At 66.6% G+C, this 56,885-nt stretch carries 52 protein-coding genes (1 of these 52 running past the window's edge); 34 read left to right on the top strand and 18 right to left on the bottom strand.

Translation table 11 applies throughout. From position 1 onward, the window contains the following. Positions 1-235, top strand: partial view of a hypothetical protein gene (locus NX784_RS19785; protein ID WP_258818412.1) — the final stretch only. The gene continues 302 nt to the left of window position 1, outside the view; only the last 235 of its 537 coding nucleotides appear in the window; the start codon falls outside the window, past its left edge; it ends in the stop codon at positions 233-235. A 32-nt stretch (positions 236-267) separates the two neighbouring features. Continuing rightward, complete coding sequence (locus NX784_RS19780; RefSeq protein ID WP_258818411.1) at positions 268-699, top strand: DUF3597 domain-containing protein; 432 nt, start codon at positions 268-270, stop codon at positions 697-699. Here NX784_RS19780 and NX784_RS19775 read toward each other — a convergent pair. Further along, entirely contained in the window at positions 696-1,745 is a 1,050-nt protein-coding gene (locus NX784_RS19775; RefSeq protein WP_258818410.1) for a serine endopeptidase, read from the bottom strand. The genes NX784_RS19780 and NX784_RS19775 overlap by 4 nt on opposite strands. Before the next feature lie 124 nt (positions 1,746-1,869). After that, positions 1,870-2,892: a tryptophan--tRNA ligase gene (gene trpS, locus NX784_RS19770; protein WP_258818409.1), complete on the bottom strand. Its 1,023-nt coding sequence runs from the start codon at positions 2,890-2,892 to the stop codon at positions 1,870-1,872. A gap of 297 nt (positions 2,893-3,189) precedes the next feature. On the opposite strand from trpS, the gene NX784_RS19765 reads away from it, so the two are divergent. The 6 genes from NX784_RS19765 to NX784_RS19740 all read left to right on the top strand — a co-directional run bounded on the left by NX784_RS19765 (position 3,190) and on the right by NX784_RS19740 (position 10,830). Then, the gene (locus NX784_RS19765; protein ID WP_258818408.1) at positions 3,190-5,451 is read left to right on the top strand and encodes a family 1 glycosylhydrolase; all 2,262 of its coding nucleotides are present in this window, start codon (positions 3,190-3,192) and stop codon (positions 5,449-5,451) included. A gap of 135 nt (positions 5,452-5,586) precedes the next feature. Beyond that, on the top strand, positions 5,587-7,353 hold the full coding sequence (locus NX784_RS19760; protein WP_258818407.1) for a cation:proton antiporter domain-containing protein: 1,767 nt from the start codon (positions 5,587-5,589) through the stop codon (positions 7,351-7,353). A 34-nt stretch (positions 7,354-7,387) separates the two neighbouring features. Continuing rightward, positions 7,388-8,656, top strand: a complete 1,269-nt coding sequence (locus tag NX784_RS19755) for a CaiB/BaiF CoA transferase family protein (protein ID WP_258818406.1) — start codon at positions 7,388-7,390, stop codon at positions 8,654-8,656. A gap of 482 nt (positions 8,657-9,138) precedes the next feature. Next, positions 9,139-9,465 carry a hypothetical protein gene (locus NX784_RS19750; protein WP_258818405.1) on the top strand — a complete coding sequence of 109 codons (327 nt, stop codon included), beginning with the start codon at positions 9,139-9,141 and terminating at the stop codon, positions 9,463-9,465. Then, on the top strand, positions 9,422-9,652 hold the full coding sequence (locus NX784_RS19745; protein WP_258818404.1) for a hypothetical protein: 231 nt from the start codon (positions 9,422-9,424) through the stop codon (positions 9,650-9,652). The genes NX784_RS19750 and NX784_RS19745 overlap by 44 nt, the downstream gene beginning before the upstream one ends. 116 nt (positions 9,653-9,768) lie before the next feature. Continuing rightward, positions 9,769-10,830: an MORN repeat-containing protein gene (locus NX784_RS19740; RefSeq protein ID WP_258818403.1), complete on the top strand. Its 1,062-nt coding sequence runs from the start codon at positions 9,769-9,771 to the stop codon at positions 10,828-10,830. 33 nt (positions 10,831-10,863) lie between these two features. Here the strand turns inward: NX784_RS19740 and NX784_RS19735 are convergent, their stop codons facing one another. The 5 genes from NX784_RS19735 to NX784_RS19715 form a co-directional block, all read right to left on the bottom strand. Then, a complete protein-coding gene (locus NX784_RS19735; protein ID WP_258818402.1) occupies positions 10,864-11,190 on the bottom strand; it encodes a hypothetical protein in 327 nt (108 codons plus the stop codon). A 156-nt stretch (positions 11,191-11,346) separates the two neighbouring features. After that, on the bottom strand, positions 11,347-12,225 hold the full coding sequence (locus NX784_RS19730; protein ID WP_258818498.1) for a hypothetical protein: 879 nt from the start codon (positions 12,223-12,225) through the stop codon (positions 11,347-11,349). Positions 12,226-12,242: 17 nt separating this feature from the next. Next, positions 12,243-13,025, bottom strand: coding sequence for an aldehyde dehydrogenase family protein (locus tag NX784_RS19725; protein ID WP_258818401.1), 783 nt, complete (start codon positions 13,023-13,025; stop codon positions 12,243-12,245). Next, positions 13,022-13,537 carry a hypothetical protein gene (locus tag NX784_RS19720; protein WP_258818400.1) on the bottom strand — a complete coding sequence of 172 codons (516 nt, stop codon included), beginning with the start codon at positions 13,535-13,537 and terminating at the stop codon, positions 13,022-13,024. Before NX784_RS19720 ends, NX784_RS19725 begins: the two co-directional genes overlap by 4 nt. 25 nt (positions 13,538-13,562) lie before the next feature. After that, complete coding sequence (locus NX784_RS19715; RefSeq protein WP_166859727.1) at positions 13,563-13,853, bottom strand: DnaJ domain-containing protein; 291 nt, start codon at positions 13,851-13,853, stop codon at positions 13,563-13,565. Between the two features lie 200 nt (positions 13,854-14,053). Between NX784_RS19715 and NX784_RS19710 the strand changes: the two genes are divergently transcribed. The 5 genes from NX784_RS19710 (at position 14,054) to NX784_RS19690 (ending at position 22,873) form a co-directional block, all read left to right on the top strand. Next, positions 14,054-15,802, top strand: a complete 1,749-nt coding sequence (locus NX784_RS19710; protein ID WP_258818399.1) for a glutamine--tRNA ligase/YqeY domain fusion protein — start codon at positions 14,054-14,056, stop codon at positions 15,800-15,802. A gap of 180 nt (positions 15,803-15,982) precedes the next feature. Beyond that, positions 15,983-17,836, top strand: a complete 1,854-nt coding sequence (locus NX784_RS19705; RefSeq protein WP_258818398.1) for a sensor histidine kinase — start codon at positions 15,983-15,985, stop codon at positions 17,834-17,836. Between the two features lie 291 nt (positions 17,837-18,127). Continuing rightward, entirely contained in the window at positions 18,128-19,384 is a 1,257-nt protein-coding gene (locus NX784_RS19700; RefSeq protein ID WP_258818397.1) for a UCP032817 domain-containing protein, read from the top strand. 249 nt (positions 19,385-19,633) lie between these two features. Continuing rightward, on the top strand, positions 19,634-21,487 hold the full coding sequence (locus NX784_RS19695) for a sensor histidine kinase (protein WP_258818396.1): 1,854 nt from the start codon (positions 19,634-19,636) through the stop codon (positions 21,485-21,487). Positions 21,488-21,679: 192 nt separating this feature from the next. After that, the gene (locus NX784_RS19690) at positions 21,680-22,873 is read left to right on the top strand and encodes a UCP032817 domain-containing protein (protein ID WP_258818395.1); all 1,194 of its coding nucleotides are present in this window, start codon (positions 21,680-21,682) and stop codon (positions 22,871-22,873) included. Positions 22,874-22,977: 104 nt separating this feature from the next. On the opposite strand, the gene NX784_RS19685 is transcribed toward NX784_RS19690, so the two are convergent. Together NX784_RS19685 and NX784_RS19680 are read right to left on the bottom strand one after the other, a co-directional pair. Then, complete coding sequence (locus NX784_RS19685) at positions 22,978-23,244, bottom strand: hypothetical protein (protein ID WP_258818394.1); 267 nt, start codon at positions 23,242-23,244, stop codon at positions 22,978-22,980. 111 nt (positions 23,245-23,355) lie between these two features. Further along, complete coding sequence (locus tag NX784_RS19680) at positions 23,356-24,264, bottom strand: NAD-dependent epimerase/dehydratase family protein (RefSeq protein ID WP_258818393.1); 909 nt, start codon at positions 24,262-24,264, stop codon at positions 23,356-23,358. Between the two features lie 12 nt (positions 24,265-24,276). On the opposite strand from NX784_RS19680, the gene NX784_RS19675 reads away from it, so the two are divergent. From NX784_RS19675 to NX784_RS19655, 5 genes are all read left to right on the top strand, one after another. Further along, the gene (locus tag NX784_RS19675; protein ID WP_258818392.1) at positions 24,277-25,305 is read left to right on the top strand and encodes a CDP-6-deoxy-delta-3,4-glucoseen reductase; all 1,029 of its coding nucleotides are present in this window, start codon (positions 24,277-24,279) and stop codon (positions 25,303-25,305) included. Between the two features lie 122 nt (positions 25,306-25,427). Beyond that, positions 25,428-26,171 (top strand): methyltransferase domain-containing protein, encoded by a 744-nt coding sequence (locus NX784_RS19670; protein ID WP_258818391.1) that lies wholly within the window; start codon positions 25,428-25,430, stop codon positions 26,169-26,171. A gap of 189 nt (positions 26,172-26,360) precedes the next feature. After that, positions 26,361-27,626: an MFS transporter gene (locus NX784_RS19665; protein ID WP_258818390.1), complete on the top strand. Its 1,266-nt coding sequence runs from the start codon at positions 26,361-26,363 to the stop codon at positions 27,624-27,626. Next, positions 27,626-28,324, top strand: a complete 699-nt coding sequence (locus tag NX784_RS19660; protein ID WP_258818389.1) for a DUF1345 domain-containing protein — start codon at positions 27,626-27,628, stop codon at positions 28,322-28,324. Before NX784_RS19665 ends, NX784_RS19660 begins: the two co-directional genes overlap by 1 nt. A 73-nt stretch (positions 28,325-28,397) precedes the next feature. Next, positions 28,398-28,772: an HPF/RaiA family ribosome-associated protein gene (locus NX784_RS19655; RefSeq protein WP_258818388.1), complete on the top strand. Its 375-nt coding sequence runs from the start codon at positions 28,398-28,400 to the stop codon at positions 28,770-28,772. A 37-nt stretch (positions 28,773-28,809) separates the two neighbouring features. Here NX784_RS19655 and NX784_RS19650 read toward each other — a convergent pair whose 3' ends face one another. Beyond that, positions 28,810-29,622, bottom strand: a complete 813-nt coding sequence (locus NX784_RS19650) for a helical backbone metal receptor (protein WP_258818387.1) — start codon at positions 29,620-29,622, stop codon at positions 28,810-28,812. A 110-nt stretch (positions 29,623-29,732) separates the two neighbouring features. Here NX784_RS19650 and NX784_RS19645 point away from each other — a divergent pair, with 110 nt between their 5' ends. The 3 genes from NX784_RS19645 (at position 29,733) to NX784_RS19635 (ending at position 33,614) form a co-directional block, all read left to right on the top strand. Then, positions 29,733-30,686 carry a GGDEF domain-containing protein gene (locus NX784_RS19645; protein WP_258818386.1) on the top strand — a complete coding sequence of 318 codons (954 nt, stop codon included), beginning with the start codon at positions 29,733-29,735 and terminating at the stop codon, positions 30,684-30,686. Between the two features lie 105 nt (positions 30,687-30,791). Continuing rightward, positions 30,792-32,240 (top strand): exodeoxyribonuclease I, encoded by a 1,449-nt coding sequence (sbcB, locus tag NX784_RS19640; RefSeq protein WP_258818385.1) that lies wholly within the window; start codon positions 30,792-30,794, stop codon positions 32,238-32,240. Positions 32,241-32,384: 144 nt separating this feature from the next. After that, a complete protein-coding gene (locus tag NX784_RS19635) occupies positions 32,385-33,614 on the top strand; it encodes an MFS transporter (RefSeq protein ID WP_258818384.1) in 1,230 nt (409 codons plus the stop codon). On the opposite strand, the gene pyrF is transcribed toward NX784_RS19635, so the two are convergent. Then, positions 33,602-34,423, bottom strand: coding sequence for an orotidine-5'-phosphate decarboxylase (gene pyrF / locus NX784_RS19630; protein WP_258818383.1), 822 nt, complete (start codon positions 34,421-34,423; stop codon positions 33,602-33,604). The genes NX784_RS19635 and pyrF overlap by 13 nt on opposite strands. Positions 34,424-34,543: 120 nt before the next feature. Here pyrF and NX784_RS19625 point away from each other — a divergent pair, with 120 nt between their 5' ends. The 7 genes from NX784_RS19625 (at position 34,544) to NX784_RS19595 (ending at position 39,476) form a co-directional block, all read left to right on the top strand. Then, entirely contained in the window at positions 34,544-35,155 is a 612-nt protein-coding gene (locus NX784_RS19625) for a LemA family protein (protein ID WP_258818382.1), read from the top strand. A 9-nt stretch (positions 35,156-35,164) separates the two neighbouring features. Beyond that, the gene (locus tag NX784_RS19620; RefSeq protein ID WP_258818381.1) at positions 35,165-36,028 is read left to right on the top strand and encodes a TPM domain-containing protein; all 864 of its coding nucleotides are present in this window, start codon (positions 35,165-35,167) and stop codon (positions 36,026-36,028) included. Beyond that, on the top strand, positions 36,028-36,537 hold the full coding sequence (locus tag NX784_RS19615; RefSeq protein WP_258818380.1) for a TPM domain-containing protein: 510 nt from the start codon (positions 36,028-36,030) through the stop codon (positions 36,535-36,537). The genes NX784_RS19620 and NX784_RS19615 overlap by 1 nt, the downstream gene beginning before the upstream one ends. A gap of 55 nt (positions 36,538-36,592) precedes the next feature. After that, positions 36,593-37,369, top strand: coding sequence for an SDR family NAD(P)-dependent oxidoreductase (locus NX784_RS19610; RefSeq protein ID WP_258818379.1), 777 nt, complete (start codon positions 36,593-36,595; stop codon positions 37,367-37,369). A gap of 648 nt (positions 37,370-38,017) precedes the next feature. Next, on the top strand, positions 38,018-38,227 hold the full coding sequence (locus NX784_RS19605; protein WP_258818378.1) for a hypothetical protein: 210 nt from the start codon (positions 38,018-38,020) through the stop codon (positions 38,225-38,227). Positions 38,228-38,323: 96 nt separating this feature from the next. Then, entirely contained in the window at positions 38,324-38,725 is a 402-nt protein-coding gene (locus NX784_RS19600; protein WP_258818377.1) for a VanZ family protein, read from the top strand. 151 nt (positions 38,726-38,876) lie between these two features. Next, entirely contained in the window at positions 38,877-39,476 is a 600-nt protein-coding gene (locus tag NX784_RS19595; protein WP_258818376.1) for a hypothetical protein, read from the top strand. A 7-nt stretch (positions 39,477-39,483) separates the two neighbouring features. Here NX784_RS19595 and NX784_RS19590 read toward each other — a convergent pair whose 3' ends face one another. From NX784_RS19590 to NX784_RS19565, 6 genes are all read right to left on the bottom strand, one after another. After that, on the bottom strand, positions 39,484-42,102 hold the full coding sequence (locus NX784_RS19590; protein ID WP_258818375.1) for an NAD(P)-binding protein: 2,619 nt from the start codon (positions 42,100-42,102) through the stop codon (positions 39,484-39,486). Between the two features lie 177 nt (positions 42,103-42,279). Next, positions 42,280-44,088 (bottom strand): glycoside hydrolase family 2 protein, encoded by a 1,809-nt coding sequence (locus NX784_RS19585; RefSeq protein ID WP_258818374.1) that lies wholly within the window; start codon positions 44,086-44,088, stop codon positions 42,280-42,282. Next, the gene (gene galK / locus NX784_RS19580) at positions 44,075-45,175 is read right to left on the bottom strand and encodes a galactokinase (protein ID WP_258818373.1); all 1,101 of its coding nucleotides are present in this window, start codon (positions 45,173-45,175) and stop codon (positions 44,075-44,077) included. Before galK ends, NX784_RS19585 begins: the two co-directional genes overlap by 14 nt. Beyond that, complete coding sequence (locus NX784_RS19575; RefSeq protein WP_258818372.1) at positions 45,172-46,290, bottom strand: M24 family metallopeptidase; 1,119 nt, start codon at positions 46,288-46,290, stop codon at positions 45,172-45,174. The genes galK and NX784_RS19575 overlap by 4 nt, the downstream gene beginning before the upstream one ends. Next, positions 46,287-47,342 (bottom strand): galactose-1-phosphate uridylyltransferase, encoded by a 1,056-nt coding sequence (galT, locus tag NX784_RS19570; RefSeq protein WP_258818371.1) that lies wholly within the window; start codon positions 47,340-47,342, stop codon positions 46,287-46,289. Before galT ends, NX784_RS19575 begins: the two co-directional genes overlap by 4 nt. Positions 47,343-47,761: 419 nt before the next feature. Continuing rightward, complete coding sequence (locus NX784_RS19565) at positions 47,762-49,297, bottom strand: dipeptidase (RefSeq protein ID WP_258818370.1); 1,536 nt, start codon at positions 49,295-49,297, stop codon at positions 47,762-47,764. A 119-nt stretch (positions 49,298-49,416) separates the two neighbouring features. On the opposite strand from NX784_RS19565, the gene NX784_RS19560 reads away from it, so the two are divergent. Next, positions 49,417-50,271 carry a pirin family protein gene (locus tag NX784_RS19560; protein ID WP_258818369.1) on the top strand — a complete coding sequence of 285 codons (855 nt, stop codon included), beginning with the start codon at positions 49,417-49,419 and terminating at the stop codon, positions 50,269-50,271. Between the two features lie 79 nt (positions 50,272-50,350). On the opposite strand, the gene NX784_RS19555 is transcribed toward NX784_RS19560, so the two are convergent. Next, positions 50,351-50,716, bottom strand: coding sequence for a hypothetical protein (locus NX784_RS19555; RefSeq protein WP_258818368.1), 366 nt, complete (start codon positions 50,714-50,716; stop codon positions 50,351-50,353). Between the two features lie 332 nt (positions 50,717-51,048). Here NX784_RS19555 and NX784_RS19550 point away from each other — a divergent pair, with 332 nt between their 5' ends. The 5 genes from NX784_RS19550 (at position 51,049) to NX784_RS19530 (ending at position 56,842) form a co-directional block, all read left to right on the top strand. Further along, a complete protein-coding gene (locus tag NX784_RS19550; protein WP_258818367.1) occupies positions 51,049-52,098 on the top strand; it encodes an asparaginase in 1,050 nt (349 codons plus the stop codon). Positions 52,099-52,234: 136 nt separating this feature from the next. Continuing rightward, entirely contained in the window at positions 52,235-52,681 is a 447-nt protein-coding gene (locus tag NX784_RS19545) for a MarR family winged helix-turn-helix transcriptional regulator (protein WP_258818366.1), read from the top strand. A 44-nt stretch (positions 52,682-52,725) separates the two neighbouring features. Further along, complete coding sequence (locus NX784_RS19540) at positions 52,726-54,228, top strand: MDR family MFS transporter (RefSeq protein WP_258818497.1); 1,503 nt, start codon at positions 52,726-52,728, stop codon at positions 54,226-54,228. A gap of 15 nt (positions 54,229-54,243) precedes the next feature. Further along, positions 54,244-55,686 carry an efflux transporter outer membrane subunit gene (locus NX784_RS19535; RefSeq protein WP_258818365.1) on the top strand — a complete coding sequence of 481 codons (1,443 nt, stop codon included), beginning with the start codon at positions 54,244-54,246 and terminating at the stop codon, positions 55,684-55,686. A gap of 4 nt (positions 55,687-55,690) precedes the next feature. Further along, positions 55,691-56,842, top strand: a complete 1,152-nt coding sequence (locus NX784_RS19530; protein ID WP_258818364.1) for an HlyD family secretion protein — start codon at positions 55,691-55,693, stop codon at positions 56,840-56,842. Positions 56,843-56,885 lie beyond the last annotated feature (43 nt).

Here is a 56,885-nt window from a genome sequence, read left to right as displayed (position 1 = left end):
CGCGCTCGGCAACCTGATGGGCGCCGACCAGGCCCGCGTGACGCCGGAACAGGCGAACCAGGTGTCGTCGGACCAGGTGCAGGAACTGGCCGCCAAGGCCGAGCAGCAGAACCCGGGCGTCGTCGAACGCATGGGCGACTTCTATGCCGAACACCCGACCCTCGTCAAGGCCATCGGCGGCGCCGCGCTGGCGATCGCGCTCGGCCACATGGCGCAGGGCATGCAGCGCCATTGAGCGCTTCCGTCAATCATCGAGAAGGAATCGACATGGGTATCCTGAGCAATATCTTCCACAAGATCTTCCCGTCCTCGCAAGGGGCCGCGCAAAACAGCAGCCAGGCGGCGCCGGGCGCCCAGCAACGGGCGCCGCAACCGACGCCGGCGCCCGCCTCGCAGCCCGCGCAGCAGCCGCAAGCCGCGCCTGCGGCCGCGCCGATGCAGCGGGTCGACGTGGAAGCCGTGCTGAACGGCATGCAGCAGCAATCCGGCCAACAACTGAACTGGCGCACGTCGATCGTCGACCTGCTGAAGCTGCTCGGCCTCGATTCCAGCCTGCAGGCGCGCAAGGAACTGGCGGCCGAACTGCATTACACGGGCGATACCAATGACTCGGCCAGCATGAACATCTGGCTGCACCGCCAGGTCATGAACAAGCTCGCTGAAAACGGCGGCAAGGTGCCGGCCGACCTGAAGGACTAGTCCGCCAGGCTGACGTTGGCCCGCGTCCCGCACGAGAAGCAATAGCGCGTGAACGCGTTCTTGCGCGTGTTGCACGCGGGGCAGCGGTCGAACAGGCCGATGCCGCAGTGCGGGCAATGGGCCAGCTGCTCGTCCTTGTAGTTCGTGGCGCGCTCGCACGACGGGCACACGCCCTTCCCGATACGCTCCATCACGACGTCGTAGCGCATCGTCGTGCGGCGTTGCGCGTCGGGCAGCGCTTCCGCCTCCTTCTGGCGCGCCAGCCACGCGTGCAGCCAGCGGATCGCGTAGCGGCCCACGACCACTGTCACGGCGATGCCCACGCCGTAGCGCACATAGCCGCCGTAGCTGGGGAGGTACGGCACCAGCTCGACGAAGAACGCGAACAGCGCGAAGAAGATGAAACCCCACGTGAACGGCCAGTACGTGCCACTGCGCTTGTACTTGAACAGCGCGCCCGCCACGAGCAACAGCGGCAACGTGACGGCCAAGCGGATCAGGAATACCTTGCGCGCGGCCCGCCGTTCGGCCTCGAATTCGGCCTGGCGCGCCGGCTGCAGCAGCGCCTCGTACGCGGCGTCGGCCTTTTCCTGCGCCTGCTTCGCATCGAGCGCGACCTGTTCCTGTACTTCGACCGCCGCGAGCGCCGTGCGTTCCGCCGCGACGAGCTTGTCGAGCTCGCGGTTGCGCGCGATCAGCTCTTCGTCCTGGTCCGGCCGCGCCGTCGCGTGCCGCGTCGCGATCCAGTTGTCGAATGCATCGCGTGCACTCTTCGTGTTGGCCTGCGCCACGCGGTGCTTCTGCTGCGCCTGTTCGAGGGCGGTCTCGGCCTCCGCGCTGGCCTTCTGCGCCTCGCGCGATGCGGCCTGCAGAGGCCCCGCCTTGGCCGGATCGAGGAAGTGCTCCGCAGCCGGCACCGGCGCGAGATAGATGATGTTGTCGACGACCTGGTTGCCCAGGCCGATCAGGAATCCGGCAAACACGAACGCGACGAGCCACAACGCCCGGCGCATCCATTGTTCGGTCCAACGCAAGCCCTTGCCCATGAACGGCTCCTCCATCGATGGCGAAAGCGGCAGCTTGCCATCAATACACGAGCCGGGCCAGAAGAAATCGCAAGGCGGGTGCCTTGCGCTACCTCACGTCGCGTAGCTTGCTACCCGATGCGGATCAGAAGTACGACAGACCGAGTGCCTTGCGCACTTCGTCCGTCGTGCGCGCCGCCACGTCGCGTGCCTTCATCGTGCCGTCCTTGAGAATCTGCATGACTTGTCCCTTGTCCTTGGCCAATTCCTCGCGGCGGGCGCGGATCGGGGCGAGCATGTCCTGCAGGATGCCTTCCAGGCGCTTCTTGACGACGGAGTCGCCCAGGCCGCCGCGCACGTAATGCGCCTTCATCTCGGCCAGGCCCGCCTTGTCGGTGTCGAACGCGTCCAGGTACAGGAACGCGACGTTGCCTTCCAGGTGGCCGGGGTCCGACACCTTCAGGTGCAGCGGGTCCGTGTAGACCATCTTGACCGCGGCGCGGATCTCGTCTGCGGACGCGCCGAGGTTGATCGTGTTGCCCAGCGACTTGCTCATCTTGGCCTTGCCGTCGATGCCCGGCAGGCGCCCCACTTCCGGCACGATGGCCTTGCACTCGACGAGGATGTCGCGGCCAGCGTTGCGGTTGAACTTGCGCACGATTTCGTTGCACTGCTCGATCATCGGGATCTGGTCTTCGCCGACCGGGACGATGGTCGCCTTGAACGCGCTGATGTCGGCGGCCTGACTCGCGGGGTACGTGAGGAAGCCGGCGGGGATGTCGCGCTCGAAGCCGCGCATGATGATTTCCTGCTTGACGGTCGGGTTGCGCTCGAGGCGGGCGACGGTCACGAGGTTCAGGTAGTAGAACGTCAGCTCGGCCAGTTCCGGAATCTGCGACTGGATCAGGATCGTCGACTTGGCCGGGTCGATCCCTACGGCAAGGTAATCGAGCGCCACCTCGATCACGTTCCGGTGTACCTTACCAATATCATCCATATTGTCCGTGAGCGCCTGGGCGTCCGCGAGCATGATGAACTGGCGATATTCGTCCTGGTAAGTGACGCGATTGCGCAGGCTGCCGACGAAATGGCCGAGGTGGAGCGGCCCGGTGGGGCGGTCGCCGGTCAGGATGATGGGCGTGGTAGCGGTAGGGGTTTGCAGACTCATCGAGTTTTCCTTGGGTGTTTAACCGCCCTTGCCTCGATCCTGCCGCGCCAACAAAAACGCCACCTTGGAATCGAGGCGGCGTTCGGAGTACCAATCCAGTCACTGGCCGCGCGCAATCAGCGGCGCCACCAGGTGAGAACAGGATGTGGATACGAAAAATTCATGGATGGCATGGTTGCAGGTTGACGCGCCGCTGTCAACCGCCACCGCTCGAAAGCCAAACGCTTCCCCGACTTTTTTGCCAGTTCGGAGCCATGCTGGATTTTTTGTTGTCATAAAACTAACTTGTGGTGATTTATGAATTCTACGAAGAGCACGAACAGCCACGCCCGCCCCCTGGAGTTATGGGGCGGCCTCGAATGCACCGTCAACCGCGTCCGCGACGACTATTACCACCAGCTCGACCGTAACGGCCACGCCAACAGGCTGGACGACATCGACCGCTTCGCCTCCCTTGGCATCCGCGCCATCCGCTACCCCGTGCTGTGGGAACGCACGGCACCGGACGGCATCGCCTCCGCCGACTGGACCTGGGCCGACGCCCGTCTGAACGCGTTGCGCGCGCACGGCATCACGCCGATCGCCGGGCTGATCCACCACGGCAGCGGCCCGCGCCACACGAGCCTCGTCGACCCCGCATTCGCCGGCCAGCTGGCCGAATACGCCGGCGCCGTCGCCGCGCGCTATCCGTGGATCGAGTACTACACCCCTGTCAACGAACCCTGCACGACGGCACGTTTCGCCGGCCTGTACGGCGTGTGGTACCCGCACGGCCGCGACGACCGCACGTTCGTGCAAGCCCTGCTGAATCAGTGCCGCGCCGTCGTGCTCGCGATGCGCGCGATCCGCGCCGTCAATCCGAATGCGAAACTCGTGCAAACGGACGACCTCGGCAAGACGTACAGCACGCCGGAGATGGCCACGGTGGCCGAGTTCTACAACGAGCGTCGCTGGCTCGCGTGGGACCTGTTGTGCGGCATGGTCGGCCCGGACCACCCGCTGTGGACATACCTGACGAAGACCGGCATCGCGGCGGAAGAATTCCTGTGGTTCCGCGACAATCCGTGCCCGCCGGACGTCATCGGCGTCAATTACTACGTCACGAGCGAGCGCTGGCTCGATCACCGCCCCGACCGCTATCCGCCGCACCACCGCGGCATGGCCGACGGCATCCCGTGCGCCGACATCGAGGCGTCGCGCGCGCTCGCGACGCCGACGGCCGGCATCGCCCCGCTGCTGCACGAAATCTGGGACCGGTACCACATCCCGCTCGCCGTCACGGAAGCCCACATCGACGCGAACCGCGAAGACCAGCTGCGCTGGCTGCTGGAAATCTGGGAGGCGGCGAAGGAAGTGCGCAAGGCCGGTGTCGACCTGCGCGCCGTCACCGTGTGGTCGCTGCTCGGCTCGTTCGACTGGAACAGCCTCGTCACGCAGAACCGCGGCTATTACGAGCCGGGCCCGTTCGACGTGCGCGCGCCCGAACCGCGCGCGACCGCGGTCGCGCGCATGATGCGCGAGCTGTCGGCCGGCACGCCGCTGTCGCACCCCGTGCTGCGCGGCCAGGGCTGGTGGCGCCGGCCGGGCCGCTGGCTGTGCCAGCCGGTCGCCACGCCGGATGCGCTGACGTCCATCACCGCGGACGGCCACACGCTCGTCGGCAAGGACCCTGCACCCATCCTCATCACCGGTGCGACCGGTACCTTGGGCCGCGCGTTCGCCCGCATCTGCCGCAAGCGCAACCTCGCCTTCCGCCTGCTGTCGCGCCAGGACATGGACATCACGGACCCGGCGTCCGTCGACCGCGCGCTGGACAAATATCGACCGTGGGCCGTCGTCAACACGGCCGGCTACGTGCGCGTCGACGATGCCGAGCGCGATGCCGAGCGTTGCTTCCGCGAGAACGCGATCGGCCCCGCCATCCTCGCGGCCGCGTGCGCGCGCCACGGCGTGCACCTGACGACGTTTTCCAGCGACCTCGTGTTCGACGGCGCCCTCGACCGGCCTTACGTCGAGAGCGACACGGTCGCCCCGCTCAACGTCTATGGCCGCAGCAAGGCGGAGGCCGAGCTGCGCGTGCAGGATAAACATCCGGGCGCCCTCGTCGTGCGCACGAGCGCGTTCTTCGGTCCGTGGGACAAGTACAACTTCGTCACCCTCGCGCTGCAGGCGCTCGAACGGGGCGAGCCGTTCCGCGCCGCGCGCGACATGGCCGTGTCGCCGACGTACGTGCCCGACCTCGTGCACGCCTGCCTCGACCTCGCGATCGACGGCGAGTGCGGCGTCCGGCACCTCGCAAACGTCGGCACCTTGACGTGGGCGGAACTGGCGGAGCGCGCGGCCGCGCAGGCGGGCGTGGACGCGAGCCGGCTCGAAGCGATTCCCGGGGACGCCTGCGGCTTCACGGCGGCCCGGCCCCGCTGCACGGGGCTGCACAGCGAACGGGGCATCCTGCTGCCGGGGCTGGATCATGCGCTCGCCCGCTACCTGGAGCTGCGCAACGAGGTCGACCAGGAGATGGAGGAGTTGATTCTCATGGCGGAGAGCCGGCAGGCGTAATGTCGGCACATGGTGGGCACGGGTGCCCACCCTACGACCATATTGATGCCGTAGGGTGGGCTCCCCGAGCCCACCAAACGCATGCGAGCCGCGAACGTCTACAATTGGCCGGTCGTCATCCACCGAGGCCATCCCGTGCAAGAGCAACACGCCTTCCCCTTCCTGCGCGAAATCCTGCTGTTCCTCGCCCTTGCCGGCATCCTGATCCCCCTGCTGCAGCGCCTGCGCATCAACCAGGTGCTGGGCTTCCTCGCCGTCGGCGCCCTGCTCGGCCCGTTCGGTCTCGGGCGCATGGCACAGGACGTGCCGCCGCTGGGCCTGTTCACGTTCCCGAACAACGACAACGTCGCGATGCTCGCGGAGCTGGGCGTGCTGTTCCTGATGTTCATGATCGGCCTGGAGCTCTCCGCCGCCCGCCTGTGGGCCATGCGGCGCTGGGTGTTTGGGACCGGGAGCGCGCAAGTGCTGCTGTGCGCCGCGCTGATCGGCGGCGCAGCGTATGTCCTCGTCGACGGGCGCATCGACGCGGCGCTCGTGCTGGGCCTCGTGCTGTCGCTGTCGTCGACGGCCGTCGTGATGCAGCTGCTGGCCGAGAGCCAGCGCACGGCGAGCCCGCTCGGCCAGGCCGCGTTCGCCGTGCTGATGCTGCAGGACCTCGCCGTCGTGCCGATCCTGATCCTCGTCGAGGCATTGAGCAAGCACGGCACCGCGGGCGACACGAACGTGGCCATCGTCGCCCTGCTCGCGATGGCGAAGGCTGCGATCGCCATTGCCCTCATCTACCTCGTCGGCGGCAAGGTCGTGCACCCGCTGTTCCGCGCGTTTGCACGTCATCGCCAGCCGGACGTGTTCATGGCCCTGATCCTGCTGTCGACGTTCGGCATCGCGGGCCTGTTCGCATTGGCCGGCCTGTCGATGGCGCTGGGCGCGCTGATCGCCGGCCTGCTGCTCGCGGAGACGGAATTCAAGCACGAGGTCGAGCTGATGGTCGAACCGTTCAAGGGCCTGCTCATGGGCCTGTTCTTCATGACCGTCGGCATGGGCATGGACGCGCTCCAGATCGTGCACGCCCCGTTGTGGCTCGCCTGCGCCGTGCTGGGGCTCGTGACACTGAAGGGCCTCGTCATCGCGCCGCTGCTGCGCATCTCCGGCCTGCCGTGGGGCCGCGCGATCGAAGGCGGCCTGCTGCTGGGCCAGGGCGGCGAATTCGCGTTCATCGTCATCGGCTACGCGGTCGCATCGAAGCTGCTGGACGGCGCCCTCGGCGCACGCGTGATGCTCGCCGTCGGCCTGTCGCTGTTCATCACGCCGCTGCTCGCGCGGCTCGGACACGCGATCGGCGAACGGTGGGCCGAACGTGCGCGTACCGAGCAGGCGCGGCATGACGAGGGCGAACTGGACGAAGCGCGCGGCCGCGTGATCATCGCCGGCTTCGGGCGCGTGGGACAGCAGCTGGCCAAGCTCCTCACCGCGCAGAACATCCCGTACGTCGCGTTCGAGAACAATGCGAAGCTCGTGTCGCAGCTGCACGCGGCCGGGGTGCCCGTCTACTTCGGCAACGCGTCGCGGTCCGAACTGCTGCGCCGCGTCCATGCGGCGGATGCGCCTGCGATCGTGCTGACGATGGACCATCCGACGTCGGCACTGCAGGCCGTGCGCGGCATCCGGCGCGAATTCCCGGAGGTGCGCCTGTACGCGCGCTCGCGCGACGAGAAGCATGCGCGCGCCCTCAAGAAGGCCGGTGCCGACGTCGTCGTGCCGGAAACGCTGGAAGCGAGCCTGCAGCTGTCGGCGTTCGTGCTCGAAGGGATGGGCCTCGACGAGCGCATCGTCGACGACATCGTCGACCGCGAACGCGACCAGTTCGCGGCCGCCCTCGACGACACCCCGGGCCACGTATAATCCGCGCCGGGAACAACCAACAATCGGAGACCAGATGGCATTCCATCCGAACGGACCCCACGAAGGTCCGGACCATCGCCTGCAAGGGGCACTCGGCCACATCCGCGTGCTCGACCTGTCGCGCGTGCTGGCAGGGCCTTGGTGCTCGCAAAACCTCGCCGACCTCGGCGCCGACGTCATCAAGATCGAGCGCCCCGGCGCCGGCGACGACACGCGCGCGTGGGGCCCGCCGTACGCCCCCGACGCCGCCGGCCATCCGACGACGGAAGCCGCGTACTACCTGTCGGCGAACCGCGGCAAGCGTTCGGTGACGGTCGACATCGCCAGCGACCGGGGCCAGGCGCTGCTGCGCGAGCTGGTGCGCCAGTGCGACGTCGTGATCGAGAACTTCAAGGTCGGCCACCTCAAGCGCTACGGCCTCGACTACGACACGCTGAAGGCGATCAAGCCCGACCTCGTGTACTGCTCCATCACGGGCTTCGGCCAGGACGGCCCGTACGCGCACCGTGCCGGCTACGACTTCCTGATCCAGGGCATGGGCGGACTGATGTCCGTGACGGGCGAGCGCGACGACCTGCCCGGTGGCGGCCCGCAAAAAGTCGGCGTGGCGCTGACGGACCTGATGACCGGCATGTACGCGACCGTCGCCGTGCTCGCTGCCCTCACCCACCGCGACCGCACGGGCGAAGGCCAGCACATCGACATGGCGCTGCTCGACACGCAGGTCGCGATGCTGGCAAACGTCGGCAGCAATTACCTGAACAGCGGCAAGCGGCCCAAGCGCTGGGGCAATGCGCACGCGAACATCGTGCCGTACCAGACGTTCGCCTGCAGCGACGGCCACATCATCGTCGCCGCCGGCAACGACGGGCAGTACCAGAAATTCGTCGACGCGGGCGGCCGGCCCGAACTGGCACGCGACCCACGCTTCGCCACGAACCCGCTGCGCGTGCAGAACCGCGACGTGCTCGTGCCGCTTCTCGCCGACATGGTCCGCGAGCGTCCGCGCGACGAATGGATCGCCATGCTGGAAGCCGTGGGCGTGCCATGCGGACCCATCAACGATCTGGACGAGGTGTTCGCGAACGAGCAGGTGCGCGCACGCGGCATGGAGATCGCGCTGCCGCATCCGACGGCCGGCGCCGTGAAGCTCGTGCGCAGCCCGATGCGCATGTCCGCGACACCTGCCACGAGCGACAAGGCGCCGCCGCTGCTGGGCGAGCACACGGACGACGTCCTGCGCACGATGCTGGGCAAGTCCGACGAGGAGATCGCTGCCCTGCGCGCGGGCGGCGTCGTCTAGTACCGCCTTTATCACCACTGCACGCCGCCGGCCTCGCATGCCGAGCGGCGTATACGCCTCTTTCCCTTCCTTCACGCCTGCCCGCCGCGGCATACCGCCGAGGCCTTTCACTGCCATTTCGTCATCATCAAATTTTGATGAAGATCGCATCAAAAAAATACTTGAAACCTGCGCGAGACGGTCTATAGTGAAGTCGTACGAGCGATCGTGCCGCTGACAGCAACGGTGCTGGCAGTGAAATGGAAAGGACAAGTATGGGAAATGTAACGCTGCTTATTTCGGCCTCAAGCCGAATATGAATCAGAAGTAACCTCTGCTGCGACATGCACAACATGTCGATTGCCTTGCAACAGCCCTTTACCTTGGCAGTGCGTTGTAGCCGTATTAACGCGTGTGCTCCAGAAGCTGTTGAATGTTGCAGGCAAATGAACAGGTAAAGTGGCAAAGCTTCTGGTGTGCCCCTCCCTACGCAAAGGGCCGCCATGAAGAAGAAGTACGAAGTGAAGGCTGGTGACGACTTCGACGTGATCAACGTTACTGTAAAAGGTAAGACCGAAGGCGTTGTCGTTACCGTGAACGTCAACAAGTCTTCTGAGAAGAAGGGAGAGCCCGCACGTTGGGACTGGAAAGTTGTAGCCGTAATGGCTGCGGCCGTACTGGTTTTCTCCTCAGGGGCATACGCCGCAATCTCCAAGGATTACACCATCTTCGATCAAGTGATGGATGTGGTCGCAAGCGGATTGCAGCATGCATTCGAGAAAAGTGATGCTGCCGAAAAAGCCGACAAAAACGACGCGGGTACAACTTGAATTACCGGAACGTTCGTATGAACGCCTCAACTCCTTGAAGGAGAAAACCGAGGCCGCTTCCTATGCGGAAGTGTTAAAGAACGCCCTGCGCTTATACGAAAGCCTGATAAGCCAGGTCGATGCCGGAAAGCGCCTGTATCTCAAGGACGCTACAGGCAATCTGATCGAATACGAAGTCTTTGTTTGAGTTGCCCTGCCCCGCCGGAAGCGGTAGGGCAACTCCTTGCCTACTTACATTGCTGCGTTGACAACAAACGTCGTCGCATGGATCATGGCGTGTCGAATGACTTTCGAGACTGCGCCATGATCCCCGCCCGCATCCTGCTCGTCCTCGCCGCGTCCGCCTGCGCACCCGCACTGGCGCAAGAGACATCCGCCTGGATCGGCGCGCCGGATTGCCGCCTCGCCCCTGTCGAACCCGCACCCGCGCAAGCGCCGTCCTGGCACGGCGGCTGCAAGAACGGGGTCGCCGACGGCAAAGGCACATTGGAATGGCAAAGTGCCTCCGGCAAACGCTATCGCCTGGAAGCGGTGCTGGCCGCCGGCCAGGTGCAAGGCGAAGGCACGCTGCACTATCCGGATGGCGCGCAATACATCGGCACTCTCAGGAACGGCATCCCGGACGGCCGCGGCTATTTCCGGAACGCGGACGGCGACCAATACGAAGGCGAAGTACGGATGGGCGAGGGCAACGGCAAGGCCGAACTGTTGTACGCCAACGGGAACGATTACAACGGCGAATTCAAGAACGGCAAGCGCGATGGATTCGGTGTCATGACGTGGACTCTCGGCGGCCGCTACGAAGGCGGCTGGAAAGACGACAAGCCCCATGGTCCGGGCAAGATCGTCTACGCAGGCAACACGGGACGCGAGGTGGCCGTGCAGGACGGACGGGATCCGGCACGGAAACGCGGCGCTGAATCCAGCAAAACGTACACGGTCAAGGAAGATCAAGCTGATACCGGGACGTGGATCCGGCGCGACATTGCCTACCGCATTCCGGTACCGCCCGATCTTGGCTTCAAGGAGTTGTCGCCGGAGCAGCAGGCGGAAGTCGCCAGCTGGTATCCCGCACTCGCCCCAGGCGACGAGCCGCCTTATCCGGTCAATGGTCCGGCCGAGTTCTACAAGGCGATGTCCCACGTCGTACGCAAGACGGGCATGAAGGGGGATATCACCGTGTACGTGCTGGTTGGCGCGGACGGCAAGGTGCGCAGCGTTACCGCAGTCGGCCTTGACGATGCCGAAGTGCGCAAAATTATCGCCACCGCTGCCGGCCTCGTCCAATACAAACCGGCCGTCTGCGCCGGGCATCCGTGCGACATGGCTTACCCTTATCGCCTCGGGCTCGAGGTGAAACATTGACCGCCACGGCCCGCGCCACGGCGGCCACGCACGTCAGTGCAGCTTGTGCTTCAGGTCCGACAGCTCCGCGTGCACGCGGGTGACGGCCGCTTCCAGGTGAGCCGGCATCGTCGGCAGCGAGCGGCTGATGCGCTTGGCTTCGTCGCCCATGTCTTCCAGGTTGTCCACGCATTGCTGGATGCGCCGCTGGTCGTTCGACTGCATGACGCTCTGCGCCTGCTTGGCTTCGCGCGACAGTTTGTCGATCACGTTGCGGATTTCGTCCGGTGCGTCGCCGGCCTGCTTGCAGGCCTGCTCGGCTTCCTGGATGGTTTGCTGAATATGAGTGAATCGCTGCTGGATTTCGTTTGCTTGCAACATGACGTACTCCTTGCATTGATGGCTCGTGTCCGCATCCGACTGGAGATGCGGGGCTGGAGCGCAATGGTAGTCCTGTTGGGAGTCGGGGGGCGCACGAACCGTATTGACGAGTTCGGCGCCTCGCTCACGAAATGCCGGATTTGATGATTCAAGCGATTAAGGATACTCGGCATCGAGCTCGGAGCCCGCGTAGTTCTCGAGTTCCACGAACAATTCCTTCAGCGGCACCTTGGCCGCGATGTTCTGCAGCAGGAGGCTGTGGCGGTAGCTGTCGATGCGGTCGGCGACGACGGCCCGGTGCGGCGCCGGGATGTGTTCCAGCAGCGCGGCCCAGCCCGCCTCGAAATCGGGCTTGCCCTTGCGGACGGCCTGCACGAAGCGTTCGAATTCCTTCTGCCCCGTGCGCGCGACGACGCGCCCGCTGCCTTCGATGCCGAAGACGATCGCGAGCGCGATGACGCCTTCCGCGTTCAGGTCCGGATCGTTGACGGGGCCTTCCCAGTGATGCCGGCGCAGCCATTGCGCGGCGCGCACGACGGCCTGCACGTCCTGGCGCTGCTTCAACTGGCCAAGATACCGTTCGTAGCCGGACCACGTCTCGCCCGGGTCGGCTGTGCAGATATCGACGAACAATTCCTTCAAGCGGCGCTGCGCGTACACGGGGTCGTTGTCGAATTCGCCGACGAGCGTGTCTTCCGGCAGCGCCGCCAGTTCGCGGATCAGCCGGAAGCCTTGCTGGAACACGAATTCCGCACCCTCCTCCAGCAGTACGTCCAGCGCGTCCAGGTCGCCCTGTTCGTCGTCGGTCTCGACCAGATGCTCCAGGCCCAGCGACACGCCGCCGATGGTCAGCAGCTGCGCGCGCTGGATGCCTTCGGCCGTGCGGTCGTTGGTGAACTTCTCGGCCACCATCGCCGTGATGCCGGCGAGTTCGTCGGCGAGGCCGGCGGCCTCGTCGGCAGTGGCGTGCTCGGCGAGCAGCCGGATCGCGCGGATCAGCCGCGGCAGTTTTTCGATGACGATTGCGGGCAGCATCGTGGTAGCGCGCTCCGTCACGAGAAGATGTCCGTGCCGATGCTGCGGCGGCCGCTGCGGCGCGGCATGCTGCGCACGGACGGCACCTGCTTGCGCAGGCGGTACAAGAGTTCGCGCGTGCCGCGCTGCTGGAAGTCCGTTTCCTCGTCCGGATCGTCCGGCAGCTCGACGTCAGCGAGGTCGGCCGTGTTGCGGTAGTCCGGGAACAGTTCCAGCAGCGAGCGCTGCCAGCCGTCCTCGCTGGCCTTGGCCAGGTCGACGGCGAGCGGCACGATGTCGCTGTCGGAGGTCGTGTGCACGTTGATGTGCGGGCCGCGCACGTTGATCTCGCCGGCCACTTCGAGGATCTCGCGCGGCGCCAGCGACCACACGATGGCGAACGCCGTCGCGCCGTAGTCCGTGGCCGACGCCTCGGCCAGCAGCTCGTGGCGGCGGTCTTCGTCGTCCGTCGCGTAGACGACGCCGTGGATGTGGTTGAACAGGTTCTCGGCGATGCGCTCGGGATCGTCCTCGATCATGTCGTCCGGCCACGTGGCGGCCAGGTACGCGAGGCTCTCGGCCCATGCCTTCGGCGGCACGAGCAAGGTGGCCAGCGACGTCTTGGCGCCGTCGAAACCGGCGAGGTGCAGCGCCGTCACCTGCGGCGGCAAGGTGGACAGCACCTCGGCCACGGCATAGTCGCCATGCTCGTCGGCGGCCTGCGACAGCGCCTCCTCGGCGTGCTGCAGCGAGCCGGCCAGCACGAGGTCGCCGACCTGCTTGGTCAGCGCGGGCAGGTTGGATTTGTTGTCGTCGCTCATTCGCGGTCACCTCCATCCTGGTCGAACAACTGGGTGAAGTCGTCGCCGGCGGCCGACTCGTCGAGCTCGTCGTCGTCGCCTTCGTCATCCTTCGCGAGCTGGTCGAGCGACTGGTCGTCGTCTTCCCAGCGGGCCTGGTTCTTGTACAGGAACGCCGTCACGATGGCCTGGCGCGCCAGTTCCGGATGGTTGTCGCAGATGGCGGCATACATCGCGCGGCCCTCGTCGTCGCCGTCGCAGTTGGCCATGGCAAAGACCTTGGCCGGGTCACCGCCTTCGTAGTCGTAGGCTTCGCGGATCAGGCCCTTCGGATCGGTGAAGCGGATGCGGTCGACGAGCGCGAACGCCATCAGGTTGACGTCGTCCAGCCCGTCGCCGTTCGCGTATTCCGAGACGAGGGCCTGCACCATCATGTCGTAGTTCTTGCGGTTGGGCGGGTCGCCCAGCGTGCCCTCGATCTGTCCTTCCAGTTCGCGCGACTGGAAGGCGAACTCCGGATGTACTTTTTTCATGTCTGACTCGTATTCTGGTGGGTGTTCAGGCGGCCACGTTCACGCCGTTCAGGGCGAACAGGGAGCGCCACAGTTCGAACGCCTCCGCTTCCGCGTCGAGGACGATGCGGTGGTTCACGCTCTGGTCGTATTCCGCGCGCTTGACCGGGTCGGCCAGGACTTCATAAGCCTTCGTGACGGCCTTGAAACGCGCCTCCGCGCCCGGCGCCTGGTTGCGGTCCGGGTGGTAGCGCATCGCGAGCGAACGGTAGACCTTCTTGATGTCGTCGTCGCTGGCATTCGGCGCGACGCCGAGGATCGCGTATAAATTTTCCACTTGGAACTCTCCGGCTGTGGCCGAAAAAACATTAAACCGAGATTATCCTATAGAAAGCGCCAACTTGACAGGCCGCAGACGACGATGCCTCCCCAGTATGCGGATGGCCCCACGCGCGGACAGTGCGCTTGACCACATAGCGGCCCCGATGCCGCTTCTACGGTAAAATGCCGGGAATCATTCCCATCCAACACGGCTTCATGAGTAACGAGAAAAACACCACGACGGCCACCCCGTCGCCGAATTTCGTCCGCGCGATCGTCGAATCGGACATCGCCTCAGGTACCCACGCGCGTGCCGACATGCCGTCCGTGATCACGCGCTTCCCGCCGGAGCCGAACGGCTACCTGCACGTGGGCCATGCCAAATCGATCTGCCTGAACTTCGGCCTCGCACGCGACTACCAGGGCCGCTGCCACCTCCGTTTTGACGACACGAACCCGGAAAAGGAAGACCAGGAATACGTCGACACGATCATGGACAGCGTCAAGTGGCTGGGCTTCACGTGGGAGCAAGGCGGTCAGGAATACCTGCACTACGCCAGCGACTACTTCGACCAGCTGTACGCGATGGCCGAATACCTGATCCAGAACGGTAAAGCTTACGTCGACAGCCAGAGCGCCGAGGACATGTCGAAGAACCGCGGCAACTTCGGCACGCCGGGCACGAACTCGCCGTTCCGCAACCGCCCCGCCTCCGAATCGCTGCAGATCTTCCGCGACATGAAGGCCGGCAAGTACAAGGACGGCGAACACGTGCTGCGCGCGAAGATGAGCGAAGACGCGATGTCGTCCCCCATCATGACGAACCGCGACCCCGCGCTGTACCGCATCCGTCACGCGCACCACCACCGCACGGGCGACAACTGGTGCATCTACCCGATGTACGACTACACGCACCCGATCTCGGACGCGCTGGAAAACATCACGCACTCGCTGTGCACCCTGGAATTCCAGGACCACCGCCCGTTCTACGACTGGCTCGTCGACACGCTGGCCGACGGCGGCTTCTTCGAGCGCCCCGTGCCGCGCCAGTACGAATTCGCGCGCCTGAACCTGACGTACGTCGTCACCTCCAAGCGCAAGCTGCGCCAGCTGGTCGATACGGGCGTCGTGAACGGCTGGGACGATCCGCGCATGCCCACGATCGTCGGCCTGCGCCGCCGCGGCTACACGCCGGAATCCATCCAGCTGTTCTGCGAGCGCATCGGCGTCTCGAAGGCGGACGGCTGGATCGACATGAGCACCCTGGAAGGCTCCCTGCGCGACGACCTCGACCCGAAGGCCCCGCGCGCCGTCGCCGTGCTGCGTCCGCTGAAACTCGTCGTCGACAACTTCCCGGAAGGCGAGACGGTCGACTGCAGCGCCCCCGTCCATCCGCACCATCCGGAATGGGGCACCCGTTCGTTCCCGTTCTCGCGTGAACTGTGGATCGAGCAGGAAGACTTCATGGAAGTGCCGACCAAGGGCTACCACCGCTTCACCCCGCCCATCGACGACAAGCCGGGCTCGCGCGTGCGCCTGAAGTACGGCTTCGTGGCAGAGTGCACCGGGTTCGACAAGGATGCGGACGGCAACGTCACCGCCGTGCACGTGAACTATTTCCCGGACTCGAAATCGGGCACGCCGGGCGCGGACACGTACAAGGTCAAGGGCAATATCACGTGGGTCAGCGCCACTCACGCGCTGGAAGCCGAGGTGCGCCTGTACGACCGCCTGTTCCTCGACCCGCAACCGGACGGCGGCGGCAAGGATTTCATGAGCGTGCTGAACCCGAACGCACTGGAAACCGTCACCGCCTACCTGGAGCCGGGCCTGGCCCAGGCCGCGCCGGACCAGCGCTTCCAGTTCGAGCGCCACGGCTATTTCGTCGCCGACCGTGTCGACTCCACGCCGGGCAAGCCCGTGTTCAACCGCGTGACGACGCTCAAGGACAGCTGGGGCAAATAAGACGGTCCCAATTGATCTAGCACAAGCCCGGCTCAATCCATGAGCCGGGCTTTTTTTTTACAATTTTGTCCTATCGGCAACCCTTCAAACTGCTAGGTCCATCCCGCGCGCGACGCGAGTAAGTTGCAATTTGTCAACTTTGCTCCGCCGGAGAGGTCCGGCGCCACCTTCGGAAAAACCATGCCCCCGGTTCTGCGCGACGCATTTTCCGTCACCCGGTTCTCGTTCTGGACGGGGGTGCTGCTGTCGTCCGTCATCGGCAGCGTGGCGTACGTGGTCACCCAGCGCTCGATCGAAAACAACGCACAGGAACGCTTCGTCAACCACGCGAAGTATGCGCAGAGCGTCATCAGCGTCCGGATCAAATCCTATACCGACGTGCTGCGCACGGCCGGCAGCATGATCCAGAGCACCGATGTCCTGAGCCACCGCAAGTTCCACGAGTATGTCAGCGGGTTGAACCTCGCGCGCAACTACCCGGCCATCGATTCGATCAATTTCGCGATCCTCGTCACGGACGCGCAGCGCGACGTGTTCCTCGCCGAATTGCGCACGGAAATGCGGGACGTCGTGCACCTGGCGGCTCCACTGGACATCAGCCCGCCGGGCAGGCGTCCGTCCTACTTGGTCGTGTCGTACATCGAGCCGGACCTGTCGACACCCGGCCACTACGGCACCGACCTGGCGGCCAACCGCTATTTCAGCCGCCAGCTGGACGAGTCGCGCGACCACGGCACGTTGTATGCGTCCGGCACGCCGATCCTCGCGCTGTCCGGGCCCAACGACACGCACCTGGGCATGCGCATGCCGATCTATCGCATCGGCGCCGCGCCCGTCACGGCCGAACAACGCCGTGCGGCGTACACTGGCTCGCTCGGCATCGCGTTCAGCGTTCCGAAACTGCTGCATGGCGTGATGGACGAGGTCCCGATCCGGGGACTGCGCATGACGCTGTACGACATCGGCCCGGGGCTCGACGCCCGTGGCCGCGATACCGCGGGGCTGCCGCGCACCTTGTTCGACAGCCTGGGCACGCACGTCGATCCGGCCCCGGCGCCGGCGGCCGGCGCGGACACGTTTTCCGTGACGCTCCCCCTCGACTTCAACGGCCGCACGTGGAAGACGACCTACTCGGCGCCGAAGGCCTCGCTGTACACGGAATTCGACACGTATTACCCGAAGCTGATGATGGGGTTCGGCTTCCTCGGCTCGATCCTGCTGTACGCGCTGCTGCAGACGCTGACGTCGTCGCGCCGCGCCGCCCTCGCGCTCGCGCAGGAGATGACGAGCGAACTGCGCGAAAGCCAGAGCAAGCTGCAACTGTCGCACCAGAAGCTCAGGCGCCTGGCCGACCACGCCTACCAGATCAAGGAAATGGAGCGCAAGCGCATCGCGCGCGAGATCCACGACGACCTCGGCCAGAGCCTGCTCGCGCTGCGCATCGAGGCCGAACTGCTGGCCGGACGCACGCAAGGCACGCACAGCCACCTGCACAAGCGCGCCCGCGCCACGCTGCTGCAGATCGACACGACGATCAAGAGCGTGCGCCAGATCATCAACGACCTGCGTCCGACGGTGCTCGACCTGGGCCTGTCGGCGGCGGTCGAGTGGCAGGTCAACCAGTTCCAGCGCCGCACGGGCATCCAGTGCGACATCCAGGACGACCACGGCGAGATCGCCCTGCCCGACCACTGCGCGACGGCGTTCTTCCGCATCCTGCAGGAGTCGCTGACGAACATCGTGCGGCACGCGAACGCGACGCGCGTGAAGGTGGAGTTGCGCCTGAACGGCGGCTGGCTGTCGCTGACGGTGCGCGACAACGGTTGCGGCCTCCCGCCGGGCGGGCGCAACAAATATGGATCGTTCGGCCTCGTCGGCATCGAAGAGCGCATCGTGATCCTCGGCGGCACCTGCGCCGTGTTCAGCGAGCCGGACGGCGGCACCACGGTGACCGTGTCCGCGCCCGTCATTGGACAACAGGACCAGCCTGCACATTCGCCTCTCGAGCAAGGCACGGGCTCTTCCGTCATCTGATCCACCTCCTCGTACCGTCCCCATCGCTTATCCCCGTTGGATAGGGCCTACCCGATCTTTCGCATTTTGCATATCCACTTAGGCAACAAATGTTGTTTCTTTGATAAATATCAATAACTTAAGGAATTGCCTCATCTACATTGATCACATGTAAGACACATCCACAAATCGCGTCAGAAGTTGCCGGATGTCATCATGTGCTTTAAGGAAATGTTGTTCGCAGGCAGTCGCTTCACCACAAACCATAACTAGGGAAAGCTGTACTTTTAACTACACATAATGAGGATAATCATGAACGCCAACGACCTGTTCAACTCCGTGATGCAACTCGACCTGGAACCGATCAAGACGAAGCTGATGCACGGCCCGTCCGGCGAAGGCTGGAGCCTGGAAAAAGCCAATGCCGTCGAAAAGGAATACCGCCGTTTCCTGTGCCTGATGAAGCTGTATCCGGACGAGGACACGGCACCGCTGGTCGACGTCGACACGTTCTGGCATTACCACATCCTCGACACGATGAAATACGCCGCCGACTGCGAGCAGGCGTTCGGCTACTTCCTGCACCACTATCCGTACGTCGGCATGGGCGACGAAGACGACGAGCAATTCCGCCTCGACAGCGGCGACCGCATGCGCGAACTGTACGAAGCCACGTTCGGCGATGCTTACCCGGGTGCGCTGGCCGCGCCGGCCGCGGACGACGCAGCGCGCGACGGCCAGATCGCGACGACTGCCGTCGCCGCCTACTGCGCGAGCCCACGCGTCGAGGCGGCTTACTGCGCGAGCCCGCGTATCGATACGGCTTATTGCGCCAGCCCACGCATAAAAGCGCAAGCCCGCACCGGCGAAGGCGCGACGTCTGCAACCGCCTACTGTGCCAGCCCCCGGACCAAAACCGCATACTGCGCCAGCCCACGTGTCGAAGCGGCTTATTGCGCCAGCCCGCGTGTCACGGCACAGGCCCGCACCGGCGAAGGCGCGATGTCTGCGACTGCCTACTGCGCCAGCCCGAGGACCAAAACCGGCTACTGCGCCAGCCCACGCGTCGAAGCGGCTTATTGCGCCAGCCCACGCATCAAGGCACTGGCCCGCACCGGCGAAGGCGCGACGTCTGCGACCGCATACTGCGCCAGCCCGCGTACCGAAACGGCCTACTGCGCCAGCCCGCGCATAAAAGCGCAAGCCCTCACCGGCGAAGGCGCGACGTCTGCAACCGCCTACTGCGCCAGCCCGCGTACCAAAACCGCCTACTGCGCCAGCCCACGTGTCGAAGCGGCTTATTGCGCCAGCCCACGCATCAAGGCACTGGCCCGCACCGGCGAAGGCGCGACGTCTGCAACCGCCTACTGCGCCAGCCCGCGTACCAAAACTGCCTACTGCGCCAGCCCACGCGTCGAAGCGGCGTATTGCGCCAGCCCACGCGTCAAGACGCAAGCCCGCAACAGCGAGCGCGCCGTGTCGGCGACCGCCTACTGCGCCAGCCCCCGCACCGAAACGGCATACTGCGCGAGCCCGCGTACGAGGGCCGAGGCAAGCGTGGCCGCGTGATTCGATCCGGGGTGCCGCGGCATCCCGTCCCCTCCGCGCGGGCGATTCCGCCCGCGCCATACGATCCGCCCGTATCCCGGACGGATTTATTCGTTTACGATCATGTCTTGAAGCAGCGCAAAGCCATTCTTTCGGCTGTAGGAACAACTCTTCGAACTGCTAGGTCCGTCAGGCACCCAAGCCAAGTAATTTCAACAAATTAACAATGCATAACGGCGCTGCCGCAACACACCCTTGGAAAACGCACTCATGGCGACGACACTGAGAGACGCATTTTCGGTCACCCGGTTCTCGTTCTGGGCCGGCGCCCTGCTGTCGTCGCTCGTCGGCAGCCTCTTGTACATGGTCACGGCCCATTCGATCGAAGGCGACGCCGAGGCGCGGTTCGTCAATCACGCGAAGCACGCGCAAAGCGTCATCAGCGTCCGGCTCAAGTCGTACACGGACCTCCTCCGTGCGGCAGGCAGCATGCTGCAAAGCTCGGACATCATGACGCACCGCCGCTTCCACGAATACGTGCGCGGGTTGGAATTGCCGCGCAATTATCCGGCCATCGACAGCATGAATTTCGCCGCCTACGTCACGGAAGCCGACCGGGCCGCGTTCATGGACGACCTGCGCGAGGAAATGCGGCGCCACCTCGGCAGCGATGCGCAACTCGACATCTCCCCGCCGGGCATCCGCAAGGACTATTTGCCGATCGCCTATTTCGAACCCGATCCGGACAAGCCCGCGCTGTACGGCATCGACTTGTTGACGAATCGCTACTTCAGCAAGCAGCTGATGGATGCGCGCGACAACGGCACGCTGTACGCCGCCGGCACGCCGATCCCCGCGCTGTCCACGCCGAACAACATCTACCTGGGGATGCGCACGCCGGTGTACCACTTCGGCATGCCGCTCGACACGGTGGAAGAGCGCCGCGCAGCCTACGTGGGCTCGCTCGGCATCGCCTTCAATATGCCGAAGCTGCTGCACGGCGTCATCGACGAGATCCCGATTTCCGGCCTGCGCATGACGCTGTACGACATCGGCTCCGGCGTGGACGTGAACGGGCACGATGCGTCCGGTCACCCGCAGGCGCTGTTCGACAGCCGGGGCACGCACGCGGACCCGACGCCGGCGCTCGACAGCGGCGACGACGTCTTCACGACGACGCTGCCGCTGAACTTCAACGGCCGTCCGTGGAAGACCGTCTACAGCGTCCGCAAGGCGTCGCTGTACACGGAATTCGACACGTATTATCCGAAGCTGATGATGGGGTTCGGCTTCCTCGGCTCGATCCTGCTGTACGCGCTGCTGCACACGCTGACGTCGTCGCGCCGCGCCGCCCTCGCGCTCGCGCAGGAGATGACGAGCGAACTGCGCGAAAGCCAGAGCAAGTTGCAGCTGTCGCACCAGAAGCTCAGGCGCCTGGCCGACCACGCCTACCAGATCAAGGAAATGGAGCGCAAGCGCATCGCGCGCGAGATCCACGACGACCTCGGCCAGAGCCTGCTCGCGCTGCGCATCGAGGCCGAACTGCTGGCCGGACGCACGCAAGGCACGCACAGCCACCTGCACAAGCGCGCCCGCGCCACGCTGCTGCAGATCGACACGACGATCAAGAGCGTGCGCCAGATCATCAACGACCTGCGTCCGACGGTGCTCGACCTGGGCCTGTCGGCGGCGGTCGAGTGGCAGGTCAACCAGTTCCAGCGCCGCACGGGCATCCAGTGCGACATCCAGGACGACCACGGCGAGATCGCCCTGCCCGACCACTGCGCGACGGCGTTCTTCCGCATCCTGCAGGAGTCGCTGACGAACATCGTGCGGCACGCGAACGCGACGCGCGTGAAGGTGGAGTTGCGCCTGAACGGCGGCTGGCTGTCGCTGACGGTGCGCGACAACGGTTGCGGCCTCCCGCCGGGCGGGCGCAACAAATATGGATCGTTCGGCCTCGTCGGCATCGAAGAGCGCATCGTGATCCTGGGCGGCACCTGCGCCGTGTTCAGCGAGCCGGACGGAGGCACGACGGTGACCGTGTCCGCACCTGTCATCGGCGGCCCGGAACAGCCGGTGCTCGACCTGATGGAACGCGGATCAAGCTCGTCAGTTATTTGATCTCTATCAAGCCTGATGCTCTATTTATCCCTCGCGGATGCGGCCTACTATGCCGATTTGGTATCGCCTAGCGGGCTAAGCAATAAATGTTGTTTCTTTGATAAATATCAATAAGACCCTCGATTGCCTCGTCTACATTGAGCACGTGTAAGACAAATCCGCGAATCCACCAAGGATTTGCCGAATGTCATCGTGCGCTCCACGGAAATGTTGTTCGCCCGCAGCCAATCCACCGCACAAACCAACACCAGGGATAGCAGTACTTTAACCAAACATATGAGGATGACTATGAACGCAAACGACCTGTTCAACTCCGTGATGCAACTCGACCTGGAACCGATCAAGACGAAGCTGATGCACGGCCCCTCCGGCGAAGGCTGGAGCCTGGAAAAAACCAATGCCGTCGAAAAGGAATACCGTCGTTTCCTGTGCTTGATGAAAATGTATCCGGACGAGGACACGGCACCGTTGGTCGACGTCGACACGTTCTGGCATTACCACATCCTCGACACGATGAAATACGCCGCCGACTGCGAAAAAGCCTTCGGCTACTTCCTGCACCACTACCCGTATGTCGGCATGGGCGACGAAGACGACCAGCAGTTCCGCCTCGACAGCGGCGACCGCATGCGCGAACTGTACGAAGCCACGTTCGGCGACGCCTACCCGGGCACGGTCGCCGCGGCCGAAGCGGCATCGGACGGCGTAGCCACTGCATTCTGCGCCGGTCCGCGTCCGAGTTCGGACGTCGCGTTCTGCGCCGGCCCGCGCCCGAGTTCCGATGTCGCCTTCTGCGCCGGTCCGCGTCCGTCGGTCAATGCCGCCGCAAAGGGCACCGACACTGCGTTCTGCGCAGGCCCGCGCCCGAGTTCCGATGTCGCCTTCTGCGCCGGTCCGCGTCCGTCGGTCAATGCCGCCGCAAAGGGCACCGACACTGCGTTCTGCGCAGGTCCGCGCCCGAGTTCCGATGTCGCCTTCTGCGCCGGTCCGCGCCCGTCGGTCAATGCCGCCGCAAAGGGCACCGACACTGCGTTCTGCGCAGGCCCGCGCCCGAGTTCCGATGTCGCCTTCTGTGCCGGTCCGCGTCCGTCGGTGAAGACCGCCGCAAAGGGCACCGACACCGCGTTCTGCGCCGGACCGCGTCCGAGCTCCGACGTCGCCTTCTGCGCCGGTCCACGCCCGTCGATCAAGACCGCCGCAAAGGGCACGGACACCGCGTTCTGCGCCGGACCGCGTCCGAGTTCCGATGTCGCCTTCTGCGCTGGCCCGCGTCCATCGGTCAAGACCGCCGCAAAGGGCACCGACACCGCGTTCTGCGCCGGACCGCGTCCGAGCATGAACGTCGCATTCTGCGCCGGTCCGCGTCCGTCGGTCAGCGCAGCCTGAGGCAACGGGCCGGCCACGTCCGGCAGCTTGTCCCGGCGCCGTCGACTCCCTCATGGGGCGGCGCCGGCCTGATCCGCCCACCTGGGCGGATTTTTTTCGTGGGATCAGATCGGGCTGGACAGCGCGCCCTCGGCCCTGAGCATCAGCGCGCGCAGCTCGCGGATGCTGTAGTCGGACACCTCGTGCATGCGCAGCAGCAGCGTGGCGCCGATCGGCAGCGTGTTGTGGCGGATCTTGCTGATGACGGGCGGCGCCACTTCCAGCACGCGCGACAGCGCGGCGTCGTTCTTCAGCCTGAGCTTGTTGATGATGGCATCGAGCACCCGGTTCGGGTCATACTCGGCGCCCTCCGGGATCCTTCTGATGGGCATAGGTCGTCCTTCGGCATGAGCCAGTTTCGGGAAATTGATTCTTTATATGATGGTCACTCTACGGCGACCCCGAATGATACATGGCCCTGTTGCGAAATGCTTAAGCCGCCCTTATGCAGACGTTGCGGACGTCGCGCGGGCCAGTGCCGCGACCGTCTCTTCCACGCGCGGGTGCAGCAGGCGCGCCCGCAATTCCGTCACGAGGCGGCGATTGTCCAGCTGGCGCGATTCCGACATGAAGGACAGCAGCATCGGCGACACGGCCTGTTCCAGGTCGGCCCGCGCCAGCCGCGGTGGCCGGGGCAGGCCGAAGGCATCCGCCACGACGTCGAAATAATCGCCCATCTTGAGGCGGCTGTCGTCCGACGCGTTGTAGACGCGCCCCGGCCGCGCGCGGAACAGCGCCAGCGCGCACAGGCGGGCGAGGTCGTCCGCGTGGATGTGGTTCGTGTAGACGTCGTCCTCGCGCGCGAGCGCGGGTGTGCCCCGCTGCAGGCGCTCGATGGGCAGGCGGTCCGCCGCATAGATGCCGGGCGCGCGCAGGATCGCCACCTTGCCGCCGCTCGCCACGGCCCAGGCGCGCAGCACGCGTTCCGCGTCGACGCGCCGGCGCGCCCTCGCGTTGCGCGGCGCGACGGGCGTCGTTTCGGGCGTCGCCGCACCGCCGCGGTCGCCGTAGACGCCCGTGGTGCTGACATAAACGACCCCTGCGCCGTCGGGTAGAATGGCGGTCAAATTGCGCGTGCGCACATCGAGCGCACCGTCCGGCGGCGGGGGCGCCAGGTGCACGACCCGCTGCGCCAGGCCGGCCAGGCGCTTCAGCGTTGCGGGCCGGTCGAGGTCGGCCACGACGGGCACCGCGCCCGCGGCGCGCAGTGCCGCGCAGCGCGCCGGCTGGCTCGTCACGGCAAACACGCGAAAACGCTCACGCACCAGCGGCAGCAGGCGCATGCCGACATCGCCGCAGCCCACGATCAGCAGGCGCGGCTTGTTGAACCCGATTTTGTTTTTTGTATTCATTCCGAGGATTGTATGACGTTTCAGATCACTGTCCAGCCCAGCGGCCATCACTACGACTGCGACGCCGACGAAACCGTGCTCGCGGCCGCGATCCGCTCCGGCATCGGCCTGCCCTACGGCTGCAAGAACGGCGCCTGCGGTTCCTGCAAGGGCAAGGTCGTCGAAGGGACGATCCACCACAAGCCACATCAGGCGCGCGCCCTGTCCGAGCAGGAAAAACTGCAGGGCTTTGCGCTGATGTGCTGCGCCGTGCCCGAAGGCGATCTCGTGATCGAAGCGCGCGAAGTGGGCGGCAGCAGCGAATACCCCATCCGCAAGATGCCCACGCGCGTCATCGCCATCCGCCGCGCCGCGCCGGACGTGGCCATCATCACCTTGCAGCTGCCAGCCAACGAAGCCCTCGCCTACCGCGCCGGCCAGTACATCGAATTCATGCTCAAGGACGGCAAGCGCCGCGCCTACAGCATCGCGAGCGCGCCGTCGCTGGGCGGCCCCATCGAACTGCACATCCGCCATCTGCCGGGCGGCGTGTTCACCGACCACGTCTTCTCGACGATGAAGGAGCGCGACATCCTGCGGTTCGAAGGTCCGCTGGGCACGTTCTTCCTGCGCGAGGAGTCCAGCAAGCCGATCGTGCTGCTGGCGTCGGGCACCGGCTTCGCGCCCGTCAAGGCGCTCGTCGAGCACATGATCCACCTGAAGTCCGAGCGCCCCGTGTCGCTGTACTGGGGCGGACGCCGCCCGCAGGACCTGTACATGCACGACCTGTGCGAGCAATGGGCGCGCGAGCTGCCGGATTTCACGTACGTGCCCGTCATCTCGGACGCGCTGCCGGAAGACGCCTGGACCGGACGTACGGGCTTCGTCCACGCGGCCGTCATGCAGGACGTTCCCGACCTGTCGAACCACCAGGTGTATGCGTGCGGCGCGCCGATCATGGTCGACTCCGCGCGACGCGACTACGTGGACCGCTGCGGCCTGCCGGCCGACGAGTTCTACGCCGACGCCTTCACGACGGAAGCCGACCTGGCCCAGCCCTGACGGTCCTCCGGGCACGCACGATATGCAGATTCGATTCCTGTATATCTCGACAAGGATTTGCGGTATGTTCCCGTTTGCCCCGGCCGCACCGGCCGGTTCCCAAACAAGAAAGGGTCAACACCATGCATAAGACGCTACGCCGTGCCCCTGTCCTGCTCGCCATGTCCGCCGCCCTGCTGGCGGGCGTCCTCCCCGCCCATGCGGCCGACCCGGCCGGCAACAAGTGGCAATCCGTCCTCGCCAGCCCGCTGCGCAGCGACGAAGACCGCAAGGCCGACGAACACCGCAAGACGGGCGAATTCCTGTCGTTCGCAGAAGTGAAGCCGGGCATGAAGGCGCTCGACGTCGCGTCGGGCGGTGGCGCCACCGCCACGCTGCTGGCGGCCGCCGTCGGCAGCAAGGGCGAAGTCTGGGCCCAGAATCCCAAGGCGAATCCGAAGCTGGAACAGCGCCTTGGTCAGTCCACCTTGCCGAACCTGCACGCCGTCGTGGCGGACTTCAATGACCCGGTCCCGAAAGGCACGCCGCCGCTGGACCTCATCACGATCAACATGTCGTACCACGACATCGCGAACACCCCGACCGACCGCGCCGCGATGAACAAGCGCCTGTACGACGCGCTGAAGCCGGGCGGCCATCTGGTCATCGTCGACAACGCGGCCAAGAAGGGCGCGGGCCTCACCGCCACCAAGACGCTGCACCGCATCGACGAGGACACGGTCGTCGACGAGGTGACGAAGGCCGGCTTCAAGGTCGACGCCAAGAGCGACTACCTGCGCGCCCCGTCCGACCCGCGCGAGAAGCCGTTCTTCGAGATGAACGGCGCACCGGACGACAAGTTCGCGGTCCGCTTCGTCAAGAAGTAAGCACGCCATGTCGGTAGGGTGGACGGCTTGCCGTCCACGCGGTGATACGCGCAATTCAATGCGTCGCGTCCGTGCCGATGTCCGTTGAACGCGTGGACGGGAGACCCGTCCACCCTACGTAATGAGCGGCGCCCTTGAACATCGGGCACAATGGAGGTTGGCATTCCTGCCTTATCCTCACTTCAACCTATGTCCGTGTTTTCCCCGACAGGCCGCCTCGCGGTCCTGCGCAACCGTAACGTTTCGTTCTACCTGTCCTCGCGCTTCCTCGGCACGCTCGCCGTCCAGATGCAGAGCGTGGCCATCGGCTGGCAGGTCTACCAGATCACCCACAGCCTGTTCGACCTCGGCCTCATCGGCCTCGCCCAGTTCGCGCCGTTCCTTCTGCTGATCCTGTGGGCGGGCCACGTGGCCGACACGCACAACCGCCGCAAGATCATCCTCGCGTGCATGAGCACGCAGTTGCTGTGCAGCCTGCTGCTCGCCGCGTTCACGCTGTCCGGCAGCACGACCGTGTGGCCCGTCTATGCCGTGCTCGTGCTGTTCGGCAGCGCGCGCGCCTTCATGCAGCCCGCTTCGCAGGCCGTGCTGCGCAACCTCGTGTCCACGCAGGACTTCTCGCAGGCCGTGGCATTGAGTTCGTCCACGTTCCAGGTGTCCGTCATCGCCGGCCCCGTGCTGGGCGGCCTGCTGTACGTGTTCGGGCCGAACGTCGTGTATGCCGTGTCGAGCACCCTGCTGGTCGTGGCCGTGCTGCTGATGGCCGGCACGAAGAGCGCACCGCAGGCGCGCAACAAGGCGCCCGTCAGCTGGCACACGCTGCTCGAGGGCCTGCGCTTCGTGTGGTCGCGGCCGATCGTGCTGGGCGCCATCTCGCTCGACCTGTTCGCCGTGCTGTTCGGCGGCGCCACCGCCCTGCTGCCCGCGTACGCGCACGACGTGCTGCAGGCCGGCCCGACGAGCCTCGGCCTGCTGCGCACGGCCCCCGGCGCGGGCGCCACGATCTGCTCGATCGCGCTGGCGTTCTGGCCCATCACGCGCAAGGTCGGCGCGTGGATGTTCGGCGGCGTCGCCCTGTTCGGCGCGGCCACCGTGACGATGGGCCTGACGACGAGCTTCCACGTCGCCCTCGTCGCCCTGTTCCTGCTGGGCGCCGGCGACATGATCAGCGTGTACATCCGCCACCTCCTCGTCCAGTACGAGACGCCGGACGAGATCCGCGGCCGCGTCAGCGCCGTGAACGCCGTGTTCATCGGCGCCTCCAACGAACTGGGTGAGTTCGAGTCCGGCCTCACCGCGAGCTGGCTCGGCCTCGTGCGCGCGATCGTGTTCGGCGGCGTCGCCACTCTGGTCGTCACGGGCACGTGGATGAAGCTGTTCCCCGTGCTGTCGCGCATGGACCGCTTCCCGCACCACGACACCGACCCGGCCGCCGCGACGGCAAAGGCAGGATGATGGACAAGCCCTTCCGGCACGACGCGCGCCCGCCGAAGGAGCCCGGCTTCCTCGTGCGCTTCATCCGCAGCCGTCCTTACCTGCTCGGCGCCTCGCTGCTGGGCGTCGTCGTCGGCATTCTCGTCCCGGGCCATTACAGCGACGTGCGCCGCTCGCTGATCGGCTGGAACAGCGGCGTGTGGCCGTACCTGCTGACGATGACGTGGACGATGTTCCGCGCCGATCACAGCCGCGTGCGCGCCATCGCGGAGCGGCAGGACGAACGGGGCGGCGCGGTGCTGGGCGCCGTCATCGTCGGCGCGATCCTGTCCGTGTACGCCATCGTGACGGAGCTCGCGAACATGAAGGAAGCGTCGGAGCACGTGAAGGCGCTGCACTACGGGTTCACGGCGCTGACCGTGATCGGCTCGTGGCTGCTGGTTGGCGTCATGTACTGCTTGCACTACGCGCATATCTACTACACGGCCGACAAGCACACGCTGCCGCTGGAATTCCCCGACAAGCACACGCAGCCGAACTACTGGGACTTCCTGTACTTCTCGTTCACGCTGTCCGTCGCCGTCCAGACGTCGGACGTGACGATCAAGACGCGCGCGATGCGCAAGCTGGTGCTGGGCCATTGCGTGCTCGCGTTCTTCTTCAACCTGATCATCCTCGGCCTGTCGGTGAACATCGCGGCCAGCCTCATCAACACCTGAAGGCGTGCGGAACGCCCGCTTTTCCGCGGAGCGGGTAACATCGATGCAAATGTGTTCACTTTTGGAGGAGTTTATGGAAGTTAATGTCAACACCGACAACACCATCCAGCGCCACCAGGGCCTCGACGAGCGCGTCCGCACGCAGGTCGAGGAAGCGATTGCCCGGTTCGGCGACCACGTGCGCCGCGTCGACGTCCACCTCTCGAACGAAAACAAGGAAAAGCACGAGGACGGCAGCAACTACTGCATGATGGAAGCGCTCGTATCCGGCTATGCGCCCGTCGTCGTGCACGCGCATGGGGATAACCTGGCGCAGTCGATCGCGGGCGCCGTCACCAAGCTCAAGCGCGCCCTGGACAGCGCCATCGGCCGCCTGAACGACAAGAACAAGCGCGAACCGCTGCCCGTCGACGCCCTGTCCGACAAGGACCTCACGAGCGATTCCTGATCGCCCCTTCGGCCCGGCGCCGCGCCGGGCCTGCGCTTCAGCCCGTCCCTTCGACCATCGCGCGCACCGTGCGCAGATAGCGCAGCCCGGCCAGCGCCCGGCTGCCGTACCACGACATCATCTCGCCATCGACGAGCAGCACGGGAATCCCCAGCTGCCGTTCCAGCGCGTCCGCATGCGCCTCCGTGAAGCGGTAGGGCTCCGTCGACAGCAGCACGGCGTCGAGGCCGGCGACGAGGTCCTGCGACCACGCAAAGCGCGGATAGCGGTCCGGGCCCAGGTCCGGCACGTGCCAGCCCAGCTCGGACAGCATCGCGGCGATGTACGTCCCGTCCGATACCGTCATCCACGGATCCTGCCAGATGCAGTACAGCACCGTGCGCGCGGGTGCGGGCGGCAGCGCGCGCAAGGCCGCGTACTCGGCCTCGAAGTCGGCGCACCAGCGCGCGGCGGCATCTTCCGCGCCGAAGATGCCGCCCATCAGCCGCGCCAGATGCACGTTGTCGCGCGGCGCGTTCGGGTGCGTGACGACGACGTGCGGCACGAATGCCGCGAGCTTGTCGACGGTCGGCTTTTCGTTTTCGTCCATGTTGACGACGACGTGCGTGGGCGCGAGCCGGCGGATCTTCTCGACGTTGACGTCCTTCGTGCCCCCGACCTTGGGGATGGCCGCGACGACGTCGCGCGGATGGACGCAGAAGCCGGTGCGGCCGACGAGCTTGCCGGCCAGGCCGAGGTCGCACAGCAGTTCGGTGATCGACGGGACGAGGCACACGATGCGCGCATCGGGCGCGGGCGCGTGCCGTGTGCCGAGCGCGTCGGTCAGGATCGGATCGATAGCGGTAGTCATGTCGCCATTGAAACACTGTTGTTTATCGGCGCCAAGCGTCGCCTTGGTGTTTCGTTCAGGTATCATGCGAGGCTGTCAATATAAGTTGTTGCCCAGAAGTTTTACATTCCATGATTGTGTCCGGCACATTCGGTGCGTCCTCGTACAGCATCCGCGACCTGCAGCTCTTCCGCGACGCCGACGGCCCCGCCGTCGCGCAGGCGCTCGCCGCGTGCCGGCTCGTGCGGCTGCCGCGCGGCGAGGCGCTCGAGGACGGCCTGCGCGCCCGCCTGTACATCCTGCTCGCGGGCAGCCTCGCCGTGGAGGCCGCGCTGGGCGAAGGCAATGTCGACCGCATCCTGCCCGGCGAAAGCGTGGGCGAGCAATCCGTGCTGGACGATGCCGCCAACCTGGACGCCATCGTCGCGCTGGAAGACAGCGAACTCCTGGTGATCGAGCCCGACCTCGTGTGGCAACTGATCGAGAGCCACAACGGCGTGGCGCGCAACCTGCTGCGGCTGCTGTCGTTCCGCATCCGCGCGACGAACGCGCGCCTGCGCCGCCGCCAGAAACTGGGCGAGTTCTACCGCCAGCTGTCGCTCAACGACGCCCTCACGGGCCTGTACAACCGCGCCTGGCTGAACGACGCGCTGCCAAAGCTCGTCGCCCGTGCGCGCCAGGAAAACGGTCCGCTGTCGCTCGTGATGATCGACCTCGACCACTTCAAGCGCTTCAACGACACGCACGGCCACATGGCGGGCGATGCTGCCCTGGTTGCTGCCGCCGGCGTGATCCGCGCGGGACTGCGCCCCACCGATTTCGCCGTGCGCTACGGCGGCGAGGAGATGATGGCGATCCTGCCGGCCACGCCGCAGGCCCAGGCCGTCGTGGTGGCGGAGCGCCTGTGCGCGCGCATGCGCGAGACCATCGTGTTCGACGACATGCGCCTGCGGCTGCCGCACATTACCGGCTCGTTCGGCGTCGCCACCTTGGTCGCCGGCCAGGACGAACGGGGCCTCATCGAGGCGGCCGACGCGGCGCTGTACCGCGCCAAGGAAGCGGGCCGCGACCGGATCGGTACCTGAACCCCGCATTTGGTTCCGCACGCCGGATTGAGCCGGTGCTAGGCCATGCGAATCATGCAAGTTAGAATGGCACGTCGTCACTGATCAGCGCCGTCCGGCATCACAATGAGCAACCACACCTTCCTCTGGCACGATTACGAAACGTTCGGCGCGGAACCGCGGCGCGATCGTCCCGCGCAGTTCGCCGCGATCCGCACGGATGCCGACCTCAACGAGATCGGCGAACCGATCATGCTGTATTGCCAGCCGGCGCCCGACTACCTGCCCGATCCGCAAGCGTGCCTGATCACCGGCATCACGCCGCAGCACTGCCTGGAGCACGGCGTGCCCGAGCACGAATTCGCGGCCACCATCTGCGCCGCGTTTTCCGAGCCGGGCACGATCGGCGTCGGCTACAACACGATCCGCTTCGACGACGAAGTCACGCGCTTCCTGCTGTGGCGCAACCTCATGGACCCGTATGCGCGCGAATGGCAGAACGGCTGCGGCCGCTGGGACATGCTCGACGTCGTGCGCATGGCCTACGCGCTCCGTCCGGACGGCATCACGTGGCCCCGCCACGACGACGGCCGCCCCAGCTTCAAGCTCGAGCACCTCACGCGCGACAACGGCCTCGTGCACGACGCCGCGCACGATGCGCTGTCCGACGTGCGCGCCACCATCGCGCTGGCGCGCCTGCTGCGCAGCAAGCAACCGAAACTGTTCGACTACTGCCTCGAGCTGCGCCGCAAGGACAAGGTCGCGGAACAGATGGGCCTGCACCTCGACCGCGCGCTGCGCCAGCCGTTCCTGCACGTGTCGGGCATGTTCCCGGCCGAGCGCGGCTGCCTCTCGATGGTGTGGCCGCTCGCCACGCACCCGACGAACAAGAACGAAGTGCTCGTATGGGATTGCCGCCACGATCCGTCCGAACTGTTCAACCTGAACGTCGAGACGATCCGCCAGCGCCTGTTCACGCGCGCCGCCGAGATGCCGGACGGGATGACGCGCCTGCCGATCAAGAGCGTGCACCTGAACAAGTCGCCCATGCTGGTCGGTAACCTGAAAACGCTGAGCACGCAGATGGCGGCACGGTGGGAACTCGACGTCGAACAATGCCTCGCGCACGCGCGCGTGGCAGCAAGCGGGCCCGACATGGCGGCCGTGTGGCAGAAGGTGTTCCAGCGCGAGGCGAATCCCGCTGCCGTCGACGTCGACGAAGACCTGTACGGCGGCTTCGTGTCGAACGGCGACCGCCGCCGGTTGGAGTCCTTGCGGACGGAAACGCCGCCGAAGCTGGCGGCGCTGCGCCCGTCGTTCGAGGACGAGCGCCTGTCGCACCTGCTGTTCCGCTACCGCGCCCGCAACTTCCCGCACACGCTGGCCGAGGAAGAGCAGCAGACGTGGGAAGACCACCGCGCCGCGCGCCTGTTCGACGGCGCCGGCGGCGCGCGCACGATCGACCAGCTGTTCGCGGAGATCGACGCGCTGTCCGAGACGGCGGATGAGCGTGCCGAGGAAATCCTGGGCGCGCTGTATGATTACGCGGAGATGATCGCACCGAGCCGGTACTGACGTATGCCCGTCGCGGTCACGTAGGGTGGGCGGCCCTCCGCCCACGCGCAACGCCAACAAACCGCACACGTCACGCGTGGGCTCGGAGAGCCCACCCTACGAGAAGCGCAAAACGGGTATCGTTTTCCCACCACTTCCCTTCAGATGCCCGGCGCATTCCGTTCCCTCAGAAGCTACAACTACCGTCTCTGGGCCGCCGGTTGCCTGGTCTCCAACGTCGGCACCTGGATGCAGCGCACGGCACAGGACTGGCTCGTGCTCACCGAGCTGACGCACCATAACGCATCGGCCGTCGGCACCGTGATGGCCCTGCAATTCGGTCCGCAACTTCTGCTGCTGCCCTGGACCGGCTGGGTCGCCGACCACGTCGACCAGCGCAAGCTCATGATGGTCACGCAGGCCGCGATGGGCCTGCTCGCGCTGGCGCTGGGCGTCATGACGATCGCCGGCGTCGTCGTGCTGTGGCATGTGTACGTGTTCGCCTTCCTGTTCGGCTGCGCGGCCGCGTTCGATGCGCCCGTGCGCCAGACGTTCGTCGCGCAGCTCGTCGACGATGCCGAGCTGCCCAACGCGGTCGCACTCAATTCGACGTCGTTCAACGCCGCGAGGATGGTCGGCCCCGCCGCCGCCGGCCTGTTGATCGCCGGCGTCGGCACCGGGTGGGCGTTCCTCGTCAACGGGCTGTCGTACGTGGCCGTGCTGTGCTCGCTGGCGTGGCTGCGCAAGGACGAGCTGCACCCGCATCCCCGCGCGCATGGCAGCGCGGGCGGGCGCGGGATGCTGAACGGGCTGCGCTACGTCGCGCGGCGGCCGGACCTGATCGCACTGCTGGTCATGCTGTTCCTGATCGCCACGTTCGGCCTGAACTTCCCGATCTTCATCGGCACGATGGCCGTGTCCGTGTTCCATACGGATGCGCGCGGGTACAGCCTGCTGTCGTCGACGATGGCCGTCGGGAGCGTGGTCGGCGCCCTGCTCGCCGCGAGCCGCGAACGCACGCAGTTCAGCACCCTCGTCGTGGGGGCCGGCGTGTTCGGCGTCGGCTGCGCGCTGGCGGCCGTGTCACCGGGGTATTTCTGGTTTGCGGCGGCATTGGCGCTGACGGGCGTCGCGGGCCTCACGTTCACGAACACGTCGAACAGCCTGATCCAGCTGTCCACCGAACCCGCGATGCGCGGCCGCGTGATGGCCTTGCGGCTCGGCATTGCACTGGGTACGACGCCGATCGGGGCGCCCATCGTCGGCTGGGTGGCGGACCACGCCGGCCCGCGCTGGGCGCTGGGGGTCGCCGCCGCGTCCGGCGTCGCGGCGCTGGCGGTCGGGCTGCGCTATCTGGCGTCGGCCCGGCAGCGCAGTGCTACTCAGCCGCGGTAGCGGTTGATCGCGTCCCGCGTCTCGCGTGCCACGCGGCGCGCGGCCGCGGCGAAGTCCTCGCCGGCTTGCGGCTGCGCGTAGAGGATGGCGCGCGAGGAATTGATCATCATGCCCGTGCCGGACGCCGTGCGGCCCGAGTTGACCGTCGCCTCGATGTCGCCGCCCTGCGCGCCGATGCCCGGCACGAGCAGCGGCATGTCGCCCACGATGGCGCGCACCTGCGCGAGTTCTTCCGGGAACGTCGCGCCCACGACGAGGGCGCACTGGCCGTTTTTATTCCACTTTTCCGCGACGAGGCGGGCCACGTGCTGGTACAGCGGCTGCCCGTCCACGTCCAGGAATTGCAGGTCGGAGCCGCCCGCGTTGGACGTACGGCACAGCACGATCACGCCGCGGTCTTTCCACTCCATGTACGGCTCGACGGAATCGAACCCCATGTACGGGTTGACGGTGACGGCGTCGGCGCCGTAGCGGTCGAACGCTTCGCGGGCGTACTGGTGGGCGGTGGCGCCGATGTCGCCGCGCTTGGCGTCCAGCACGAGCGGGATGTGCGGGTATTTGTCACGCAGGTAGCGGCAGATCGCTTCCAGCTGGTCTTCCGCGCCGAGGGCGGCGAAATAGGCGATCTGCGGTTTGAAGGCGCAGGCGAGGTCGGCCGTCGCGTCGATGATGGCCTTGCAGAACTCCACGATGCCGTCCGGGCGTCCCTGCAGGTGCGCGGGGAAGCGGGCCGTGTCCGGGTCGAGCCCCACGCACAGCAGGGAATCGTTGCGGACCCAGGCGGCGTTGAGTTTGTCGATGAAGTTCATGGCGGCCTCTCTGATCTGATTGCAAACCCGCTATTGTAGCGCCCTGCCCGGGCCGTATCGCCAATACCATGTCATTTCAGGTATATTTTGGCTATTCGACAACTTGTTACGGATCGCCAGATGAAACCATCCTTGTTCACGCGTTATGTCGGCTTGCTGCTGGCCGCCGTGCTGGCCGCCACGCTGCTGTCGGGCTGCGGCTACAACCAGTTCCAGGCCAAGGACGAGGCCACGAAAGCCGCCTGGGCGGAGGTCGTCAACCAGTACCAGCGCCGGGCCGACCTGATTCCGAACCTGGTGAACACGGTCAAGGGCTATGCGACGCACGAAAAGGATACGCTGGAAGCCGTCACGCGGGCGCGCGCGGCCGCGACCAGCTTCCAGATCACGCCGGAAGTGCTGAACAATCCGGAAGCCTTCCAGAAATTCCAGCAGGTGCAGGGTGAGCTGTCGAGCGCGCTGTCGCGCCTGATGGCCGTGTCGGAAAACTATCCGCAGCTGAAGGCCGACGCCAGCTTCCGCGACCTGCAATCGCAGCTCGAGGGCACGGAGAACCGCATCACGGTCGCCCGCCAGCGCTATATCGCGGCCGTCCAGGACTACAACATCACGGTGCGCAGCTTCCCGACCAACCTGACGGCGATGATGTTCGGCTACCAGGCCAAGCCGTCGTTCACGGTCGAGAACGAGAAAGCCATCTCGACGGCGCCGACCGTCAACTTCGGCAAATAAGGCCATGCCATGACCACTCTGCCGCGCGTGCTGTGGGCCTTCATGCTGACCTTGCTGCTGGCTTGCTCGGCGCATGCGCAGGGACAATTCAAACCGGTGCCGGCGCTCCGTGCGCGCGTCACCGACGAGATCGGCATGCTGACGCCGGACCAGCGCCAGAAACTGGAAGGCGTGCTGGCCGACTACGAGGCAAAGACGGGCAGCCAGATCGCCGTGCTGCTCGTGTCGTCGACGGAGCCGGAAGCCATCGAGCAATACGGCATCCGCGTGGCGGACGCGTGGAAGCTGGGCCGCAAGGGCGTCGACGACGGCGTGCTCCTGATCGTCGCGAAGGACAATCCGAAGGCGCTGCGGCGCCTGCGCATCGAGGCGGGCCGTGGCGTGCAGGGCGTGCTCACGGATGCGCAGTCGAAACGCATCCTGGAAGACACGATCGCCCCGCACTTCCGCCAGCAGGACTGGTACGGCGGTCTTGTCGCCGGTGTCGGCGCCATCGCCACCTTGCTCAACCAGGAAAAATTTCCCGCGCCGCAGGCGCAAACGCAGGCACCGGCCGCGCAGGATGACGAGGGCGGTCCCGGCGTCGTCGTCACTATCTTCATGCTGATCGTCGGCATCGCCCTCGTCCGCTCGATCTTCCGTCCGCGCCGCACGCGCCTGATGCAGCCGGGCTATCCGGGCACCGGCGGCTGGGGCAGCGGCGCCACCGGCTTCATCCTCGGCAACATCCTGGCCAACGCGGCCCACCAGCACGACGACGACCGTTGGCGCGGCGGCGGCTTTTCCGGCGGCTTCTCGGATGGCGGCGGTGGCGGGTTCTCCGGCGGCGGAGGCGGCAGCTTCGATGGCGGCGGCGCCTCGGGAGACTGGTGATGGACGAACCGAGCCGCCTGCGGCGCACGCTGCGCCACCTGTTCAGCACCCGTAACGAAGCGGAGCGCGCGTTTCCGCAGGATGCCCTGACCGCGATCACGGAAGCCATCACGGCCGGCGAGCAGACGCATCGCGGCGAGGTCCGGCTGATCGTCGAGAAGGGCCTGCCCCTGTCGCTGGCCTGGGCCGGCGTGACGAACCGCCAGCGCGCCATCGCCCTGTTCGCCGACTACGGCATCTGGGACACCGAAGACAATTGCGGCGTCCTGATCTACGTTAACCTCGCTGACCGCAAGGTCGATATCATTGCCGACCGCGGCATCGACCGGAGGATAGCCCCCGCCACGTGGCAGGCCGTGTGCGACACGATGACGCGCGGCTTCGCCCGCGGTGAATTCCGCGCGGCCACGCTGGGCGCCATCGCCCAGGTGAACCAGCTGCTGCGCAGCCATTTCCCGTCGGGCGGCGCGCGGCCCAATGAATTGCCGGACCAGCCGGTGATGCTGTGAACGACGGGCCGCTACAATGGCGGCCTTTTCTTTTCATTGCAGCAGCGAGGACACCATGAAACTCACCGACAAAGTCGCCATCGTCACCGGAGCCGCGCAGGGCATCGGGCTCGCGTGTGCGGAACGCCTCGTGCGCGAGGGCGCGCGCGTGATGCTCACCGACGTGCGGCCGGACGGCGCGGCGGCCGCGTCGGCGCTGGGCGATGCCGCTCGCTTCGTCCAGGCCGACGTGAGCATGAAGGCCGACGTCGATGCGCTGGTGGCGGCCACGCTGGCCGCGTTCGGCCGCATCGACATCCTCGTCAACAACGCCGGCGTGACGCATGCCGCCGATTTCCTCGACCTGGACGAGGACGATTTCGACCGCGTCCTGCGCATCAACCTGAAGTCGATGTTCCTGTGCAGCCAGGCCGTCGCCCGCGAGATGGTGAAGCGCCAGGACACGCAACGGGGCGGCTGCATCATCAATATGTCGAGCGTGAACGCGGAGCTCGCGATTCCGAACCAAGTGCCGTACGTCGTGTCCAAGGGCGGCGTGAACCAGCTCACGCGCGTGGCCTCGATCAGCCTGGCCCAGTACGGCATCCGCGTGAACGCGATCGGCCCGGGCACGATCCTGACGGAACTCGCTAAGCAGGCCGTGCTGGCCGGCCCGGAAGCGCGCCACAAGATCCTGTCGCGCACGCCGCTGGGCCGCTGCGGCGAGCCGGAGGAGATCGCCGGCATCGCCGCCTTCCTCGCCAGCGACGACGCGTCGTACATCACGGGCCAGACCTTGTACGCGGACGGCGGCCGCATGGCGCTGAACTACACCGTGCCCGTCAAGGATTGAAGGTCAGCTCAACCATTATCAGCGCAGGTGATGACAGGTATTGAAATTCATCATTGGACGTATATATCGCGCCGCAACATAATGGCACCTGTCTCCACTATTCTCCTCCAAGAAAATAGTTTGAAGCCCGCTCAACCAGCGGGCTTTTTTTTGCCTCGATGGACCCATCCCATCTGCAAACGTTCCCATAACAATGACGGACCTTTGATTTGTGTCATGGTCAAGTCACATTGTGTCCCTATACTAGGTCCATCTGCATACACGCAACCGATATGCGTGATCGCAGAAGGTGTGTCGCGAGCGGCACACCGCACCGGATTCTGCGTCTCTTGGCCCGATCTTGGGTTGTGCCCGTCTGTCACAAGGCGGGCATTTTTTTGTTCCGTATTCTTATTGTCGCGTCTGCCACGCACCGCACAATTCTTTGTTGTTGTGCTTGAACCATCTTCAGATTCCGCTATGATGAAACTTGCACCTCGCGATGTCACAGTCGCGTGGGGACGAGACTATCCACCACGGAATGGAGCCAGTCCAATGACTTTACCTGTACCTGAGACGAGGTCGCCCCCCGAGCAACAACCGCATCCAGGCCGGCGGCGCCACGCGGAACCGGATGATTGCCTGGTTCTCAGCGAGCTCAACCCGCGCATGGTGATCGACCATCTCGACGATGAAGGCCAACCCCTTCAAGTCATGACCTTCGGCACCGTCCGCGAAATCTGCCCCAAATGCCAGAGCGGCCACCTGAAACTGGTCCTGCGCCAGTCGGCCGTCCGCATGGCCCACCTGTTCTGCGCCGACTGCGCCAGCTGCTTCGACGCCCACTACCCGGACGGCGCACCGGCCCTCACGATCTGACGCCGGCCGTCCATGACGCCCCGCCCGCCACACCGGCCGGCGGGTGCAAGGACACGACACACATGGTAAGGTGAGCCTTTTTCCGCTTCGCCGACCATGACGACGTACCTGTTTTCTCTGCTGCGCAGCCCGCGCGCACGCGTGCTGTGCCTCGCGGCCGCCACCTTGATGTACCTGACCATCATCACGACCGGGAACATCCCCGGCGCACGGGCCGACATCGGCACCTATGCGCCGGGACCGGTGCTGCACTCGATCGCCTATGCCGTGCTCGCTGCGCTGTGGTTCGTCGGCAGCGCGGGCAGCCCGCTGGCGCGCGCGGGCAAGGCCGTGCTGGCCGTCGCCGTGATGGGCGCTTGCGACGAGTTCATCCAGAGCTTCTTCCCCTACCGCGGCGCCGACGTGCGCGACTGGGCCGTCGACGTCGCCGCAGCCGCCGTCACCAGCACCGTGCTGGCCCGGCTGGCGTCGCGCACGACCGTCGACGCGACGCGCTGAACGCCGCGGCGCCACACCGCACAAATCGTCAGGAGTTTGACGTGGCTCATGCTCAACGGGACGCAGTTGAACGCCGATACCGAACAGGCCTCTTACCCAAGTGGCACGCGGCATCGTCACTCACCTACCATCCCATCAGAAGGAGTTGATCATGAAGCAAAAACACCAGAGCATTTGCCTGGCGGGCTTGCTGGCGCTCGCGGTCGGGCTGTCCGCGTGCAGTGCCTGGCGCGGCGGCACCGGCAGCAGCGGCAGCAGCGGCAGCGCCGGCGAAACGGGCAGCAGCGGCACGGCCACCGGGACGGCGAACAGCGGCGGCATGGCGGGCACCGGCGGCGGCACCGGATCGGCCGGCTCCCGCAGCTGGGGTGGCGGCACCGGCAGTTCCGGGTCGTCCGGCAATTCGGGCACCGCGGGCAGCTCGAGCGGTTACGACAGCGCGAGCGCGTCGGGCAGCACCGGCATGATGCAGAACCAGGGCGCCAGCACGACGCCCATGAGTCCCAACGCCACCGTCGCTTCCATCGAAGTCATGCCCCGCTCCAGCAGTTCCGCCACCGAAGGCAATGCGGGCGCCAGCGCTGCGATGGGGAGCAGCACGGGCGGCGCCACCGGTAGTTCTGCCGACCGCATCTATCGCGTCACGCTGCGCATGGACGACGGCAGCACACAGATCGTGACGCAGCAGACGACGCCGGACTTCCGCACCGGCGACCGCGTCAGCCTGGCGGGCGGCATGATCCAGCACTGAGCCCGCCCTACTCCGCTCCGACCTGTTGCGCGCGCGTGCGCTTCGCGCGCACGATGTCCGCACCGCGCTTGCCGGCCAGCAGCGCGTGGTCGGAGTTGTAGTACTCCCACTCGCTGTAACGGCCGACGAGCGTGATGTCGAACTGCTTCAGCCAGGCCTTGCACGTCTCGACGTTGCGTGCGCGCTCGTGGTCGTACAGCACATAGGCGTACGGCATGTCGACCTGGTGCGCGGCGAGGATCGTATCGCCGTCCAGGATCATGCCCACCTTGCGGCAATCGTCGATGGCACGCGCGATCAGCGCGTCGCCGTCGACGGGCAACGGCTTGTATGGCGAGTACGAGATCTCGCATGTGAAGCCGAAGCCGCCGGACGGATTGCAGCCGGGGCTCGCATTGCCCTGCACGAAGATGCGGTGGAAGATCGTGTCTTCCGGATAGTAGATCCAGTGCTTGTCCGTGGCGACGCGGTCGATGCCGATGTTCACGCAGCGGATCGACACGTGGCGCAGGCCTTTCGCGGCGGCCTTCACGGCGGCCGGCGCCTCGTCGCCGATGGCCTTCACGAGTTCCGGCAGCGGCATCGTGGAGATCAGGTCGTCGTAGCGGAAGCGGCGGCCGTCGCGCAGCGCGACGATGTGCTCGCGCGGCAGCACCTGCACGACGTCGGCATTCAGTTCGATCTTGCCCTTGATGTGAGGCAGGAAGCCGTTCATCAGCGCCTGGAAGCCGCCCTTCAGCGGATAGCCGAAGCGGGCGTTCGGGCCCAGCGGCTTCGGCGACGGCTCCAGCGCGCCCTGGATGATTTCCTCGAGGTTCGGCAGCGGCACGCGGCCGCCGAGCCAGGACGTTTCCATCTCGGCCAGCGGCACCGTCCAGATCTTGCGGTTGTACGGGATCGCGAAGTGTTTCGCGATGCCCTTGCCCCAGACCTTGTAAATGAATTGCTCGAAATTCTTCACCTCGCCCTTCACGGCGCGATCGGTGTTGCACACGTCCGTCGTGCCGTCGGCGCAGCAATCGTCGACGGCTTGCGCGGCCGCCGTCTTCGCCTCCGCGCTTTCGTAGCGGGCTTCGATGGCGCCCATGATGCATTCGGTGATGACCTTAGGCGGCAGGCCGTACAGCGCGCCCTGGAACGGATAGCGGGTGTACACGCCCTTGCTGTAGACCCATGCCTCGCGGTTCTGCCAGTGCACGTTGTCGCCCAGCAGCACCTCATACATCTTGAGGACGTACGGGTCGTTGGAAAACATGATGTGCCCGGCGTGGTCGAACGTGAAGCCGTTGTCCTCGATGGAGCGGCACCAGCCGCCGACGGTCTCGTTACGGTCCAGCAGCAGCGTATCGGCATCGAGGTGGTACGCGGCCGACAGGCCCGTCGGCCCGCCGCCGATGACGATCGTGCCCACGTGCGGCTCGTGCGCGCGCAACGGATTCACTTTCGAGCCGCGCCGGGCGTCGCTACGCAACGACGCGGCGGCCGCATCGTCCGCGCCGTCGAGGCCGCGTGGTGTGGCGCGCCGGTCCGTGTGCGGCGGCGCCGTGTCGATCAGCTCGCGCATGCGCGCGGTCGTGTTGTCCCACGACGTGGCGGACACGACGGCCCGCATCGCATCGACCATGCGGCGACGCTGTTCCGGGGTCTGCGCCAGGGCCGCTTCGCACGCGGCGATGAACTCGTCGGCGGTAGACGCGATGGCGACCACGTGGCCGTACGGGTTGGCCACGTCCGCGATCGGCGTGCTGACGATCGGCAGCTGGGCCGCCATGTATTCGAGCACCTTGGTCGGGCTGATGTATTTCGTCGCCTCGTTGATGGCGAACGGCATCAGGCACACGTCCCAGCCGGCCAGCAGGTCGGGCAGCGCGCCGTACGGCTGCTGGCCCAGGTAGTGGATGTTGGACCGGCGCGGCAGGCGCTCCGGGTCGATCTTGACGACCGGTCCGGCCAGCACGACCTGCCACTCGGGATGGCTGGCCGCGACGGCATCCACGAGGTCCGGATCGAAGCGCTCGTCCAGCACGCCGTAGAAGCCGAGGCGCGGATGCGGGATGGCATCCTGCTGCGGATGCGCGCGCGAGCGGTCCAGCGCCTGCTGGAAATGCACGACGTCGACGCTTGACGAGAAACAATGGACGTTCGGGTGGCGGTGGCGCTTCGCCTCGTACAGGCTGGGGCCGCCGGCGAACACGAGGTCGGCGATGGAGAGCAGCGCGCTTTCACGCTGCAGCAATTGCTTGGGTGGATTCCTGAACGCGGCCAGTTCATCCATGCAGTCGTACACGACGAGAGCGGGCCGCAGCGATTGCAGAAGCGGCAGCGCCATCGGCGTGTAGAACCATGCGACGACTTCCTCTCCCGGTGGTGCCAGGTGCGCGACCATCGGCTGCAGCAGCCGCAACTGCTCGTCGTGGAAGCCGTTGGCCTGGATGGGGGTGTGGGCGCGGCACACGGTCACGTTCGGGGCCGGACTGGACCGCTCCATGAACGGTGCGCCATCGTCGAACACCGGTTCCTCGACGAACAGGACCGGGTAGTGGTGTGCCAGACGTGACAGCAGATGCTGCGGCCGCTGGAACACGAAGTCCCAGCGCAGGTGGCTGAAAACGACGATCGTAGGCATGACGGGCTCCTTGTCGCCCATGGCGGGCGGTCGGTTGATCGGTGGCGTGGACCAGGCCGACCGCCCCTGCGGGCGAGCGAACCCGTCCACAGCGCGGCCATGCATGGCAGCGCTGCGATGGGGCGGGCGCCCTGAGGGTGCCGTGCTCGCGTCGGGGTTCGGAGCCCCGGGCAGCGGTTACGCCTGGCCCGGTTTGTCTCCCTCCTCTTCCACGTCCTTGGGTTCGAGGGCGACGTTGCGCGTGGCCGCGCTGATCACTTCGAAAGGCAGCTTGGGTGTACGGTCCGCGTTGAGCAGGCCGTTCGCTTCCTGGAACGTGTCGGCGAACTGGGTATAGCAGAAGCCGCTGAACATGAAGGTCTCGTTGACCACCTTCAGCAGGCGTTGGTACAGCGCGTGATAACTCTCGGCCGTATGGGCACGGGTATAGCCCCACGTGCCGTCTTCCGGCGTCGCGTTCGGGTCGAATGCGATGCCGCCGAATTCGGTGAGCACGATGGGCTGGCCGCGGTGCGGGAAGCCGTCCAAGGTGAGGATGCGTCCGCCGGGACGGCGTTGATCGAACAGCGTGCGCACGGGGTCGCTGACCTCGTAGCGCGCCTTCAGCTTCTCGGGGTTGCAGTCATAGTCGTGGATGCCCAGGATGTCGGTCGCGGACGCTTCCCAGCCGTCGTTGCCGATCACGGGGCGCGTCGAATCGAGCGTGCGCGTGAGGTGGTACAAGGCCTCGACGGCGTTGCGATGTGCCTGCGTCAATGTCAGGTTCGGCACGCCCCACGACTCGTTGAACGGCACCCACACGATGATGCACGGGTGACTGTAGTCGCGCTCGATGGCCTCCGTCCATTCCTTGACCATCCGGGTGATCGCGCGCGGGGCGAAGCGATAAGCCGATGGCATCTCTTCCCACACGAGCAGGCCCAGCTTGTCGGCCCAGTACAGGTAGCGCGGGTCCTCGATCTTCTGGTGCTTGCGCACGCCGTTGAAGCCCATCAGCTTGGCCAGTTCGACGTCGCGCTTCAGGTGCTCGTCGGACGGGGCCGTCATGAACGACTCGGTCCAGTAACCCTGGTCCAGCACGAGGCGCAGCGGATACGGGCGGCCGTTCAGCAGCAGGCGGTCGCGGTTGATGTGGAACGAGCGCAGCGCCGTGTACGACTTCACGTGGTCGACGATGGTGTCGCCACAGCGCAGGATGACCTCCGCGTCCAGCAACGTGGGACGTTCGGGGCTCCACAGCAACTCGTTGCGGGAATCGTCGATGCCGGGGTCGGACAGCGCGATCTTGCGGTTCGCCTCGCCGGCCAGCAGCTTGTAGTTATCGTCCGCCAGCAATTGCTTGCCGTGCCAGATCTTGACCTCGACGAACATGTCTTCCTGGATGTCGCCGCCGGCAAAGACTTCGCAACCAATCTCGAAGGTTTCGAACAGCGGCGTCCAGCGCACGGTCTGGATGAACGTACGCGCCACCTGCTCGATCCACACGGTCTGCCAGATACCGGTCGTGCGCGGGTACCAGATCGAGTGCGGCTCCAGCAGCCAGTCCTGCTTGCCGCGTGGCTTCGCGAGGTCGGCCGGGTCGTCCTCGACGAACACGGTCACCGTCTGCTTGCCGTGGGTATTCAGCGCGGACGTGATGTCGGCACGGAACGGCGTGTGGCCGCCCTCGTGCTCGGCCACGAGCTGGCCGTTGACCCACACGCGCGCAAGGTAATCGACGGCGCCGAAGTGCAGAATGACGCGGCTCTCCGACGGCATCAGCTCGAAGTCGCGCTCGTACCAGCAGAAGCGGTGGAAGCCGGTGTCCTGGATGCCGGACATCTCCGTCTCGGGCGCGAACGGCACGTTGATCTCGTGGGTCCAGCCGGTCACGCCATCCGGCATCTTGTTGACAAGCTCGTCGTCGAAACGGAAGCGCCATTTACCGTTCAGGTTGATCCAATTGTCGCGGACCAGCTGCGGGCGGGGATACTCAAACTGGCTCATTGTTTTCCTTTCCTTGGGTCGGGACCGGGATCAGGATGCGTCCCTGGCGTCCAGCTTTGTTGTAGGTGGAGAGTGCAGTTTCCGCTGCCTGTCTTGCCTGGCCGGCGCGGCAAAGAGCCACGGTAGCGCCGCCGAAGCCGGCACCGGTCAGGCGTGTACCGAGCACGCCCGGGGCGGCGCGCAACGCGGCCACCAGCTGGTCGAGCTCGGGAATCGAAACTTCGTAGTCGTCGCGCAGGCTTTCGTGCGACGCGTTCATCAGTGCGCCGAAGCGTTCGGGCGACACGCCCTTGGCCGCTTCCAGCACGCGCAAGTCTTCCAGCACGACGTGGCGCGCGCGCCGGCGCAGCGGCTCGGGCAGGCTCTCGACGGCCGCCGGATCGGTCACGTCGCGCAAGGCCTTCACGCCCAGCTTGCGCGACGCTTCCTCGCATTCGGCGCGGCGTTCGTTGTACTTGCTGGCCGCGAGCGTGCGCGGCACGCCGGAGTCGACGACGATCAGCTCCGTCCCCGCCGGCATCGGCACGAGGCGGTGTTCCAACGTGCGGGCGTCGATGAACAGCATGTTGCGCTCGTCGCACAGGCTCGACGCCATCTGGTCCATGATGCCGCAGTTGACCCGCGCGTATTCGATCTCGGCGCGCTGCGCGATCTGCGCGAGCTTCACGTCGTCCAGCGCGAAGCCGAGCAGGTTGCGCATGGCGCGCAGCATCGCCACTTCCAGGGCGGCCGACGACGACAGGCCGGAGCCGACGGGCAGATTCGTCGTCACGAACACGCGCAGCGGTGGCACCGTGACGCCCGTCGCTTCCACGAGGCGGATGCAGCCTTCGATATAGCTGCCGAAACCTTGCGGCGCACTGCCGCCCTTCGCCGCAAACGTCACGTTGCCGTCGAGGGTGCCGGAATACAGGTGGTGCTGGTCGTCGTGGCTGCGCGCGAGCGCGACGGAAGTCGCCTGCGGCGTCGCGACGGGCAGCATGTAGCCGTCGTTGTAGTCCGTGTGCTCGCCCAGCAGGTTGACGCGGCCTGGCGCCGATGCGTGCGCCTCCGGGGCACCGCCGAAGAAGGTCTCGGGATCGTTCATGTCACCTCCAGCCATGTGGGCCGCGCGCGGCCCTGGATTGTCGTCGTCGGCCAGTCCGCGCCCAGCGTCACGTTCTCCAGCCCGTTCGCGCCGAGCAGGAACGTGTCTTCGACCTTCATGCCCGCGAAGCTCGGATTGAGCGCGAACGCCATCCCCGTCTCGATGCCGGTGGCGATGCTGGGGCTGGCGACGATCTCGCGCGCCGCATAGCCCGCGATGCCGCCCTGGTGGTGCTCGCGGATCGCGTCCGGCCGGTCGACGTGGCGGTACGCGGCTTCCAGTGCGTGGTACACGGCGGCCAGCGACTGTCCCGGACGCACGGCGTCGAGCCCCGTCGCTTCGACCTGCAGCAGGTCGGCCTCCGCATTGCGCTCGTCGTCGGACAGCGGCCCGAACGCGACGGCGCGCGACAGGCTCGCGACGAGGCCATGGCGGCGCGCACAGAACACGAGCATCGCGCGCGCGCCGAGCGGTTCGTGTGTCGGCACGGGATGGCGGAACGCCTGCAAGCGGCGCGCGCCCGCGGCCAGCACGAGCGCGGGCTGGATGCCGCGCCGCCACAACGCCTGGGCGCCCGCCGCGGCTAATTCGAGTTCCGTCCATTCCGGGCGCGCAGCACGCAGCGTCTCCGCCATCGCGGCGCCCGCTTCCTGGCCCAGTGCGCGGTAGCGGTCCTGCTCGGACGGCAGCAACACCATGCGGCGCAGGCGCAGGCTCGCGGGCAGCGCCGACTCGCTGTTGCCGTTATTGCTGCGCGGCCGGTCGGACAGGACGGCGCCTCCGCGTGCCGCGCCCAGCACATAGGTGTCGTGCAGGTCCGTCTCGGCCCACGGCGCGATGTGGAACGTGAAGCCGGCCGGGACGTGCTCGATGCGCAGGCGTTCGGCCTCGATGGCGTCCGTCAGGATCACGGCCTCGTCGCGCGTGACCAGCACCTCGCCGACGCCACAATCGGCCGCCAGCAGCACGGACGCGTCACCGCCCGCCGTCGCCCACGCGAACCAGTCGATGCCGCGCAGGCGGACGGCACCGGCGCCCGTCTCGGCCAGCGCGGCGCGCAGCAGCGCGAGCTTGTCGGCCACCTCGGCGGCGCGGACGTCGGGCAGCGCGCTCATGCCGCGGCCTCCAGCCGCACGTCGACCTGCTGCAGTTCGTACGCCGTCGTCTCGGGCAACACGTCCATCGCGAACATGCCGGCGCCGAGCTCCGTGCCGGCCAGGTATTTCAACCGGTCGCGCGTGCGGTACGGCGGATAGAACTGGCAGTGCAGCTGCGTCTCCGGGTGGTCGGCGCCGTCCGTCGGCGCCTGGTACCACGTCATCAGATACGGGAACGGGCGCTCCCACAGGCAGTCGAACTTCAGCAGCACCGTCTTCAGCGCGCAGGCGAGGCTCTTGCGCTGTGCCGGCGCGAGCGACGCGAAGTCCTGGCAGGGCGCCGTCGGCATCACCCACACCTCGTACGGGTAGCGGGCGCACGCGGGCACGAACGCGATCGCGTGCTCGTCCTCGAACACGACGCGCTTGCCGTCGTCAGACTCGGCACGCGCCATGTCCGTCAGAAGGTTCGTGCCGTGCTGCAGGAAGTACTCGCGCTCCTGCGCCAGCTGGCGCGCGGGCACCGGTGGCACGAACGGGTACGCGTAGATCTGGCCGTGCGGATGGTGCAACGTGACGCCCACCTCGGCGCCGCGGTTCTCGAACGGCAGCACGTACTGGATGTGGTGCTGGCCGCCCATGCGGCGCGTGCGGTCGCCCCACACTTCCAGCAGCAATTCGATGCGCGTCAGCGGCAGGCGGGAGAGCGCCGTCTGCGGGTCCTGCGTGAACACGACCACCTCGCATTTGCCGTTCGCGGGCGCCGTCGGCACGGTGAGTGTCGGCGGCTCGTGCGCATCGAGCGCGAGCGAAGGAAAACGGTTGTCGAACACGGCGATCTCGTAGTCGCCGGCCGGCATTTCGGTGGGGTGGTCGGGGTCGCGCGTGGGTGCCAGCGGGTTGTACTGCGGCGGCGGCTGATACGTGCGGTTCTGCCGGAACGCGGCATACGTGACCCACTCGCCGCGCAGCGGATGCCAGCGCAGGTGCGGGTTGGCGTGCTGCGGCTCGGCGAACGGACTCGTCGCGACGATGCCTTCCGGGATCGGCCGGCCGCTGTACAACGTCATCTGTCTTCCGTCAGGTTTTATCAGGTCTTGGCTGTGCATGGCATCGAAGGTTGGTAACCGGTCGCCGTCAGGCCTGATCCTATCATGCAGTTTTCGCCACATTTTCTGGGGGTCAGGTCTAGCTTTTCCGACAATCAACGGGGCGCACGGGAGCGTCCAGCGCGGCCCTGGCCCGGCCTGCTGTCTCTCCTAGGGAAACGCCTTCGCAGAGGGATTTTTCCCCTATGAAGACCAAGTCGACGTAGGCTCAAACCTACAAAACTTATGGAAGGATTTACACTTTTCGGCGAGAAGACGACCTACATGACGGCCGAGCGGCCAATGGCGTGTTGCACCCCCGCGGGCGGCCGCGGCCGGGGTCGAAATGTGTCTTGGGGAAGGAAGGATGCGGGCACGTCAACCGTGCCCGCAGAGGAGGTTTATTTGGCAAGCTCGGCCAGCACGGCCGTGTACATCTCGAGGTTCAGCAGCAACTGTTTGGTCGTGATGAACTCGTGTTCGGAATGGCCCGTGTAGACCGTGTGCGGCATCGCCGGGCCGAAGCTGACGGCATGCGGGAACAGGCGCGAATTCGTGCCGCCGCCGATGGCGATCGGCTTCGCATCCTTGATGCCGGTGAAGTACGAGAACGTCTTCATCAGCACGGGCAATTGCGGCGCGTCCTGCTGGACCCACGGGTCGCCGATCTGCATCTTCACGTCCGCCGGCTGCACGTGCGCGCCCTGCCATTGCGCGAGCGCGGCATTGATCTCGTTCGTCAGCTGCTCGGCCGTCTTTCCCTGCGGGCGGCGGATGTTGATCGCCACTTCGATGCCGCCGTCGTCGTGCTGGCGGATCACCGTCGGCGCGAACGTCATCGGGCCCATGAATGCGTCGCGGTAGGCGATGCTGCCGAACTTCTCGCCGAAGTAGCCGGTACCCACCATCTCGTTGAGGAAGTTGACGAGCGCGCCGGCGGTCGTGTCCGGCCACGGCTGCACGGCCAGCGCATCGGCCAGCATGCTGATGGCGTTGACGCCGTCTTCCGGCTTCGACGAGTGTGCCGACAGGCCCTTGCCCGTGACGACGAGGTCATGGTCCTTCCACTCGAACTGGTAGTGCATGCCCGTCTGCTTGCCGGCGCGCGCGCGGATCTGCGCTTCCAGTTCGGGCGTCGCGTTGGCGACCGTCGCTTGCGCGTCTTCCGGAATCTGGCTGCCGAAGAAGCCGCCCTTGAATGCCTTCACGTACGGCGCCGTCGCGGGGGCCGGCGCGGCCGCCTTCGGCATCGTGACGGCCAAGGTGCCGTAGCCCTTCTCCGCCGTCACGGCCGGGTACTCGGCGTCGAGCGTGATGTTCATCTGCGGCAGCGTGTGCGTCTTCATGAACGCTTCCAGCGGACCCCAGTCCGATTCCTCGGCCATGTAGACGTACAGTTCGATGCGCTTGGACAGCGGCACGTGCATGTCCTTCAGCGACTTCATCGCATATAGCGCGGTGGCGATGGGGCCCTTGTCGTCCTCGGCGCCGCGCGCCAGCAGGCGGCCCGGCTCGCTCGTGCGGTCCAGTTCGAACGGCGACTTCTTCCATTTGGTGGGGTCGACGGGCTGCACGTCGCCGTGCGCGACGAGGCCCACGCGATCGTCACTCTTGCCCAGGCCGACGACGGCCACGCAGCCGTAGTCCGCGAAGTCCAGGCCCAGCCGGTCCGCTTCCTGGTGCAGATAGGTCTTGAACGCCTGGTGGCGCGGGTTGCGTTCGCACGGGATGTCTTTGTCGGCCACCGTGTTGTAGCTGACGAGCTTCGCGAGCGTGTCGACGACGTCGTCACGGTAGGCGGTGACGGCGTGCTTGGCCGCCTTGATCGCGGTGCTGCTCGGTACGGCCGGGGCGGCGGTCGGCGCGCCCATCGCGCCGGCTGCCCAGGCGAGGCTGATGGCCGCCGCCAGGTTGCGTGCGCAAGTCTTCTTGGTCATTGTCTTGTCTCCATGATTGCAAATGCGCAACGAGTCTAGCAGGGTTGCGCAAACGGCGCTGGCGACCTCCCCTCCCGCAATCCGTTATCGTATCGGCGACCCATTCAAAGGAAACGAACATGACGTACAAGATCATCCGCAGAGTCCACCCCGCGCTGCGCGACGACATCGGCGACCTCATCACGCAGCGTCCCGTGCCGGGCCCGCATCTCGACCAGGTCGACCCCTTCCTGTTCCTCAACCATCATGGTCCGCAGGTCTATCCGCCGCATAACCACGGCCTGCCGTTCGGGCCGCATCCGCACCGCGGCTTCGAGACCGTCACGTTCATCCTCGACGGCCTGCTCGCGCATCGCGACAGCGCGGGCCACGAAAGCGTGATCGGCCCCGGCGGCGTGCAATGGATGACGGCCGGCCGCGGCATCGTGCACGCGGAAGTGTCGCCGCGCGAATTCATGGAACGCGGCGGGCCGCTCGAGATCCTGCAGCTGTGGGTCAACCTGCCGGCCGCGCTGAAGATGACGGCGCCCCGCTACATCGGACTGCAGCGCGACGACATTCCCGTCGTGGACGATGGCGCCGGCGTGCGCGTGCACCTCGTGTCGGGCACGCATGGCGGCGTGACGGGGCCCATAAAATCGCTGACGGGCGTGTCGCTGTGCACGGTGGAGATGAAGGCGGGCAGCCGCCTGCACGTGGATGGCCTGCTGGACCGCAACGTGTTCCTGTACGTCGTGCGCGGCGTGATCGAGTGCAGCCCGGAGACGGTCAGCGCGTTCCACCTGGCCGAGTTCGAACCGGCGGGCGACGAACTGGAGATCCGCGCCGACCACGACAGCATCCTGCTGCTGGGCCATGCGTTCCCGCTGCGCGAACCGGTCGTGGCGCACGGGCCGTTCGTGATGAACACGCGCGCGGAGATCCAGCAGGCGATCGTCGATTATCAGGCGGGACGCTTCGGCGCGCCAATCTGACATGCGGCCCGTGCGCGCCGCGGTGAAAGGTGCCGGCCCGGACCGCATCGGCCAGGCCGGCCGTGTTCTGCGCGAGGCATCAGCGCGCCGCCTGGTCGACGACGACCTCGACCGCGTACGGCACCCGGTCGAACGCGACGCGGGTACCCGTGTCGCGCGTGACGAACTTCGTCGCGCCGACGGGGATCAGTTCTTCGTGCTTGCCGTCCAGGTCGACGAACAGCTTGTTCATCTTGTTCGTCACCGTGATCGTGCGGCCGTCGGACAGCTCGAACGAACCGCGCATGTGCTCGGCGTCGCCCTTGCTCAGGTAGGTGTGCGCGGCCTTGACCTGCACCGAGGCGAGGTTGCCGGCGGCCACGGCCGGCGGGATGGACGAGTCGGCAAACGCGGACAAAGAGATGGTGGCGGCGCCGATGAAAGCCAGGACGGGTGCGATACGCATGATTGCTCCGGAATCAAGATACGAAATATAGAATGGACCACTGCCTCGCTCTCAAAACAATCGCCGAGCGCTTGACGGTCCTGCCGTTTTTCATATCGCCGCATCGATAATGTGCGGCGAGTGATGACAGTGTAGGAAGGCCCGGGCGCAGCGTCATCGGCGAAGGGCCGAACCGTCGAAAAGGCAGGATGAACGGTCGAAAATCCGCCCCGAATTGCTGCGAGTGCATATAGTTTTTGACAACGTTCAAGCCGTCTTCGGGGCGCGCCGCGCGGCCGATATCCGTTAGAGTGTCGGCTTCGGAACGCCCATCCAAGCGAAGGAGAAGACCGATGCATCCAGTCCCCCTGGTCGCCACGACGCGTGGCTATCCGCCCGGTGGCGACACTGCCGGCGGCTATGCGGTCGAGAACATTCACTACGGGTCGATCGCCGTCGTCGACGTGGCCGGCCGGCTGCTGTGGTCGGCCGGCGATCCCGACTTCATGACGTTCACCCGCTCCGCGCTGAAGCCGTTCCAGGCGCTGCCGTTCGTGCTCGACGACGGCCCGGCGCGCTTCGGCCTGTCGCGGGCCGAACTCGCGCTGCTGTGCGCCAGTCACTCGGGCGAGGAAAAACACCTCGTGGGCGTGACGGCTATCCTCGACAAGATCGGCCTCGACGAAACGCACCTCGCCTGCGGCTGCGCGGCGCCGCTGTACTACGACGCCGCGGGCCTGCCCGTACCGGCCGAACGGCGCTGGCGCACGGTCCACCACAATTGCTCGGGCAAGCACAGCGGCTTCCTCGCGTGGTGCCGGCTGCACGGCGCGCCCACCGAAGGCTACGTCGACCCGGGCCACCCGCTGCAGCGCGCGATCCGCGCGACGTTGGCCGAATGCGTGCAGATGGCCGAGGACACGCTGCCGATGGGCATCGACGGCTGCTCGGCGCCGAACTACGCGATGCCGCTCGCGCGCCTCGCGCACCTGTACGCGCGCCTCGCGCAGCCGGGACCGGACGCGCGCCTGGGCAGCGCGCTGGGCGACCTGTTCGACGCGATGACGGCGCACCCGGACATGGTGTCGGGCGATGCGCGCACGGACCTCGCGTGGATGCAGGCCGGCGGCGGCGACTGGGTGGCGAAGATTGGCGCAGATGCCGTGCAGGCCATCGGCATCCGCTCGGCCGGCCTCGGCATCGCGATCAAGGTGGCGGACGGCGCTCCGCGCGCGCTGCACCCGGCCACGTTCGCCGTGCTCGACCAGCTGGGCCTGCTGGACGACAGACGCCGTGCGCACCTCGAACCGTACCGCGCGCCGCCGATCAAGAACGCGCGCGGCATCGTCGCGGGCGACGTGCATGCCGTGTTCACCTTGGAGAAACCGGACTCGCCGATCTGAAGCGGCGGAATTGGGGTCAGAGCACGGTTTGCCGCAAATTCAGGGCAGCGTGCTCTGACCCCGAATCGTCAGCCGCTTGCGCGGTTTGTTTCCATGAATTAAACTCGATAGATACCTATCTATTTCATGCCTAATGATGAGTCACCTACCTGAAGCCTCCGCCGAACGCTTCTCGGCCGCGCTGCACACGAGCTCGCGGCTGTGGCGGCTGGCGCTGGACAAGCGCCTCAAGCACCTCGGCATCGGCCAATCCGGCTGGGTCACGATCGCGATGATCGCCAAGTCGGCCGAGCCGATGTCGCAGCGGGCGCTGGCCGACCTGGTCGGCGTCGAGGGACCGTCGATGGTGTCGATGCTGGACCGGCTGGAGCGCGACGGCTTCGTCACGCGCGCGCCCTCCCCCACGGACCGCCGCGTCAAGCTCGTGCACCTGACGGACGCCGGCCGCACCGTGTACGCCGAAGTGATGAAGGAGGCCACCGCATTCCGCGCCGACCTGCTGGCCGACGTCGACCCCGCCGCGCTGGCCGCCGCCACCACGTTGCTGGAAACGCTGCGCAAGCGCATCGAGGACGCCCTGTGAGCACGGCCGCAGCGGCGCCGCCGGGCCGCCCGATCAACCGCACCATGATCACGATCTCGATCATGCTGGCGACGATCATCCAGGCCCTCGACGGCACCATCGCCAACGTGGCGCTGCCGCACATGCAGGGGTCGCTGTCGGCATCGCAGGACCAGATCACGTGGGTGCTGACGTCGTTCATCGTGGCAGCCGCCATCGCGACGCCGCTGAACGGCTGGCTCGTCGACCGCTTCGGCCTGAAGCGCGTGTTCCTCGTCTCCGTCGCCGGATTCACCGCCGCCTCCGTGCTCTGCGGGATCTCGGCCACGCTGACGGAAATCGTGGTCGCGCGCATGCTGCAAGGCGTGTTCGGTGCGGCGCTCGTGCCGCTGTCGCAGTCCGTCCTCCTCGACATCAATCCGCGCGAAAAGCATGGCTCCGCGATGGCCGTGTGGGGCATGGGCGTGATGATCGGCCCGATCCTCGGCCCCACCCTGGGCGGCTGGCTGACGGACAGCTACAGCTGGCGCTGGGTCTTCTTCATCAACGTGCCGATCGGCGCCCTCGCGTTCTGGGGCATCTGGCGCTACATCCATCACGTCGATCCGGCGCGCCGCATCCGTTTCGACACGTTCGGCTTCGTCACCTTGTCCGTCGCCATCGGTGCGCTGCAGATGCTGCTCGACCGCGGCGAACAGAACGACTGGTTCGCGTCCACGGAGACGTGGGTCGAACTGATCCTGACGACACTGGCCTTCGCCTACTTCATCGGCCACACGCTGACGCGTCCGGCGGGCCAGTCGTTCGTCGACTTCCGCCTGCTGAAGAACGCCAACTACGTCACGGGCCTGCTGCTGATCTTCATCGTGGGCATGGTGCTGTTCGCGACGCGCGCGCTGATGCCGACGATGCTGCAAGGCCTGATGGGCTATCCCGCCAAGCTCGCGGGCCTCGTGACGGCGCCGTCGGGCCTCGGCACGATGGCCGCGATGATGATCGTCGGGCGCCTGACGGGCAAGGTCGATTTCCGGCTGCTGCTGGGCGTCGGCTTCGCCATCACGGCGTTCTCGCTGTGGCAGATGATGCATTACACGCTCGTGCTGTCGCAGTCCGACATCGTGTGGCCCGGCGTGATCCAGGGCGTGGGCCTGGGCCTCGTGTTCGTGCCGCTGTCGGCCGCCACGTTCGCCACGTTGTCGCCGCAGATGCGCGCGGAAGGCACGGCGCTGTACAGCCTCGTGCGCAATATCGGCTCGTCGATCGGCATCGCGCTCGTCCAGGCCCTCCTCGTGCGCAACACGCAGATCGCGCATGCCTCGCTGGCCACACAGATCAATCCCGCCAACCCGGCCGTGCACGATCCAATGAGCCTGTACGACATGGCGACGCAGGCCGGCCCCGCCCTCATCAACGGCGAGATCACGCGCCAGGCATCGATGATCGCGTACGTCGACGACTACCGCCTGATGATGCTCTTGACCCTGGCCGTGATCCCGATGTTGCTCTTGATCCGCCCGCCCAAGGCCGCCGCCGCGCCCGCGCGGGTGGACCACGCGGCCCTCGAATAACCGAAAGACCCCAACGTGCGACACATCCGATTTCTTCCCATCGCGGCCGCGGCGCTGGCGCTGCTGTCTGGCTGCATCAGCGTCCCGCCGGACACCGACAAAGCGCACGGTCCCGACGTCGCGCATGCGCAGCACGCCGCGAGCATCCGGCTGCCGGCCGACGCGTGGCCCGCGGAACAGTGGTGGCTCGACTACCACGACCCGCAGCTGAACGCGCTCGTCGCGCGCGCCCTGCGCGACAGCCCGACTCTGGCAGTGGCCGCCGCGCGCGTCGCGAGCGCGCGCGCCGCATTTGGCGTGGCGGCGGCCAACGAAGGCGCCCGCGTCGACCTCGCCTCAAGCCTGAACCGCCAGCGCTATTCGTCGAACGGCTTCTTCCCGCCACCGATCGGGGGCGCGTGGTTCAACGATGCGAACGTCGCGCTGCGCGCGTCGTACGACGTCGACTGGTGGGGCAAGCACCGCGCGCTGATCGCGGCCGCGCTGGGCGAGACGAATGCGGCCGCCGCGGAAGCCGCGCAGGCCCGCCAGGTGCTGGCGGCGTCCGTCGTGCAAAGCTATCTGCGCCTGCAGATGCTGTGGGCGCGCCAGGACAACACGAATGCCCTCGTCGCCCTGCAGCGCGACCTCGTCGCGGATCGCAAGGCGCGCATGGCCCATGGCCTCGTCAGCGTGGATGCCCTGCAGACGGCCGAGCAGGACCTCGCGGGCCTGCAGGAACAGGCGGCACGCTACGATACGGACGCCGCGCGCGAGCGCGAAGGCTTGCGCGCGCTGATCGGCGGCGACGCCACGGCATTGAACGACCTCGCACGCTTCCAGCCCGCACCGGCCATCGATGCCGTGCCGCGCGAACTCGGCATGGAGCTGCTCGCGCGCAGGCCCGACCTGCAGGCCGCGCGCTGGCGCGTGGAGGCGCAGCTGGGACGTGTGGCCGCCAGCGAAGCGGCGTTCCGGCCCGACATCAATCTCGCGGCCGTCATCGGCCTCGATGCGACGTCGCTGGGCAAGCTGCTGCGCTACCCGAGCCGCACGCCGCTGCTGGGCGCCACGCTCGACCTCCCGCTGTTCGACAGCGGCCGCCTGCACGCCCAGCTGGGCCAGGCGCGCAGCAGCCGCGACGAACTGCTGGCCGAGTACAACGAGGCCGTGCTCGACGCCGTGCGCGACGTCGCGCGCGAAGCGGCCACGTTGCAAGGCATCGCCAAGGAAGCGGAGGCGCACGCCGCCACGACGGCCGCAAGCCGCAAGCTGGCGGCGAACGCGGAGGCCCGAATGGCGCGTGGCCTGGCGGACCGCGCCGCCGTGCTGCAGGCGAGACAGGCCGTGCTGCGCCAGCGCGACGTCGACCTGCAACTGACGGATGCACGCCTGCAAACCCAGGTCGCCCTCGTGAAAGCGCTCGGCGGCGGCTATCACGCGACTGCGCACGCCCTCACCCAATCGGACACCAAGTAAAACCATGAGCACCGACACCCAACCGAACAACAAGAAACGCCGCATCGTCCTGGCCGGCATCACGGCCGCCTTCCTCGCCGCCGGCGCGGCCTACGCAGCCTATTACGCATTGGTCCTGTCCAAGCGCGTCGAGACGGACAACGCCTATGTCGGCGGCAACCTCGTGAACGTGTCGTCGCAGGTGACGGGCAGCGTCGTCGAGATCCGCGCCGACGAGACCCAGCTCGTGCAGGCCGGTATGGAAATCGTCCGGCTCGACCCGTCCGATGCGGAAGTCGCGCTCGCGCAGGCCGAGGCCCGGCTGGGCACCGCGGTGCGCCAGCAGCGCGAGCGCTACACGAGCGTCGCGCAGTACGAGGCCGTCGTCGAGCAGCGCCGCGTGGAGTTGAAGGCGAAGCAGGAAGACCTGGCGCGCCGGGCACCGCTGGCGGCCGACAACGTCGTCTCCGGCGAGGACGTCGCGCATGCCCGTCGCGCTGTCGACGATGCGAAGGCCGCGTTGGACGTCGCGCAGAAGCAGCTGGCCGCGGCACGCGTGACGGTGGCCGGCGTCGCTCCCGCCGAGCACCCGAACGTGCTGGCCGCGAAGGCCGACTATCTGGCCGCATGGCTCGCCGCGCGCCGCAACGCCATCGTGGCGCCGGTGACGGGCTATGTCGCGAAGCGCAGCGTGCAGGTGGGCAGCCGCATCGCACCGGGCGCGCCGCTGCTGTCGATCGTGCCGCTGGACCAGCTGTGGGTCGACGCCAACTTCAAGGAATCGGAGCTGCGCGACATCCGTGTGGGCCAGGCCGCGACGATCGAGGCCGACATCTACGGCAGCAAGGTGGTCTACCACGGCAAGGTCGTGGGCCTCGGCGCGGGCACCGGCAGCGCGTTCTCGCTGCTGCCGGCGCAGAACGCGACGGGCAACTGGATCAAGGTCGTGCAGCGGGTGCCCGTGCGCATCTCGCTCGATCCGAAGGAGCTGGCCGCGCATCCGCTGCGCGTGGGGCTGTCGGCCACCGTCGACGTGGACATCAGCCACCCGGGCGGCGGCGCGCTCGGCACCGTGGCGCCGCCGGCGCCGGCGTATGCGACGACGGTGCTCAACCAGCCGTTGCAGCAGGCGCAGGCGGCCACCGATGCGATCGTCGCGAAAAACATGGCCAATTAAGCCCGTGCGGCTACTTGTGCCGTTTTTCGTAGGGTGGGCGGCC

The organism is Massilia pinisoli, assembly GCF_024753285.1.
Lineage (GTDB): Bacteria > Pseudomonadota > Gammaproteobacteria > Burkholderiales > Burkholderiaceae_D > Telluria > Telluria pinisoli.
The sequence above is the reverse complement of the archived record's forward strand: the minus strand, read 5'-3'. Positions and strand labels throughout refer to the sequence as shown.

What these genes read in the sequence shown, in the direction of transcription:
- NX784_RS19545 (WP_258818366.1), top strand. Translation starts at nt 52,235, where the DNA reads ATGAGTCACCTACCTGAAGCCTCCGCCGAACGCTTCTCGGCCGCGCTG.
- NX784_RS19650 (WP_258818387.1), bottom strand. Translation starts at nt 29,622, where the DNA reads ATGACTACCGCTATCGATCCGATCCTGACCGACGCGCTCGGCACACGG.
- NX784_RS19605 (WP_258818378.1), top strand. Translation starts at nt 38,018, where the DNA reads ATGGTGATCGACCATCTCGACGATGAAGGCCAACCCCTTCAAGTCATG.
- NX784_RS19660 (WP_258818389.1), top strand. Translation starts at nt 27,626, where the DNA reads ATGGACAAGCCCTTCCGGCACGACGCGCGCCCGCCGAAGGAGCCCGGC.
- NX784_RS19730 (WP_258818498.1), bottom strand. Translation starts at nt 12,225, where the DNA reads ATGCTGCCCGCAATCGTCATCGAAAAACTGCCGCGGCTGATCCGCGCG.
- NX784_RS19700 (WP_258818397.1), top strand. Translation starts at nt 18,128, where the DNA reads ATGAACGCCAACGACCTGTTCAACTCCGTGATGCAACTCGACCTGGAA.
- NX784_RS19565 (WP_258818370.1), bottom strand. Translation starts at nt 49,297, where the DNA reads ATGACCAAGAAGACTTGCGCACGCAACCTGGCGGCGGCCATCAGCCTC.
- NX784_RS19705 (WP_258818398.1), top strand. Translation starts at nt 15,983, where the DNA reads ATGCCCCCGGTTCTGCGCGACGCATTTTCCGTCACCCGGTTCTCGTTC.
- NX784_RS19740 (WP_258818403.1), top strand. Translation starts at nt 9,769, where the DNA reads ATGATCCCCGCCCGCATCCTGCTCGTCCTCGCCGCGTCCGCCTGCGCA.
- NX784_RS19540 (WP_258818497.1), top strand. Translation starts at nt 52,726, where the DNA reads ATGATCACGATCTCGATCATGCTGGCGACGATCATCCAGGCCCTCGAC.
- NX784_RS19675 (WP_258818392.1), top strand. Translation starts at nt 24,277, where the DNA reads ATGACGTTTCAGATCACTGTCCAGCCCAGCGGCCATCACTACGACTGC.
- NX784_RS19710 (WP_258818399.1), top strand. Translation starts at nt 14,054, where the DNA reads ATGAGTAACGAGAAAAACACCACGACGGCCACCCCGTCGCCGAATTTC.
- NX784_RS19725 (WP_258818401.1), bottom strand. Translation starts at nt 13,025, where the DNA reads ATGAGCGACGACAACAAATCCAACCTGCCCGCGCTGACCAAGCAGGTC.
- NX784_RS19625 (WP_258818382.1), top strand. Translation starts at nt 34,544, where the DNA reads ATGAAACCATCCTTGTTCACGCGTTATGTCGGCTTGCTGCTGGCCGCC.
- NX784_RS19780 (WP_258818411.1), top strand. Translation starts at nt 268, where the DNA reads ATGGGTATCCTGAGCAATATCTTCCACAAGATCTTCCCGTCCTCGCAA.
- NX784_RS19775 (WP_258818410.1), bottom strand. Translation starts at nt 1,745, where the DNA reads ATGGGCAAGGGCTTGCGTTGGACCGAACAATGGATGCGCCGGGCGTTG.
- pyrF (WP_258818383.1), bottom strand. Translation starts at nt 34,423, where the DNA reads ATGAACTTCATCGACAAACTCAACGCCGCCTGGGTCCGCAACGATTCC.
- NX784_RS19695 (WP_258818396.1), top strand. Translation starts at nt 19,634, where the DNA reads ATGGCGACGACACTGAGAGACGCATTTTCGGTCACCCGGTTCTCGTTC.
- NX784_RS19585 (WP_258818374.1), bottom strand. Translation starts at nt 44,088, where the DNA reads ATGAGCCAGTTTGAGTATCCCCGCCCGCAGCTGGTCCGCGACAATTGG.
- NX784_RS19620 (WP_258818381.1), top strand. Translation starts at nt 35,165, where the DNA reads ATGACCACTCTGCCGCGCGTGCTGTGGGCCTTCATGCTGACCTTGCTG.
- galK (WP_258818373.1), bottom strand. Translation starts at nt 45,175, where the DNA reads ATGAACGATCCCGAGACCTTCTTCGGCGGTGCCCCGGAGGCGCACGCA.
- NX784_RS19610 (WP_258818379.1), top strand. Translation starts at nt 36,593, where the DNA reads ATGAAACTCACCGACAAAGTCGCCATCGTCACCGGAGCCGCGCAGGGC.
- NX784_RS19550 (WP_258818367.1), top strand. Translation starts at nt 51,049, where the DNA reads ATGCATCCAGTCCCCCTGGTCGCCACGACGCGTGGCTATCCGCCCGGT.
- NX784_RS19765 (WP_258818408.1), top strand. Translation starts at nt 3,190, where the DNA reads ATGAATTCTACGAAGAGCACGAACAGCCACGCCCGCCCCCTGGAGTTA.
- NX784_RS19735 (WP_258818402.1), bottom strand. Translation starts at nt 11,190, where the DNA reads ATGTTGCAAGCAAACGAAATCCAGCAGCGATTCACTCATATTCAGCAA.
- NX784_RS19750 (WP_258818405.1), top strand. Translation starts at nt 9,139, where the DNA reads ATGAAGAAGAAGTACGAAGTGAAGGCTGGTGACGACTTCGACGTGATC.
- NX784_RS19615 (WP_258818380.1), top strand. Translation starts at nt 36,028, where the DNA reads ATGGACGAACCGAGCCGCCTGCGGCGCACGCTGCGCCACCTGTTCAGC.
- NX784_RS19655 (WP_258818388.1), top strand. Translation starts at nt 28,398, where the DNA reads ATGGAAGTTAATGTCAACACCGACAACACCATCCAGCGCCACCAGGGC.
- NX784_RS19645 (WP_258818386.1), top strand. Translation starts at nt 29,733, where the DNA reads ATGATTGTGTCCGGCACATTCGGTGCGTCCTCGTACAGCATCCGCGAC.
- NX784_RS19600 (WP_258818377.1), top strand. Translation starts at nt 38,324, where the DNA reads ATGACGACGTACCTGTTTTCTCTGCTGCGCAGCCCGCGCGCACGCGTG.
- NX784_RS19590 (WP_258818375.1), bottom strand. Translation starts at nt 42,102, where the DNA reads ATGCCTACGATCGTCGTTTTCAGCCACCTGCGCTGGGACTTCGTGTTC.
- NX784_RS19635 (WP_258818384.1), top strand. Translation starts at nt 32,385, where the DNA reads ATGCCCGGCGCATTCCGTTCCCTCAGAAGCTACAACTACCGTCTCTGG.
- NX784_RS19665 (WP_258818390.1), top strand. Translation starts at nt 26,361, where the DNA reads ATGTCCGTGTTTTCCCCGACAGGCCGCCTCGCGGTCCTGCGCAACCGT.
- NX784_RS19720 (WP_258818400.1), bottom strand. Translation starts at nt 13,537, where the DNA reads ATGAAAAAAGTACATCCGGAGTTCGCCTTCCAGTCGCGCGAACTGGAA.
- NX784_RS19555 (WP_258818368.1), bottom strand. Translation starts at nt 50,716, where the DNA reads ATGCGTATCGCACCCGTCCTGGCTTTCATCGGCGCCGCCACCATCTCT.
- NX784_RS19745 (WP_258818404.1), top strand. Translation starts at nt 9,422, where the DNA reads ATGCTGCCGAAAAAGCCGACAAAAACGACGCGGGTACAACTTGAATTA.
- NX784_RS19575 (WP_258818372.1), bottom strand. Translation starts at nt 46,290, where the DNA reads ATGAGCGCGCTGCCCGACGTCCGCGCCGCCGAGGTGGCCGACAAGCTC.
- galT (WP_258818371.1), bottom strand. Translation starts at nt 47,342, where the DNA reads ATGACGTTGTACAGCGGCCGGCCGATCCCGGAAGGCATCGTCGCGACG.
- sbcB (WP_258818385.1), top strand. Translation starts at nt 30,792, where the DNA reads ATGAGCAACCACACCTTCCTCTGGCACGATTACGAAACGTTCGGCGCG.
- NX784_RS19560 (WP_258818369.1), top strand. Translation starts at nt 49,417, where the DNA reads ATGACGTACAAGATCATCCGCAGAGTCCACCCCGCGCTGCGCGACGAC.
- trpS (WP_258818409.1), bottom strand. Translation starts at nt 2,892, where the DNA reads ATGAGTCTGCAAACCCCTACCGCTACCACGCCCATCATCCTGACCGGC.
- NX784_RS19755 (WP_258818406.1), top strand. Translation starts at nt 7,388, where the DNA reads ATGGCATTCCATCCGAACGGACCCCACGAAGGTCCGGACCATCGCCTG.
- NX784_RS19530 (WP_258818364.1), top strand. Translation starts at nt 55,691, where the DNA reads ATGAGCACCGACACCCAACCGAACAACAAGAAACGCCGCATCGTCCTG.
- NX784_RS19680 (WP_258818393.1), bottom strand. Translation starts at nt 24,264, where the DNA reads ATGAATACAAAAAACAAAATCGGGTTCAACAAGCCGCGCCTGCTGATC.
- NX784_RS19670 (WP_258818391.1), top strand. Translation starts at nt 25,428, where the DNA reads ATGCATAAGACGCTACGCCGTGCCCCTGTCCTGCTCGCCATGTCCGCC.
- NX784_RS19685 (WP_258818394.1), bottom strand. Translation starts at nt 23,244, where the DNA reads ATGCCCATCAGAAGGATCCCGGAGGGCGCCGAGTATGACCCGAACCGG.
- NX784_RS19595 (WP_258818376.1), top strand. Translation starts at nt 38,877, where the DNA reads ATGAAGCAAAAACACCAGAGCATTTGCCTGGCGGGCTTGCTGGCGCTC.